The 55,768-nt window shown below is 65.8% G+C and carries 55 protein-coding genes (2 of these 55 running past the window's edge); 18 read left to right on the top strand and 37 right to left on the bottom strand.

The window, feature by feature from the left end:
• Both CXY77_RS10015 and hflX read right to left on the bottom strand, forming a co-directional pair.
• A protein-coding gene (locus tag CXY77_RS10015) for a methylenetetrahydrofolate reductase (protein ID WP_092341042.1) crosses the window boundary here: on the bottom strand, window positions 1-415 show its 5' portion. Its footprint begins 551 nt before the window's first position; 415 of the gene's 966 nt are visible here — the first part of the coding sequence; the start codon lies at window positions 413-415; its stop codon lies beyond the left edge, outside the window.
• A 221-nt stretch (window positions 416-636) separates the two neighbouring features.
• Window positions 637-2,229, bottom strand: a complete 1,593-nt coding sequence (gene hflX, locus CXY77_RS10010) for a GTPase HflX (RefSeq protein ID WP_092341041.1) — start codon at window positions 2,227-2,229, stop codon at window positions 637-639.
• Between the two features lie 40 nt (window positions 2,230-2,269).
• Between hflX and CXY77_RS10005 the strand changes: the two genes are divergently transcribed.
• Entirely contained in the window at window positions 2,270-2,878 is a 609-nt protein-coding gene (locus CXY77_RS10005) for a class I SAM-dependent methyltransferase (protein ID WP_104130016.1), read from the top strand.
• Here the strand turns inward: CXY77_RS10005 and dapF are convergent.
• The 15 genes from dapF to thyX all read right to left on the bottom strand — a co-directional run bounded on the left by dapF (window position 2,875) and on the right by thyX (window position 18,516).
• Window positions 2,875-3,756, bottom strand: a complete 882-nt coding sequence (dapF, locus tag CXY77_RS10000) for a diaminopimelate epimerase (protein WP_092341039.1) — start codon at window positions 3,754-3,756, stop codon at window positions 2,875-2,877. The two genes, CXY77_RS10005 and dapF, sit on opposite strands and share 4 nt — an antisense overlap.
• 44 nt (window positions 3,757-3,800) lie before the next feature.
• On the bottom strand, window positions 3,801-4,784 hold the full coding sequence (gene miaA, locus CXY77_RS09995; RefSeq protein WP_104130015.1) for a tRNA (adenosine(37)-N6)-dimethylallyltransferase MiaA: 984 nt from the start codon (window positions 4,782-4,784) through the stop codon (window positions 3,801-3,803).
• 5 nt (window positions 4,785-4,789) lie between these two features.
• Window positions 4,790-6,394 (bottom strand): tRNA (N6-isopentenyl adenosine(37)-C2)-methylthiotransferase MiaB, encoded by a 1,605-nt coding sequence (gene miaB, locus CXY77_RS09990; protein WP_104130014.1) that lies wholly within the window; start codon window positions 6,392-6,394, stop codon window positions 4,790-4,792.
• 74 nt (window positions 6,395-6,468) lie between these two features.
• The gene (locus CXY77_RS09985) at window positions 6,469-7,221 is read right to left on the bottom strand and encodes a regulatory protein RecX (protein ID WP_092341036.1); all 753 of its coding nucleotides are present in this window, start codon (window positions 7,219-7,221) and stop codon (window positions 6,469-6,471) included.
• Between the two features lie 58 nt (window positions 7,222-7,279).
• Window positions 7,280-8,425 (bottom strand): recombinase RecA, encoded by a 1,146-nt coding sequence (recA, locus tag CXY77_RS09980; RefSeq protein ID WP_104088843.1) that lies wholly within the window; start codon window positions 8,423-8,425, stop codon window positions 7,280-7,282.
• 321 nt (window positions 8,426-8,746) lie between these two features.
• Complete coding sequence (locus CXY77_RS09975) at window positions 8,747-8,971, bottom strand: DUF3046 domain-containing protein (protein WP_092341035.1); 225 nt, start codon at window positions 8,969-8,971, stop codon at window positions 8,747-8,749.
• 96 nt (window positions 8,972-9,067) lie between these two features.
• On the bottom strand, window positions 9,068-9,376 hold the full coding sequence (locus tag CXY77_RS09970) for a helix-turn-helix domain-containing protein (protein ID WP_092341034.1): 309 nt from the start codon (window positions 9,374-9,376) through the stop codon (window positions 9,068-9,070).
• A gap of 144 nt (window positions 9,377-9,520) precedes the next feature.
• The gene (locus CXY77_RS09965; RefSeq protein WP_369831300.1) at window positions 9,521-10,081 is read right to left on the bottom strand and encodes a CinA family protein; all 561 of its coding nucleotides are present in this window, start codon (window positions 10,079-10,081) and stop codon (window positions 9,521-9,523) included.
• Window positions 10,074-10,667: a CDP-diacylglycerol--glycerol-3-phosphate 3-phosphatidyltransferase gene (gene pgsA / locus CXY77_RS09960; protein WP_092341033.1), complete on the bottom strand. Its 594-nt coding sequence runs from the start codon at window positions 10,665-10,667 to the stop codon at window positions 10,074-10,076. Before pgsA ends, CXY77_RS09965 begins: the two co-directional genes overlap by 8 nt.
• A 3-nt stretch (window positions 10,668-10,670) precedes the next feature.
• The gene (locus CXY77_RS09955; protein WP_104088839.1) at window positions 10,671-13,586 is read right to left on the bottom strand and encodes a DNA translocase FtsK; all 2,916 of its coding nucleotides are present in this window, start codon (window positions 13,584-13,586) and stop codon (window positions 10,671-10,673) included.
• Between the two features lie 107 nt (window positions 13,587-13,693).
• Entirely contained in the window at window positions 13,694-14,920 is a 1,227-nt protein-coding gene (locus tag CXY77_RS09950; RefSeq protein ID WP_104088838.1) for an ABC transporter permease, read from the bottom strand.
• Window positions 14,917-15,627 carry an ABC transporter ATP-binding protein gene (locus CXY77_RS09945; RefSeq protein WP_104130013.1) on the bottom strand — a complete coding sequence of 237 codons (711 nt, stop codon included), beginning with the start codon at window positions 15,625-15,627 and terminating at the stop codon, window positions 14,917-14,919. The genes CXY77_RS09950 and CXY77_RS09945 overlap by 4 nt, the downstream gene beginning before the upstream one ends.
• Window positions 15,624-16,685 (bottom strand): efflux RND transporter periplasmic adaptor subunit, encoded by a 1,062-nt coding sequence (locus CXY77_RS09940; RefSeq protein WP_199181909.1) that lies wholly within the window; start codon window positions 16,683-16,685, stop codon window positions 15,624-15,626. Before CXY77_RS09940 ends, CXY77_RS09945 begins: the two co-directional genes overlap by 4 nt.
• A gap of 107 nt (window positions 16,686-16,792) precedes the next feature.
• A complete protein-coding gene (gene dapA / locus CXY77_RS09935; RefSeq protein ID WP_092341106.1) occupies window positions 16,793-17,770 on the bottom strand; it encodes a 4-hydroxy-tetrahydrodipicolinate synthase in 978 nt (325 codons plus the stop codon).
• Window positions 17,771-17,805: 35 nt separating this feature from the next.
• On the bottom strand, window positions 17,806-18,516 hold the full coding sequence (gene thyX / locus CXY77_RS09930; protein ID WP_104130012.1) for an FAD-dependent thymidylate synthase: 711 nt from the start codon (window positions 18,514-18,516) through the stop codon (window positions 17,806-17,808).
• 128 nt (window positions 18,517-18,644) lie between these two features.
• On the opposite strand from thyX, the gene CXY77_RS09925 reads away from it, so the two are divergent.
• From CXY77_RS09925 to CXY77_RS09910, 4 genes are all read left to right on the top strand, one after another.
• The gene (locus CXY77_RS09925) at window positions 18,645-19,100 is read left to right on the top strand and encodes a thioredoxin family protein (RefSeq protein WP_092341028.1); all 456 of its coding nucleotides are present in this window, start codon (window positions 18,645-18,647) and stop codon (window positions 19,098-19,100) included.
• 1 nt (window position 19,101) lies between these two features.
• Entirely contained in the window at window positions 19,102-19,581 is a 480-nt protein-coding gene (locus CXY77_RS09920) for a DUF4395 domain-containing protein (RefSeq protein WP_092341027.1), read from the top strand.
• A gap of 154 nt (window positions 19,582-19,735) precedes the next feature.
• Window positions 19,736-20,167 carry an OsmC family peroxiredoxin gene (locus CXY77_RS09915; RefSeq protein WP_092341026.1) on the top strand — a complete coding sequence of 144 codons (432 nt, stop codon included), beginning with the start codon at window positions 19,736-19,738 and terminating at the stop codon, window positions 20,165-20,167.
• Between the two features lie 8 nt (window positions 20,168-20,175).
• Window positions 20,176-21,066, top strand: coding sequence for a TIGR01777 family oxidoreductase (locus CXY77_RS09910; protein ID WP_104088835.1), 891 nt, complete (start codon window positions 20,176-20,178; stop codon window positions 21,064-21,066).
• Window positions 21,067-21,074: 8 nt separating this feature from the next.
• Here CXY77_RS09910 and CXY77_RS09905 read toward each other — a convergent pair whose 3' ends face one another.
• Both CXY77_RS09905 and dapB read right to left on the bottom strand, forming a co-directional pair.
• Window positions 21,075-21,491: a hypothetical protein gene (locus CXY77_RS09905; RefSeq protein ID WP_369827280.1), complete on the bottom strand. Its 417-nt coding sequence runs from the start codon at window positions 21,489-21,491 to the stop codon at window positions 21,075-21,077.
• Between the two features lie 23 nt (window positions 21,492-21,514).
• Window positions 21,515-22,282: a 4-hydroxy-tetrahydrodipicolinate reductase gene (dapB, locus tag CXY77_RS09900; RefSeq protein WP_104130010.1), complete on the bottom strand. Its 768-nt coding sequence runs from the start codon at window positions 22,280-22,282 to the stop codon at window positions 21,515-21,517.
• Between the two features lie 56 nt (window positions 22,283-22,338).
• On the opposite strand from dapB, the gene CXY77_RS09895 reads away from it, so the two are divergent.
• Window positions 22,339-22,854 carry a GNAT family N-acetyltransferase gene (locus CXY77_RS09895; RefSeq protein WP_092341020.1) on the top strand — a complete coding sequence of 172 codons (516 nt, stop codon included), beginning with the start codon at window positions 22,339-22,341 and terminating at the stop codon, window positions 22,852-22,854.
• Here the strand turns inward: CXY77_RS09895 and CXY77_RS09890 are convergent.
• Window positions 22,851-23,453, bottom strand: a complete 603-nt coding sequence (locus CXY77_RS09890) for a histidine phosphatase family protein (protein ID WP_092341105.1) — start codon at window positions 23,451-23,453, stop codon at window positions 22,851-22,853. The two genes, CXY77_RS09895 and CXY77_RS09890, sit on opposite strands and share 4 nt — an antisense overlap.
• Window positions 23,454-23,517: 64 nt before the next feature.
• A complete protein-coding gene (locus CXY77_RS09885) occupies window positions 23,518-24,861 on the bottom strand; it encodes a pitrilysin family protein (RefSeq protein WP_092341018.1) in 1,344 nt (447 codons plus the stop codon).
• A gap of 213 nt (window positions 24,862-25,074) precedes the next feature.
• On the opposite strand from CXY77_RS09885, the gene CXY77_RS09880 reads away from it, so the two are divergent.
• Window positions 25,075-25,665 (top strand): TetR/AcrR family transcriptional regulator, encoded by a 591-nt coding sequence (locus tag CXY77_RS09880; protein ID WP_092341016.1) that lies wholly within the window; start codon window positions 25,075-25,077, stop codon window positions 25,663-25,665.
• Between the two features lie 10 nt (window positions 25,666-25,675).
• Here the strand turns inward: CXY77_RS09880 and CXY77_RS09875 are convergent, their stop codons facing one another.
• A complete protein-coding gene (locus tag CXY77_RS09875; protein ID WP_092341014.1) occupies window positions 25,676-26,692 on the bottom strand; it encodes an aldo/keto reductase in 1,017 nt (338 codons plus the stop codon).
• Between the two features lie 328 nt (window positions 26,693-27,020).
• Between CXY77_RS09875 and CXY77_RS09870 the strand changes: the two genes are divergently transcribed.
• A complete protein-coding gene (locus CXY77_RS09870) occupies window positions 27,021-28,634 on the top strand; it encodes a peptide chain release factor 3 (protein WP_092341013.1) in 1,614 nt (537 codons plus the stop codon).
• A gap of 66 nt (window positions 28,635-28,700) precedes the next feature.
• On the opposite strand, the gene CXY77_RS09865 is transcribed toward CXY77_RS09870, so the two are convergent.
• Window positions 28,701-30,386, bottom strand: coding sequence for a ribonuclease J (locus CXY77_RS09865; protein WP_092341104.1), 1,686 nt, complete (start codon window positions 30,384-30,386; stop codon window positions 28,701-28,703).
• A 272-nt stretch (window positions 30,387-30,658) separates the two neighbouring features.
• Window positions 30,659-30,835 carry a hypothetical protein gene (locus CXY77_RS20140; protein ID WP_158252813.1) on the bottom strand — a complete coding sequence of 59 codons (177 nt, stop codon included), beginning with the start codon at window positions 30,833-30,835 and terminating at the stop codon, window positions 30,659-30,661.
• Between the two features lie 339 nt (window positions 30,836-31,174).
• Between CXY77_RS20140 and CXY77_RS09860 the strand changes: the two genes are divergently transcribed.
• Window positions 31,175-31,678, top strand: a complete 504-nt coding sequence (locus tag CXY77_RS09860) for a glutathione peroxidase (RefSeq protein ID WP_092341012.1) — start codon at window positions 31,175-31,177, stop codon at window positions 31,676-31,678.
• A gap of 104 nt (window positions 31,679-31,782) precedes the next feature.
• Here the strand turns inward: CXY77_RS09860 and CXY77_RS09855 are convergent, their stop codons facing one another.
• From CXY77_RS09855 to CXY77_RS09835, 5 genes are read right to left on the bottom strand one after another with little or no spacing between them, the layout of a single operon-like run.
• Complete coding sequence (locus CXY77_RS09855; protein WP_104130009.1) at window positions 31,783-32,706, bottom strand: CoA ester lyase; 924 nt, start codon at window positions 32,704-32,706, stop codon at window positions 31,783-31,785.
• Window positions 32,703-33,200 (bottom strand): MaoC family dehydratase, encoded by a 498-nt coding sequence (locus tag CXY77_RS09850; RefSeq protein ID WP_104088822.1) that lies wholly within the window; start codon window positions 33,198-33,200, stop codon window positions 32,703-32,705. The genes CXY77_RS09855 and CXY77_RS09850 overlap by 4 nt, the downstream gene beginning before the upstream one ends.
• A gap of 22 nt (window positions 33,201-33,222) precedes the next feature.
• A complete protein-coding gene (locus CXY77_RS09845; RefSeq protein ID WP_104088821.1) occupies window positions 33,223-34,389 on the bottom strand; it encodes an acyl-CoA dehydrogenase family protein in 1,167 nt (388 codons plus the stop codon).
• Window positions 34,386-36,431: a biotin carboxylase N-terminal domain-containing protein gene (locus tag CXY77_RS09840; RefSeq protein WP_104130008.1), complete on the bottom strand. Its 2,046-nt coding sequence runs from the start codon at window positions 36,429-36,431 to the stop codon at window positions 34,386-34,388. The genes CXY77_RS09845 and CXY77_RS09840 overlap by 4 nt, the downstream gene beginning before the upstream one ends.
• A 3-nt stretch (window positions 36,432-36,434) precedes the next feature.
• Window positions 36,435-38,042 (bottom strand): carboxyl transferase domain-containing protein, encoded by a 1,608-nt coding sequence (locus CXY77_RS09835; protein ID WP_104130007.1) that lies wholly within the window; start codon window positions 38,040-38,042, stop codon window positions 36,435-36,437.
• A 113-nt stretch (window positions 38,043-38,155) separates the two neighbouring features.
• Between CXY77_RS09835 and CXY77_RS09830 the strand changes: the two genes are divergently transcribed.
• Entirely contained in the window at window positions 38,156-38,752 is a 597-nt protein-coding gene (locus CXY77_RS09830) for a TetR/AcrR family transcriptional regulator (protein ID WP_092341005.1), read from the top strand.
• Here the strand turns inward: CXY77_RS09830 and CXY77_RS09825 are convergent.
• Window positions 38,749-39,372: a LysE/ArgO family amino acid transporter gene (locus CXY77_RS09825; RefSeq protein ID WP_104088816.1), complete on the bottom strand. Its 624-nt coding sequence runs from the start codon at window positions 39,370-39,372 to the stop codon at window positions 38,749-38,751. The genes CXY77_RS09830 and CXY77_RS09825 overlap by 4 nt on opposite strands.
• Before the next feature lie 69 nt (window positions 39,373-39,441).
• On the opposite strand from CXY77_RS09825, the gene CXY77_RS09820 reads away from it, so the two are divergent.
• Window positions 39,442-40,341 (top strand): LysR family transcriptional regulator ArgP, encoded by a 900-nt coding sequence (locus CXY77_RS09820; protein ID WP_104130006.1) that lies wholly within the window; start codon window positions 39,442-39,444, stop codon window positions 40,339-40,341.
• A gap of 3 nt (window positions 40,342-40,344) precedes the next feature.
• Here CXY77_RS09820 and CXY77_RS09815 read toward each other — a convergent pair whose 3' ends face one another.
• The 4 genes from CXY77_RS09815 to pdhA form a co-directional block, all read right to left on the bottom strand.
• Window positions 40,345-41,007, bottom strand: coding sequence for a 4a-hydroxytetrahydrobiopterin dehydratase (locus CXY77_RS09815; protein WP_104088813.1), 663 nt, complete (start codon window positions 41,005-41,007; stop codon window positions 40,345-40,347).
• Between the two features lie 194 nt (window positions 41,008-41,201).
• Window positions 41,202-42,608: a dihydrolipoamide acetyltransferase family protein gene (locus CXY77_RS09810; RefSeq protein WP_104130005.1), complete on the bottom strand. Its 1,407-nt coding sequence runs from the start codon at window positions 42,606-42,608 to the stop codon at window positions 41,202-41,204.
• The gene (locus CXY77_RS09805) at window positions 42,605-43,564 is read right to left on the bottom strand and encodes an alpha-ketoacid dehydrogenase subunit beta (protein ID WP_233197341.1); all 960 of its coding nucleotides are present in this window, start codon (window positions 43,562-43,564) and stop codon (window positions 42,605-42,607) included. Before CXY77_RS09805 ends, CXY77_RS09810 begins: the two co-directional genes overlap by 4 nt.
• Window positions 43,565-43,653: 89 nt before the next feature.
• Window positions 43,654-44,766, bottom strand: a complete 1,113-nt coding sequence (pdhA, locus tag CXY77_RS09800) for a pyruvate dehydrogenase (acetyl-transferring) E1 component subunit alpha (RefSeq protein ID WP_092340997.1) — start codon at window positions 44,764-44,766, stop codon at window positions 43,654-43,656.
• 131 nt (window positions 44,767-44,897) lie between these two features.
• Here pdhA and CXY77_RS09795 point away from each other — a divergent pair, with 131 nt between their 5' ends.
• The 7 genes from CXY77_RS09795 (at window position 44,898) to CXY77_RS09765 (ending at window position 52,606) form a co-directional block, all read left to right on the top strand.
• Window positions 44,898-45,359 carry an Lrp/AsnC family transcriptional regulator gene (locus CXY77_RS09795; protein WP_092340996.1) on the top strand — a complete coding sequence of 154 codons (462 nt, stop codon included), beginning with the start codon at window positions 44,898-44,900 and terminating at the stop codon, window positions 45,357-45,359.
• A 186-nt stretch (window positions 45,360-45,545) separates the two neighbouring features.
• Window positions 45,546-46,031: an NADH-quinone oxidoreductase subunit B family protein gene (locus CXY77_RS09790; RefSeq protein ID WP_092340995.1), complete on the top strand. Its 486-nt coding sequence runs from the start codon at window positions 45,546-45,548 to the stop codon at window positions 46,029-46,031.
• Window positions 46,028-48,046 (top strand): proton-conducting transporter membrane subunit, encoded by a 2,019-nt coding sequence (locus tag CXY77_RS09785; protein WP_104130003.1) that lies wholly within the window; start codon window positions 46,028-46,030, stop codon window positions 48,044-48,046. The genes CXY77_RS09790 and CXY77_RS09785 overlap by 4 nt, the downstream gene beginning before the upstream one ends.
• A complete protein-coding gene (locus CXY77_RS09780; RefSeq protein WP_104130002.1) occupies window positions 48,043-48,996 on the top strand; it encodes a respiratory chain complex I subunit 1 family protein in 954 nt (317 codons plus the stop codon). Before CXY77_RS09785 ends, CXY77_RS09780 begins: the two co-directional genes overlap by 4 nt.
• Before the next feature lie 12 nt (window positions 48,997-49,008).
• The gene (locus tag CXY77_RS09775; RefSeq protein ID WP_092340991.1) at window positions 49,009-49,668 is read left to right on the top strand and encodes a hypothetical protein; all 660 of its coding nucleotides are present in this window, start codon (window positions 49,009-49,011) and stop codon (window positions 49,666-49,668) included.
• Window positions 49,668-51,116, top strand: coding sequence for a proton-conducting transporter membrane subunit (locus CXY77_RS09770; RefSeq protein WP_092340990.1), 1,449 nt, complete (start codon window positions 49,668-49,670; stop codon window positions 51,114-51,116). Before CXY77_RS09775 ends, CXY77_RS09770 begins: the two co-directional genes overlap by 1 nt.
• Window positions 51,116-52,606, top strand: a complete 1,491-nt coding sequence (locus CXY77_RS09765; RefSeq protein WP_199181907.1) for an NADH-quinone oxidoreductase subunit C — start codon at window positions 51,116-51,118, stop codon at window positions 52,604-52,606. The genes CXY77_RS09770 and CXY77_RS09765 overlap by 1 nt, the downstream gene beginning before the upstream one ends.
• 34 nt (window positions 52,607-52,640) lie before the next feature.
• Here the strand turns inward: CXY77_RS09765 and CXY77_RS09760 are convergent, their stop codons facing one another.
• The 3 genes from CXY77_RS09760 to CXY77_RS09750 all read right to left on the bottom strand — a co-directional run.
• Window positions 52,641-52,976 (bottom strand): metalloregulator ArsR/SmtB family transcription factor, encoded by a 336-nt coding sequence (locus tag CXY77_RS09760; RefSeq protein ID WP_198412796.1) that lies wholly within the window; start codon window positions 52,974-52,976, stop codon window positions 52,641-52,643.
• Between the two features lie 51 nt (window positions 52,977-53,027).
• The gene (locus CXY77_RS09755; protein WP_092340989.1) at window positions 53,028-53,885 is read right to left on the bottom strand and encodes an SGNH/GDSL hydrolase family protein; all 858 of its coding nucleotides are present in this window, start codon (window positions 53,883-53,885) and stop codon (window positions 53,028-53,030) included.
• A 167-nt stretch (window positions 53,886-54,052) separates the two neighbouring features.
• Window positions 54,053-55,768 carry the 3' portion of a polyribonucleotide nucleotidyltransferase gene (locus CXY77_RS09750; RefSeq protein ID WP_092340988.1) on the bottom strand. It continues 573 nt past the right edge of the window, so only the last 1,716 of its 2,289 coding nucleotides appear in the window; its start codon lies beyond the right edge, outside the window — the gene reads right to left on this strand; it ends in the stop codon at window positions 54,053-54,055.

Raw genomic sequence — 55,768 nt, 5'->3', positions numbered from 1 at the left:
CTCGATGGATGAGCTGGACCAGCTCCCCCGCGCTGTGCAGGTCGCCGAGAAAGGTGGTGTCGCCCTCATCCGCGCCCTGCGGCGCGTCGCCGCGAATGGCCAGAAAGCTGCGGATGCCGGCGTCGAGAAACTCGCGAATGAGGCGGCTGGCTTCTGTGTGCGAGGAGCCGACGCAGGTGAGATGAGCCATGGCATCCACTGAGGTGTGGTCTTTGATGTAGCGCAGCACGTCGAGCGAGGAATTGCGCGACGAACCGTTGGCGCCGTAGGTGACCGAGATGAACTCGGGGCCGGCGGCGGCAAGGTGATCGATGGTGCGGGTGAGAGCGGATGCTGCGGCCACCGATTTCGGCGGGTACACCTCGAACGAGAACGCCGGGCGGGCGTCACACGCGTTGGGCGTTGGGGCGGTCATGGGTCCTCATTCGGCAGAAACGGTACAGCGGGTGATGGCCGGGCGGCCGCGGACACACCAGAACACTGGTGGGTTTTCGCGGGCGGGTGCCGGGCTCGGCTGTCGCTCCATGCCGGGGAATGGATTCCGTCGGCAACGATTGATTAGACACTAACAACACCAGCGCCGGGTCGCACCAATGTGACAGTTCGTGTCATTGGTGCGCCGACGGGCGGTGGGAATCAGGCGGAGAGCGTGGGCAGAATGACGAAGGGAGCGAACTGCGGCTCGATCTCGGGAGTGACGAACGCAGTGACGTGGGTGCCGGTCTCGATGTACTCGGTCGTCTCGATGCGGCCCACGTCGTGCAGAACGGCGATGAGGTCGCCGCGATCATAGGGAATGAGCAGGTCGAGTTCGATCTGCGGTGTCGGCAGCAGCAGCGCAACGGCAGCGAGCACAGTGTCGATGCCCTCACCGGTGCGGGCCGACACGAATGTTGCCTTCGGCTCCAGGCCGCGCAGTACCAGCCGGTCGTCGTCGCTGATCAGGTCGCTCTTGTTGAAGACGACCAGTTCGGGAATATCGCGGGCGCCGACCTCGGAGATGACGTCGCGCACGGTGGCGAGCTGGGCCACGGGGTCGGGGTGGGAGCCGTCGACGACGTGCACGATGACGTCGGCGTCGGCGACTTCTTCCAGGGTCGAGCGAAAGGCTTCGACCAGCTGGTGCGGCAGGTTGCGCACGAAACCGACCGTGTCGGTGAGGGTGTACAGACGCCCGTCGGCGGTCGTCGACTTGCGCACGGTGGCGTCGAGGGTCGCGAACAGGGAGTTCTCGACCAGCACTCCGGCCTTGGTGATGCGGTTGAGCAGGCTGGACTTGCCGGCGTTGGTGTAGCCGACGATGGCGACCGAGGGAACGGCATTGCGCTTGCGGTTGGCGCGTTTGGCCTCGCGGGCCGGCTTCATCTCGACCATCTGCTTACGCAGTTTGGACATCCGGGTGTGAATGCGGCGTCGGTCGAGTTCGATCTTGGTCTCACCGGGGCCACGGGAGCCCATGCCGGCACCGGTGCCACCGACCTGGCCACCGGCCTGGCGAGACATCGAGTCACCCCAGCCACGCAGGCGCGGGAGCATGTAGGCCATCTGGGCGAGTTCGACCTGCGCCTTGCCCTCTCGGCTCTTGGCGTGCTGGCTGAAAATGTCGAGGATGACGGCTGTACGGTCGATGACCTTCACTTTGACCACGTCTTCGAGGGCACGGCGCTGGCTGGGCGCGAGTTCGGTGTCGGCGATGACGGTGTCGGCGCCGAGCGCCTTCACGATGTCGGCGACTTCCTGGGCCTTGCCCTTGCCGAGGTAGGTGCTCGGGTCGGGGGTGGCCCGGCGCTGCAGCAGACCGTCGAGTACGGTTGCCCCGGCGGTTTCGGCGAGGGCGGCCAGTTCGCGCATGGAGTTCTCGGCGTCATCGACCGTGCCGTGCGTGTAAACACCCACGAGAACGACGTTTTCGAGCCGCAGTTGGCGGTACTCAACCTCGGTGACGTCTTCCAGCTCGGTCGATAGCCCGCCGACTCGCCGCAGGGCGTTGCGGTCAGCACGTTCGGACTGGTCGCCGTCGTGCTCGCTACCGTCGTACTCGCCGGATGCGTGAGTTTGCAGGGCCTGGGCTGCCCCGCTGCGGAACAGGGAGTAGCCGGCAGCCTTGCTGTCGGCGCTGGCCAACACGCGCGCGACGACATCGTCTGCGTCTGGGGCTTCTGCACCTGTGTTTACTACCGCGGTGTTTTCTACCGCGTCGTTGCCCGAGGGCGCCGTTGGATCATTCATCCCATTAACCTTAGTTCAACGAAGTTGAAAGGTTCCTCTTATGTCGTCCGACCACTATTTTTCTCCGGCGCCCGGCACCGTACTGAAAACCCGCCAGATCACGGTGCAGTTGCACGGCCAGGATCGGCTCCTGACGACCGCCAATTCGGTCTTCAGCCCCGCCCACATCGACGGTGGCACCGAGGTTCTACTCAAGTACGCCCCCGAGCCGCCGCTGACCGGTCACTTTCTCGACCTTGGCTGCGGCTGGGGCCCGATCGCCCTGCACCTCGCCATGGCCTCCCCCAACGCCACCATCTGGGCCGTCGACGTCAACGAGCGTGCCCTCGATCTCGTGCGCACGAACGCCGCCGCGCTCGGCCTGACCAACATCAACGCCGTGCTCGCCGCCGATGTGCCCACCGACATCAGCTTTCGCACCATCTGGTCGAACCCGCCCATTCGCGTCGGCAAGGACGAACTGCATGGGCTCATGACGACCTGGTTACCCCGCCTCGCATCAGAAGCGGATGCCTGGCTCGTCGTGCAACGCAACCTCGGTTCGGATTCGCTCCAGCGTTGGCTCGCCGCCGAACTCCCCGACAACTTCGAAACCACGCGTGAGGCCATCAGCAAGGGTTTCCGAGTGCTGGCAGTGCACCGCGACTAACCCAGGTTCAGAACCCCGTCGAAGACGAGCTCTGCCGGCCCGGACAGCGACACGTGCTCGCCGTCCTCGGCGGGGAACATGCGCACTCCGAGCACGCCACCGGGAACCTCGACCCGCCACTGGTGCGGCGCCGATTTGCCGGCCCAGTGCCGAGTGGCGAGGGCGGCCGCGACCGCTCCGGTGCCGCAGGACAGCGTCTCCCCGCTGCCGCGTTCGTGAACGCGCATGCGGAAGCGCCCGACGCCGTTGACGACCAGCGGTTCGTTGGGCACGACGAATTCAACGTTCACGCCGTCGGCCGGCTCGGGATCGAGTTGCGGAATGAACGTGAGGTCGGCCGCGTCAAGTTCATCGTCGTCGGCGAGGGCGACGACCGTGTGCGGGTTGCCAACATTGATGCCGAGTCCCGGCCGCGCCACGGGCAGGTTCTTGGTGCGCACGAGCGGCTCGGTGCCGTCGAGCTTCCATCGGCCGAGGTCCACCTGAAAGCCGGAGGCGTTGCGCTGTACGTCCCGCACGCCCCCGCGAGTGCCGATGGTCAGGGTGTCGCCGGGCAGCAGCTCGGCGAGGTCGTTCTCAATCAAGAATTTGGCATACACACGGATGCCATTGCCGCACATTTCCGAGACGGTCCCGTCGGCGTTCCAGTAGTCCATGAACCACTCGGCAGCGTCGTCTTCAGCGAGAGCGGCCGCGCCGTCAGGCAGGTTCTTGCTGCGAACCGCACGGATGATGCCGTCCGCACCGACGCCGAACTTGCGGTCGCACACAGCACGAATCTGCGCCGGCGTGAGCTCCGTTGTTCCGTCGGGATCAGCGAACAGCACGAAGTCGTTGCCCGTGCCGTGGCCCTTGGTGAAGTTCAGAGTGATGCCCATGCTGCCAGTTTACGGGGCGGCCGCTGCGAGACTTTCCGCGCAGCTCAGAGCGGTCGTGCCGGGAGGGCACTGGGCGCACTGCCCAGGTCGACGTGTGCGAGGGCGTCATCGACCCGGTCTGCCGCATCGGATTCGACCCAGTGGGCGTGCGCGTAGCGTTTAAACCAGCTCACCTGCCGGCGGGCATAACGCCGGGTCAGCTGCTGGGTCGCTTCGACGGCCTCCGCTTGGCTGCGCGTGCCGTGCACCTGGCCGAGTGCCTGCGCGTAGCCGATCGCGCGGCTCGCCGTCACTCCATTTTCGATGCCGGCCGCAAGCAGCCCTCGGGCTTCGTCGACGATGCCGGCCGCCCACATCCGCTCGACCCGGGCATCAAGCCGCGGGGTGAGCTGCTCGCGCGGCGTACGCAGGCCGAGCAGCACGGTGGGCTTCCAGTAGACCGGTTCCTCGGGCAAGGCCGCCAGATGCGGGGCGCCAGTGAGCTCGACGATCTCCAGGGCCCGCACCAGTCGGCGACCGTTGCTCGGCCCGATCCGCAGGGCGGCCTGCGGGTCGACGGCCTGCAGCCGGGTGTACATCAGGCCGGGTCCGCTCGTGCTGAGATCGGCTTCAAGCCGGGCGCGCAGTATCGGATCGGTGCCGGGAAACTGAAAGTCGAACACGACCGACGAGACATAGAGGCCCGAGCCGCCGACCAGGATGGGCACAGCCCCGCGCGCGCGGATCTCGGTGATGACGGCGCGGGCATCCGTTTGGTAATTGCTGACGGTGGCCTCGTCGGTCACGTCCAGCACGTCGAGCAGGTGGTGCGGAATGCCGCGGCGTTCGGGCACGGTGAGCTTCGCCGTGCCGATGTCCATGCCGCGGTAGAACTGCATGGCGTCGGCGTTGACGATTTCAACCGACTGTCCGCGCTGGATCAGCCTTTCGGCCAAGTCGAGGGACAGCTCCGACTTGCCGGTGCCGGTCGACCCGACGATCGCAATCAGAGCCGCTGGGTCGGCTGTGACAACTGGTACTGTCGACACGGCTCCTAGCGCTCGTCGTCGTTCACGTTATAGATGGGGATGGTGGTAGAGCCACCCTCGAGCCGCAGGCCGATCGTCGGCAGACCGAGCGAAATGGGGCCGGCGCCACCGGTTGCGCCGCCATGAGCGGGTACTCCGCAGGATTCGGCTTCCATGCGGTCCCACGCCTCGCCGGCCCGAGTCGTTCGGATGCGGAGCGGCGCACCGTCGGTGGAGTCTGCGATGAGGTGGAACGGTGCGGCCTGGGTGACGACGACAGTGACCATATCGCCGGGACGGGGACGGGGTGAACCGGCTGGCACGTCGAAGTGCACGAGGCGGCTGTCGGGCGCGCGGCCACTCAGCCGGTGGGTATCGCTGTCCTTGCGGCCCTCGTTGGCGACGAGCAGTTCAACCTCACGGCCGATCATCGCCTGGTTCTCTTCGAGGGAGATGCGCTCCTGTAGGGCCGCGAGTCGCTCGTAGCGGTCCTGCACGACGGCCTTTGGAACTTGGTCAGGCATTGTCGCGGCCGGAGTGCCAGGGCGAATGGAGTACTGAAAAGTGAACGCCGTCGCGAACCGGGCCTGTTCAACAACCCGCAGGGTTTCCTGAAAGTCCTCTTCGGTTTCGCCGGGGAAACCGACGATGATGTCGGTGCTGATGGCCGCGCTCGGCATCTGGGCACGCACCCGGTCGAGAATGCCGAGGAACTTCGCACCGCGGTAGGAGCGTCGCATCGACTTGAGGATACGGTCGGAGCCCGACTGCAGCGGCATGTGCAGCTGCGGCATGACGGCCGGCGTTTCCGCCATGGCGTCGATGACGTCGTCGGTGAACGCGGCGGGGTGCGGGCTGGTGAAGCGGATGCGCTCCAGCCCCTCGATCTTGCCGGCCGCGCGCAACAGCTTGCCGAAAGCGAGCTTGTCGCCGAATTCGACCCCGTAGGAGTTCACGTTCTGGCCGAGCAGGGTGACCTCGATGGCACCGTCATCGACAAGGGCCTGGATCTCGGCGAGAATCTCGCCCGGGCGGCGGTCTTTCTCCTTGCCGCGGAGGGCCGGCACGATGCAGAACGTGCAGGTGTTGTTGCAGCCGACCGAGATCGAGACCCAGCCGCTGTAGCTGGAGTCCCGTTTGGTGGGCAGGGTCGAGGGGAAGGTCTCGAGGGATTCGAGAATTTCGAGTTGAGCCTCACCGTTGTGCCGGGCCCGTTCAAGCAGGCTGGGCAGGGAGCCCATGTTGTGGGTGCCGAAGACGACGTCGACCCACGGTGCCTTTTCGAGGATGGTGGTCTTGTCTTTTTGAGCGAGGCAGCCGCCAACGGCGATCTGCATGCCCGCGTGCTTGCGCTTGACCGAGGCGAGGTAGCCGAGGTTGCCATAGAGCTTGTTGTCGGCGTTCTCACGCACGGCACAGGTGTTGATCACGACAATGTCGGCCTCGCCGCCATCGGCCGAGACGTAGCCGGCCGCCTCGAGCGAACCGCTGAGCCGTTCGGAGTCGTGCACGTTCATCTGGCAGCCGAAGGTGCGCACCTCGTAGGTGCGCGCGCGCCCCGACTCGTCGATCGCGGCTGCCGAGGGTGTGATCACGGTTCGGCGGGCTAGTTCGGGGGCGAAGATACTCATAGTAGGTATAGTTTACGCGAGCAATTCGGTGTGCGGGCCGTGAGCCAGGCCCGCGCCTGCATCAGCGGCCAGCATCAACGAAAACGCACCCGGGAGGCGCCGCCGCCGCCACGGCTGTCCATGGCTGCTTTGACGGCGAGTCGCACCGCTGCCGAGCTGTAACCCTTACGCATGAGAAAGCCGGTGAGGCGACGGTCGATGGTCTGGTCGTCGAAGCGTTCCATCTGCCCGATGCGCTTGGTGGCCAGGTCGATGGCGCGTTCGGCTTCGTCGTCGGGAAGTTCTTCGAGCTTGTCCATCATGACGCCCGGGTCGAGTTTGCGCCTGCGCATTTCGGCTTCAACGCCGGTGCGGCCGAGGCCCTTGCGTACGTTGTGGCTGTGGATGATCTGGTCGGCGAGCTTGGCTTCGTCGAGGTAGTTCAGCTCAATGAATTTCTCGATGATCTCGCTGGCTTCACCGGAGTCGACCCCGGTAGCGTTCAGTACCAGGAGGGCTTCGACCGTGGAGAGGGAGCGGCCGCGCAGCCGGTGCAACAGCACCTTTTCGGCCCGCTCCCGCTGATCGGCCGCATCAGCGGCAAAGTCTGCTGCGGTGGCTTCGTCGTCGACCTGGTCGCTGTCGATACTCTCGGCCTCGTTATCGGCGGCGGCCTCTGCCTCCCGAGCGGCAGCCGCCGCGGCGGCGAACCTGTCGGCCGCCGCCGGGCGGGGTTCGAGCGGCGAGCGGCGTTTCATGCCCGGTGCCGCACCGGGCAGGTAGGTCACGGGAGCCAAACCGGAGTCGGCGCGTTCTGCTGCATCGTCCGGGGGTTCGAAGTGCACCATTAGCGTGACCTACCTTTTGTTGTCGTTGCGGAACTGATGTTTGGTGTGGCGCGGCCGGTTAGGCGGTCTTGCGGGCGGGGGCCGCCTTGGTGACGACAGGGCCGCCGACCAGCACGGCTGCGGCATCCGCTTCGGCCTTAGCCTTGGTTTCGGCCTCCAGCGCGATTGCGGCAGCGGCCTTTTCGGCGGCTTTGGCCGCGATGCCCTCTGGACCGACACCGAGCTTGATCAGAATCTTGCGCTCGATCTCGTTGGCCATGTCAGGGTTCTTCATCAGGAAGTTGCGCGAGTTCTCTTTACCCTGGCCGAGCTGGTCGCCGTCGTAGGTGTACCATGCGCCGGACTTCTTGACGATGCCCTGGTCGACACCGAAGTCGATCAGGCTGCCCTCACGGGAGATACCGATGCCATACATGATGTCGAACTCGGCCTGCTTGAAGGGCGGCGCCATCTTGTTCTTGACGACCTTGACCCTAGTGCGGTTACCGATGGCATCCGTGCCGTCTTTGAGAGTTTCAATGCGGCGAATGTCGAGGCGCACCGAGGCGTAGAACTTGAGGGCTTTACCGCCCGAGGTGGTCTCGGGGCTACCGAAGAACACACCGATCTTCTCGCGCAACTGGTTGATGAAGATCATGGTGGTGTTGGTCTGACTGAGGCCACCGGTGAGCTTACGCAGGGCCTGGGACATGAGCCGGGCCTGCAGGCCGACGTGCGAGTCACCCATCTCGCCCTCGATCTCGGCGCGCGGAACCAAGGCGGCAACGGAGTCGACGACGATGAGGTCGATGGACCCGCTTCGCACGAGCATGTCGGCGATTTCGAGGGCCTGCTCACCGGTATCGGGCTGGGAGACGAGGAGGGCATCGATATCGACGCCGAGCTTCTTGGCGTACTCCGGGTCGAGGGCGTGCTCGGCGTCGATGAAGGCGGCGATGCCGCCGTTCTTCTGCGCGTTCGCGATGGCGTGCAGGGTGAGTGTGGTCTTACCCGAGGATTCCGGGCCGTAGATCTCCACGATGCGACCACGCGGTAACCCGCCTATGCCGAGTGCGACGTCGAGAGCAACCGACCCGGTAGAAATGGTCTCGACGGGGGCGCGCTCGTCGCTGCCGAGGCGCATGACCGATCCCTTGCCGAACTGACGATCGATTTGCGCGAGGGCGGTTTCGAGGGCTTTCTCGCGGTCCGCTTGTGATGCCATGGTGGTGATCTCCTTGGGTTCTGCACTGTCGCCGGTTGTGAACGGCGCTGCGGGTGTGCGTGGTGGCGCCTGTAGGCTGTCGGCCCGCGCAGGGTCGGACCCTGATGCACGTTTCGACAAGGCATTTGCCGACTTTCTCTGACAAATTCGACTGTACGCCGCACCTCCGACACTGGTCGGGAGCACGATCAAACGGTGCGCAATCTGTCAGATTGTCTGCTGTGGAGGAGCCTATCAAGCCCGAACAGGTATTCGACCATTGTCGGGAATATTTTTGCGGCGTGTCGAAATATCGGCCTAACCCGAGGAGGCTGAACGACGCTACTGGCGCGGAGCAGGAATGCCGGCACCGTGCCAGCGGCTGCGCGGCACATCGACTTCGGCGCAGAGCGCCAGCCAGACCTCGCGGGCGGGAACACCAGCAGCGAGGGCCTGATCAGCGGTACGCCCATCGAGCGGGGTGAGAACGAGGTCACGGGTGAGCACGCGCCCGTAGGCGTCGCCGAACTCTTCTTTCATCGCGGTGCGAAATTCACTGAGTCGCACGACACTCCTTCAACCTGAAATGACAACCACCGCCGACACTCTGTGTCGACGGTGGTTGATGATACTGAAAATCCTAGGAACGCTACCGGTTGATGACTAACGCACCATGAGATCGGCATCGAACGTGTTGACGAACTCGTCCGGTACCGTGTCGGGGAACTGATCGATTCCTTCGATGACGGCGAGACGGTCGCCAACTTCGCGCATGATGACCGAGATCGGGGTTTCCAGTGCATCGGCGACAGAAGCGAGAATCTCCGAAGAGGCCTCTTTCTGTCCTCGTTCTACCTCACTGAGGTAGCCGAGCGCGACGCTGGCTTTGCTTGCGACCTGACGCAGGGTACGCCCCTTTTGCAGGCGGAAGTCCCTGAGCACATCGCCGATTTCCTGACGAACAAGAATCATCGGAACCTCCTTCTTATGCCTAATAACTACCGGAATGCGATGCTGGATGCTTACAATACTGCATTCATCCGACACGTTGACACTACCGAGAATCACTGGGCTTTGCTTGTGAATGTCTTCGATGTAACCAGCCCGTAACAGGAACTATTCCGCGTCACCCTGCGCTATCAGCGCACGCACAGCATCGATCGCATGGCTCACGGTTTCGGCGCGAATCTCTCCCCGGTCACCATGGAGGTGCAGTGGAACAGCCCAGGATCCAGTGCCTTTGGAGAGACCGATGAACACCGTTCCAGTCGGGTGTCCCCCGTCGGGGCCGGGCCCGGCGACACCGGTCGTCGACACACCGATGTCGGCGCGTACGCCGTTCACCGCGAGCAGGGTGCGCACCCCGCCGGCCATCTGCTTGGCGACGTCGGCGTGGACGGGGCCGTGCACGTTCAGCACACTGCTGTCGACGTGCAGCAGGCTGCGCTTCAGGGCAGTGTCGTAGGCAACGACTCCCCCACGCACCACAACGGATGCCCCGGGAATGCGCACGAGCTCAGCCACGAGCAGTCCGCCGGTCAGCGACTCGGCCACGGCGATGGTGAGGTGATGGGTGGTGAGCTCGGCGATCAGCTCGGCCGTCGCATCCGCTGGCCCAGCCGACTGGGCCGGGTGAGTTACGGGGAGTGAACCCGTGACCGTGGCCGGGTCAGGCAACGTCGTGCTTTCGCAGGCGCCAGGCCGAGATCAGATAGTCGAGGCCGGAGACTACGGTGAGCACGAGCGCGATGGTCATGGTGGCCGTGTTGAGCCAGTCCACCCAGTCGCCGAACACCTGGTTGAACGGCAGCAAGGCGAGCGAGATCGACACGGACTGGGCAACGGTCTTGAGCTTGCCGCCGCGACTGGCCGGAATGACCCGGTCGCGCAGCATGACGAAGCGGAACACCGTGATGCCGATCTCTCGCACCAGGATGACGATGGTCACCCACCAGGGCAACTCCCCCAGAATAGACAGGCAGACCAGGGCGCCACCGGTGAGGATCTTGTCGGCGATCGGGTCGAGAATCTTGCCGAGGTCCGTGACGAGGTTGTGGCGGCGGGCGATCATGCCGTCGATGCCGTCGGTGGCGATGGCGATGATGAACAGCACGGCGGCGACCCAGCGCAGGGTGTCCTGAGGGCCGTCGGCGGCCAGCAGCATCCAGATAAAAACGGGGGCGAGCAGGATGCGCACGACCGTGATCAGGTTGGGAACGTTCCAGTTACTGGGCCGGGTGACGGATGCTTGTGGTGATGCCATGGTTCAGTCCCTGCCGGTCAGTTTCCAGGCATCCTCGTCGTCCAAGGCGCCGTCCACCTCAGGATACCCCTGTGACATTTTCTCGACCGGGTCATCGGCGTAGCGTGGGTCGGGCGCGGAGGCAGCACGCGAATCGTCGGACTGCGCCTTGAGGGCGTGCTGTTCGTCGTCGGAGCCGCGCAGGCGGGCGAGCACACTCGGCAGCTGTTCCGCGTTCACGAGCACGTCGCGCGCCTTGGAGCCTTCGGAGGGGCCGACGATCTCGCGGGATTCGAGCAGGTCCATCAGGCGGCCGGCCTTGGCGAAGCCGACACGCAGTTTGCGCTGAAGCATCGACGTGGACCCGAACTGGGTGGACACGACGAGTTCCGCCGCGGCAAGCAGCACCTCAAGGTCGTCGCCGATGTCGGAGTCGATTTCCTTGCGCGGGGCGACCATGGAAACGTCGGGCCGATAGTCGGGACGGGCCTGCATGGTGACATGCTTGACGACCTTCTCGATCTCGTCTTCAGTGACCCAGGCGCCCTGCACGCGCACGGCTTTGGAGGCACCCATCGGCAGGAACAGTGCGTCGCCCTGCCCGATGAGCTTGTCGGCGCCGGGCTGGTCGAGGATGACCCGGGAGTCGGTGACGCTCGTCACAGCAAAGGCGAGGCGTGAGGGCACGTTGGCCTTGATCAGACCGGTGACGACGTCGACGCTGGGTCGCTGGGTGGCGAGCACGAGGTGAATTCCCGAGGCGCGGGCCAGCTGGGTGATGCGCACGATGGAGTCCTCGACGTCGCGCGGGGCGACCATCATGAGGTCGGCCAGCTCGTCGACGACGACCAGCAGATAGGGGTAGGGCTTGAGTTTGCGTTCGCTGCCGGCCGGCAGCACGATCTCGCCATTGACGACGGCCTTGTTGAAGTCGTCGATGTGGCGAAAGCCGAAGCTCGCAAGGTCGTCGTAACGCATGTCCATCTCTTTCACGACCCACTGCAGCGCTTCGGCGGCTTTCTTCGGGTTCGTGATGATGGGCGTGATGAGGTGCGGCACGCCGGCGTAGGCGGCGAGTTCGACCCGCTTCGGGTCGATCAGCACCATGCGCACGTCGCTCGGCTTGGCGCGCATGAGCAGGCTGGTGATCATGGAGTTCACGAAGCTGGACTTGCCGGATCCGGTGGAGCCGGCGACGAGCAGGTGGGGCATTTTTGCGAGGTTGGCGATGACGAAACCGCCGCCGACGTCCTTGCCGACACCGATAGTCATCGGGTGGGTGGCATTAGTGGCGGTGCTCGACCGCAGCACGTCGCCGAGGGTGACGATTTCGCGATCGGTGTTGGGGATCTCGATGCCGATGGCACTCTTGCCGGGGATGGGCGAGAGGATGCGCACCTCATTCGAGGCGACCGCGTAGGAGAGGTTCTTGCTGAGCGCGGTAACCCGCTCCACCTTGACGCCCGGGCCGAGTTCGATCTCGTACTGGGTGACCGTTGGGCCACGGGAGAATCCGGTGACCTTCGCGTCGACCTGGAACTGGCGCAGCACCTCGGTGATCGACTTCACGACGTCGTCGTTGGCGGCCGAGCGCGCTTTGGCCGGCGGGCCGGCGGTGAGAGTGGATGCCGCGGGCACGAGATAAGGAATGGCCGGGTGGGGGTCAGTGGAGGCGAGAGGGGGAAGGGCCGCGCCAGAGGCATCCACTGCCTGGCTGAGTTCGGGGAAGACGTCGTCGAAGCCGGGTAGTACTTCGGTGTGCCCGGCCGGGTCGTCGGAGTGCAGGCCGGTGGACGGACCGGTGCCGAGGTCGACTTCACCGGTGAATCGTTTGACGGCGAGCTCCGCCTTGCGCAGGTCTTCGAGCACCTCGGTGCCGTAGTGGTCGCGTTCGGGCGGAGCTGTGTGGTCGGTGACCTCCGATTCGATGGCGCTGTCGAAGCCGCCGCGCGATTGATTGCCGCCAAGCAGCACGCTGAGCGGGTCAGGAGCCACCTCAGCCGGGCCGGCCTTCGACTCGGTCGACAGCGCGCTGCCGAAGTCGGGGTCTTCCTCGCGCTTGCTGTTGTTGCGCCGCCACCACGGCAGCGCGCCTTCAGAATCGACGTCATCGCCTGAATCAACATTGAGCCCGTCAAGCTCGACCTGCGCGGTCTTGCCCGGCTTGCCGTTCTTGGTCGCTTTCGCGGCCGCTTGCTCTTCGTCAGCCGTCAGCTGGGCGCCGAACAGCCAGTCGTAGAGCTCCCGGGAACGCTGACCGACCCGGTTCGGCGGGGTCTTGGTGATGATGAATAGGCTCAGCAGCAACAGCAGGATGACGACGATTGTGGCACCGATCGACGTGGTGAGCATGATCAGCGGGGCGGCGATCATCCACCCGATGACCCCACCGGCCAGCGCGAGGGCCGGCATGCCGTCTTGCGGCTGCGGCTGCACGCCGAAGATATGGCAGAGCCCGGAGATGGTCACCAGCAGAAGGCTGAGTCCGATGCCGATGCGGCCGTTATCGTGCACCGAACTGGGTTTGCGAAACAGCCAGACCGAGAACAGCAGCAGAATGACCGGCAGGGCGAAGGCAACCCGGCCGAACAGGCCACCGAAGGTGTAGGCGTCGAGCCGCTGGGCGACGAGGTTGTTAATGAGGAACCACTCAACGATGGCGCCGGAGATGGCGAGCAGCACGAGAAAGAACGGCAGACCGTCGCGGCGTTCGTCTTTGGAGAGTTTTTCAGGGCCAAGGGCACGGGCTGCTGCGCCCGCGAGGTGGGCCAGGCCCATCCAGGCGCGGGCACCCAGGCTCGGCTTCACGTCGACAGCGGTGAATTTGACGGTCTTCTGCGCGGTGGTACCGCCGGCGCTCGTCGCCCTCGGTTTGCGCGCCGGAGCGCCCTTCGCTGCCGGGGTGCGGGCACGCCCGGTCGACTTAGTGCTCGTAGCCATGAAATAACGCTACCAAGCACCACCGACATTCGGCCGACCCCACGCCCACGGCCCTCGCGACAGGCGGGTATTGCGCACGCGGCAGCATCCGTTTGTCGCGCGCTAGTTTAGTAGCGGATGGCGTCGATCACCTTCACCCGCACCGCGACAAGTGCGGGGATCAGCCCGGCGAGGGCGCCGACCACGGTGGCGCAGACCAGGCCGAGCACGGCGGCTTCGACCGGGAACGGTGGAAAGTCGGTGACCTGGCCCTGGCTGATGAAGTCCTCGACGAACGGACTCTTGACAATGAGAACGGCGGCGATGACGCCGACGATGCCGGCGACGACGGTGGCGACAACACTTTCCATCATCACGGCGAAGAACACCCGACCGGCGGTCGCCCCGAAGCTGCGGCGAATGCCGATCTCTCGGATGCGCTGTTTGAGGGTGACCAGGGCGATATTGACCAGTCCGAGCGCTCCGAGCAGCAGCACCAGACCGGCGATGGCGCCGACAGTGAGTTTGAGCGAGAGGTAGGGGTCGCCGTCCTGGTAAGCCGCGAAATCTTGCCGGTTCACCTGCACGAACGCGTCAGCACCCAGGGCGCCCTGCACGTCACGTTGCAGAGCGGTCACGAGCTGTTCTGAGATGTCAACGGGTACCCACAGCTCGTAGGACGGCGGCCCGAATTGAAAATTGGGGTCGGTGACGACCGGCGTGATGGCGGTGAGTGCGTCGGCGAGCATGTACATCGCCGGCTCGGTCTCGTAGGAGAGGGCCGGATAGACGCCGGTGACGACGGCCGTCGTAGAGCCTTCACCGAGCAGGGTGGTGGTCGGGTGAGTGGCGAGGTCGGGTCGGCCGAGGCGGTCCCAGAAAATGGAGTTGATGAGCACAGCCGGAGCGAGCCGGGTCTGGTCGTCATCGGTGAACCAGCTCCCCTCTTCGAGAGTAATGCGGTGCATGGTGCCGTAGGGCGGATCCACCCCGATCGTCTGCACCGGTACGGCGCCGTCGGTGAATTGCACCGTCTGCTGCGTATTGACGACACGGCTGGCGTAGTCGATTTTGTACCGTTCGAGCGCGGTGCGCCAGATTTCAGGCATCTCGGTGGGGGTGGAGCCATCGTTCATCGACGCAGACAGGTAAAGGCTGGCCGGGCGGCCGCCCGATCGTTCGTTGGATTCCACGGTGGCCTGCTGCGCGACCCCGCCGAGGCCGACTACGGTCGTGATGGCGCAGACGGCGACGGCCACCCCGATCAGGGACAGCATGACGCGGGTCTTGTGGATGCGTACTTCCTGCCAGGCCTCGATGATGGCGCCGACCACGTTGCTCGCGAGGCGCTTCATGCTGGCACGCTACTGGCGGGCACGGTGCTGGCGACCTGCAATACGCCGTGGTCGAGCCGCAGATGCCGGGTGGCCCGGGCAGCGATGGCCGGGTCATGGGTGATGGTGACCAGCGCCGCCCCGGATTCGGTGGCGACCTCGTCGATCAAGTCCATCACCGTCTCGCCGGTTTCCAGGTCGAGGGCGCCGGTAGGTTCGTCGGCGAGAATGAGCCGCGGGCCGCGCACGAGCGAGCGAGCGATGGCCACGCGCTGTTGCTCACCGCCGCTCAACTTGTCGGGCAGTGAAGCCAGCCGATCTCCGAGGCCAACCCGTTCGAGCATCTCGGTGGCGATGCGGGCGCGCTGCCAGAATTGGCGACCCTCGGCGTAGAGCAGCGGGGTCATCACGTTTTCCAGGGCGGTGCGGCCCTGGAGCAGGTTGAACTGTTGAAAGATGAAACCCACCTCACGGCCGCGGAGGCGGTCGCGGGCGCCGGAGGACAGCGACTGCACCGGGCGATCTTCAAACAGCATGGTGCCGCTGGTGGGGGCATCGAGCAGCCCGAGCAGGTTGAGCAGGGTGGTCTTGCCCGAACCGGAGCGGCCCACGATCGAGACACGGTCGCCCACGTCGACGTCGAGGTCGACACCGGAGAGAATCGTCAGCGGCGGCGCATCAATGAGCTGAACTGTGCGGGTCACGCCCTCCAGGTGCAGAAAAGTCAATGGGAGATCCCGCTGCTGGAGATGCTCGGCATGTAGCAGACTTGGCTACCATCAGGTTGTGTATCGCAGCCGTCGGCTCCCGGAGCCACGGGGGCGCCCGGCACGAATTGATTGATCAGGTCGCCCTCGACGAGGCCATCGATGACCTGCACGTTGGTGCCGTCGGTCATGCCGAGCGTGACCGGGCGTTCCTCGGTACCGCCGTCGGCCAACACGAACCAGACGACACCGGTCTCGGCCGACCCCTTGACCGCAGTTGTTGGCACGACAAGCACGTTTTCGGCGAGGCCGGCCGCGATCGTGATCTGCGCCGCGAGGCCAGAGAACACCGTCGCCTCGGCCGGAATCGCGCATGTCACGGTCGTGCCACTCGTGCCCGTCTGGCCGCCGGTCCCACTGTCACCGCCGGCCGCTTCCCCAGCCAGCGGGGTGGTGATGGTCAGGCCCGTGCAGGTGAACGGCGCCGGCCCATTGGTGATCGCGACGGATGCTTCGGTCGGCTTGGATAGCAGCCGATACTGCTGCTCGGGGCTGAGCGCTCCGCTCACCGAGAAGCTCGGTGGTGCCACCTGGCCGGTCGAATCCCCCACGGCCACGCTTTGGCCGTGGATCACCGTGAGCGAGCTCAGGATGCCGGTGATCGGGGCCAGTACCTTGGCGAAGGTGATCACCGGTTTGGGCTGGGTGATGGTGACGTTACCGTCGGCATCCGTTGTTTCGACCGGGTCTTTGATCGTCTCGACCCGAATGTCGTAGATCTTGTCGTCTTTGTTCACGGCCTGGCCGGCAGCCACGAAGATCTCGTCGACCGTTCCGATGGCGGTCGCTTTGACGGCGACGGCCGGGTCGGCGCTGACCGTGCCCGGCAGGGTGACGTCGTTGCTGATGGTGCCGAGGGCAACCGGAATCTGGGGTTCGACGATGACGCCGGTCGGTTCGGCGGGATTACTGTTTACCGCGTTGTCGGGGTAGAACGCCAGCTTGACCAGCGCCACCGCGATGGCCGCGATGACAATCAATCGAAGAATAGGAAAGACCCATTTGCGTGCAACGTTCACGACACTCCCCACACGGCCGACCCGACTTGGTCGCGCTCGATGGGCTGATCCTAGCGTTTTACGAGCGGAGACGCCTCAGCCGACTCCGGCGCCGACGGCGCAAGCGCTTAGCGGGTGGTGCCGGCGACCTTGGGCAGCGATCCGCCGGCGGCCGCGTTGCGGTCGGGGCGGAAGTTGGAGAAGTCCACGCCGGGAATGTTCTGCACCAGCGACAGCTCGTCCTCGATCTGAGCGGCTTCAGAGTCCTCCGGGCCGACCAGGGGCAGGCGAACGCGTGGGCTGCCGATGCGGCCGAGGCCGTGCAGGATGTACTTCACCGCGACGGTGCCGGGAACGTGGGTCATCACGGCGCGCACGAGCGGTTCTAGCTGCTGGTGGGCTTTGGTTGCGACCTTGAGGTCACCGCGGTTGACGGCGTCGACCATGTGCCGGTACGGGGTCGCCGTGATGTTGCCGGTGACTCCGATCAGGCCGGTCGCACCGATCGAGAGGTGTGCCAGAACGTTGGGGTCGTCGCCGGAGAAGTACAGGAGGTCGGTCTGGTTAAGTACCCGGCTGACCTGCGCGAAGTCGCCCTTGGCGTCTTTGATGGCCAGGATGTTGGGGTGCTTGGCCGCGCGCAGGATGGTCTCGTAAGCGATTGCAACACCGGTACGGCCGGGGATGTCGTAGAGGATGACGGGCAGATCGGTGGCATCCGCGATCATGCGGAAGTGGGTGAGGATTCCGGCCTGGGTCGGCTTGTTGTAGTACGGGGTAACGATCATGTTGCCGTCGGCGCCGGCCTTTTCGCTCTGCCGGGCGAGCTGCATGGCGTGTGCGGTCTCGTTCGAACCACCACCGGTGATGATCTTCGCGCGGCCGTTCGCGACTGACTTGCCGACCTCGACCAGGCGGATCTTCTCCGGGTCGGTCAGGGTGCTCGTCTCACCGGTCGTGCCCGTGACGACGATGCCGTCGGCACCGGCGTTGATGACGTCGTCGATGTGCTTCTCCACCCCTGCCCAGTCCACTTCGCCATCAAAGGTAAACGGGGTGACCAGTGCGACCAGCACCTGGCCAAAGGGATTCGTAGAGGTAGACACGAAGTACAGGCTATCGCTTCGCCGCATCCGCTCTGCTACGGGGAGACTCGGCCGTTCTTATTGAATGCGGAGTAGGTGAGGGGCATCAAGGCCTCGAAGTGGATTTCCATCTGCTCGGCGCACATTTCGATCTCGCGCTGCGGGAACGAGGGGAACGTCGTCCCCTCCCGTTTCGTGCGCAGGCTGAGAAAGTTCATCAGCGAGCGAGCGTTGAGCGTCACGTACATGGAGGAGTAGATGTTCAGCGGCAGCACGATGCGCGCGACTTCGCGTGCAACGCCAGCTTCGAGCATCCGCTGGTAGGCCTCGTAGGCGTGAATCGCGGCGGCGCGGGTCTGCTGCTGCACCAGCGCGGTCTGCTCGGCCGTGCCGGGCAGAAAGTCGTAGGCTCCCGGCTTGCCGACCTGCACGAGGTTGCGCTCTGCGGACGGCACGTAGAAAACGGGGTTCAGCTCCCGGTAGCGGCCCGATTCTTCGTTGTAGGAGGCAATGCGGTGTCGCATGAATTCGCGGAACACGAAAATGGGCGCGCGCACGTAGAACGTCATTGAGTTGTGTTCGAACGGCGAACCGTGCCGGTCGCGAATGAGGTAGTTGATCAGCCCGCGGTCACGCTTCTCATCGGCCTCACTCGCTGAGCCGTCGAGCTGGCTCTGCTCGAGCGTCTGCTCTCCCAGGGTCGACACCCGGGCGGCAAACAGTACGTCGGAATCGTGAGCGCTCGCACGCACCAGCTCCACGGTCATTTTAGATCGAAACTCAATTTCAGACACCGCCTTAGGCTAGCTGGTCTGCTCGCCGGCACGCCCGCGCGCAGCCGTAATCTCTTGTCACAGTCCCCCGAATAGGCCCGCGCCCACGTAACGTCGACAACATGAACCCACTCGAAGCGATCGGACTGTTACTGGCCCTGTTAGCGGCCACGACCGTTCTTGGACTCGTCTGGCGAGCCCGCCAAGGACGCGTGGCCCGCGTTGCCGGCGACGTCATCACGCCAGCGGATGTCGCGGCCACGGCCCCGTTCGGCCCCGCCGCTACCCTGCTGCAGTTTTCGACCGAGATGTGCGCCCGTTGCCCCGGAACCCGCCGGCTGCTGGGCGACGTGGCCGCTGAGCGCCCGGGAGTCGTGCACGTCGATGTCGATCTCACCCACCGCGCCGATCTCGCCAACCGCTATTCAATTCTTCAAACCCCGACGACCCTGATTTTGGACGCGACCGGGCGAGTGCGAGCTCGCGTGGGCGGCGCGCCGAACCGGGCCGCGATCAACTCGACCCTCGATGCGATCACGCAGCACTCCCACCCCTTCATTACCAGTCAACGGAGCTGACATGTCGACGTCGTCCCGCCCCCCGCTCGATCCGCGCGGCCCCCGCTTCGGCGCAGCCATCACGGCCCTGCTGTTACTCTCGGTCGTGTTTTTGTCGCTGACCGGGGCATCCGCTGCCGCACTGGCGCTGCTGGCTGTGATTACGGCCCTGTTCGCCTGGGGCGCGTTCGCCGGCGCCGGGCGGCACCCCTACGGCCTCGTGTTCAAGCGGTGGGTTCGACCGCACCTGGCGCCACCGACCGAGCTCGAGGACGCCGCGCCGCCCACTTTTGCCCAGGGCGTCGGCCTCGTGGTGACCCTGATTGGGCTGGCACTGGGCCTGGCCGGAGTTCCCGGCGCTATCCCCATCGCCGCGGCCGCAGCATTCGTCGCGGCCTTTCTCAACGCCGCCTTTGATTACTGCCTCGGCTGCCAGATCTACCTGCTGCTCGTGCGATTCGGTGTGCTCAACCGGGCCGGCCGAACCGTCGGGAACGCCTGAGCCACCCAGCCCAATGCTGCCGGAACACGCCCGGCAGGGTACCCTGCCTGCTCCCGTGGCGTGTCGGCTGGCTCTCAGGTAATTCCCAGACGGGACTCGTTCGCGGGGCAGGTGAGACGGTTAGGGTGGAATTCAATCACCTGGAGGTAACACCATGCCCACGACGCTCACCAGTGAAGCAACCACCGTCTGGACCGGCGATCTTCCGACCGGCTCCGGCACCGTCACCCTGGATTCCTCGCACGCCGCCGAATTCTCGGTGAACTGGAAAGCCCGCGCCGAGGGAGTGTCGAACACGACCAACCCGGAGGAACTGCTCGGTGCAGCCCACGCGGCCTGCTTCTCCATGGCCCTCGCCAACGCACTCGGTTCGGCCGGCCACACTCCGGAGAGCATCCAGACCACCGCGGCCGTCACCTTTGCGGCCGGCACCGGGGTCATTGGAAGCCACCTTCTGGTCAGCGCCAAGATTCCGGGCCTTACCGAGGCCGAGTTCGAGGTGTTCGCCCAGGATGCCAAGGACAACTGCCCGATCTCGAAGGCACTCGCGGGCATTCCCATCACCATTGAAGCCGAACTGGCCTAGGTCAGGGCGTGCGCGTTCTGATCGCCGGAGCCTCCGGCCTCATCGGTCGGGAGCTTAGTCGCCAGCTGGCCGCCGCCGGGCACACCCCGGTGCGGCTGGTGCGGCGGGAAGCCCTCGGCAAGAACGAGGTTCGGTGGGACCCCGCAGCCCATGCCCTCGACGTGAACGTGCTCGACACCATTGACGCGGTCGTCAACCTCTCGGGTGCATCACTGGCGCGGCTGCCGTGGACGGCGGGGTATCGCAAAGAGATCCTGAGTTCACGGCTGTCGGCCACCCGCACGATCACCGATGCTCTTGCCCAGGCCGCCACTCCCCCGACGGTTCTCCTGAACGGTTCTGCCGTTGGGGTCTACGGCGATCGGCCCGGGGAGATCCTGAGCGAAACATCCGCTGTGGGAACCGATTTTCTAGCCGACGTCGTTACTCAGTGGGAGGCTGCGGCCCAGCTGGCGCCGGAGCCGACCCGCGTTGTGACGCTGCGCACCGGCCTCGTTCTGGCCAAGGGCGGCGCGCTGAAACCGGTGCTTCCCCTGGCCAAGCTCGGCCTGGCCGGACCACTCGGTGGCGGACAGCAGCACTGGGCCTGGATCAGCCTGCACGACGAGGCCGCGGCCATCGTGCATCTGCTGACCTCGACGTTGTCCGGCCCGGTAAACCTGGTCGGGCCTACCCCGGCGACCTCGAACGACATCATCAAGGCGCTGGCCACGGCGCTGCATCGACCGTTCGTCGTGCCGGTGCCCAAGCAGATCCTGACGCTGCTGCTGCAGGATGCCGCCCGCCAGCTGCTGCTCGCCGACCAGCAGGTCAGCGCCCAGAAGCTCCTGGACGACGGGTTCGATTTCTTTCATCGCAATCCGGCGACCGCGATCGCCTGGATGCTGCGCCAGCCGTAGCCTACTCGTTACTTCGGCGTGCGCTCGAGTGCAATCGCGGTGCGGATCGCACCGCGAGCGCGCTTGCGGTCACCGGACGCGTCGTAGGCGAGGCCGAGGCGCAGCCAGGCGTGCCAGTTCTCCGGCTCAGCATCGACCGCAGCCTGTGCCGCCGGAAACTGCTCGTCGGCGGCATCCCGGTAGGGGCGACCACTCGGACGCATCGGCAGATCGGTGCCGGGAAGCTCCCCCAGGTCGTCGAGCTGACGCACCAGGCGTTCAGAGCGGATGCCGAACGCAACTTCACGCGCCAGCGCCCAGAAGCCGATCAGCGGCAAAATGAGCAGTGCGAGCCCGATGGCGATGCCGACCGGCTCGCCGCTCTGAATGAACGCGACGGCCCGCACTCCGGCCAGCACAAGGTAGAAAACCAGCAGCACCGCCATGACGACGACGGCGATCTTGCCCTTCACTGGAAAGCCTTTTCGGTGGTGCCGGCAATGCCAAATCCCAGATCGACCACCTGATCGAGGCCGACTGTCACCCCGGTAGCCGTTCGGGTCGCATTGAGGGCCAGCAGAATGCCGCTCTCGTAGGCGTTCGGCGAGAGTGTGTTGTGGCTGATCGTGAGGGTTTCGCCGGTACCGCCGAGAAACACGTCCTGACGGGCCAACAGTCCGGACAGGCGCAGGCTGTGTACGGGCACGCTCGACACCTGCTGCCCGCGGGCACGTTGGTCGGTGTGCGGCGCGGAGACCGGACCGAGTTCGGCGCGCGCCCGGCCGATCAGTTCGGCGGTGCGCACCGCGGTCCCAGACGGTGAATCGACCTTGGATGGCTGATGGGCTTCAACGATCTCGATGGAATCGTAAAACCGGGCGGCGAGGGCCGCGAACGCCGTGGCGAGCACCGAGCCGATCGAGAAGTTCGGAATGATGATGACACCGGTATCGTCACGACCGGCGAGGCGGCGGTCGAGCGAATCGATGCCGTCCTGGCTCCAGCCGGAGGTGCCGACGAGTACGCGCAAACCGTGCTCGGTCGCAAAGTCGACGACGCTCCGGCTCACGTCCGGTCGGGTGAGGTCGATGGCAATCTCTGCCCCGAGCATCTCACTGAGCTCGCTCTTCGAGTCCAGTCGGGCGACGACCTCAAAACCCTCTGTTCGGTCGATCAGGTCGGAGACCAGGCTGCCCATCTTGCCCGTTGCGCCAATGATGGCCACCGTCGTTGTCATGAGACCAATCTACCAATTGATCGCGCCCGCACTTGCCCGCGCAATAGCCTTGGCAGATGCCTCAGTTTCACGCCGTGTCCGTCGCGGATGCCGCGGCCCTCACCCTGCTCACAGAATATTTCAGCAGCCCCGAACTGTCGTTTCGGCAACCCCAGGGCACCTACCACCCGACCTATCCGCTCGCGGAGCAGTTCGTGCCGCCGCAGGGCATCTTTCTCGCGGTGCTCGACGAACCCACGAGCGATGGCCCGGCGGGCAACGACGCGAGCGGCGCGTATGTCGGGTGCGGGGGCATCCGTCGGTTGGGTAGCGCCGAAGGAGAGAACGAACCCGTTCGCTTCGAGGTCAAACATTTGTGGATTCAACCCACAACCCGCGGGCGCGGATGGGGGCGCCTGCTGCTGGCCGAGCTCGAGCGGCGGGCGGCAGAACTCGGAGGCGCCGAAGTGGTGCTCGACACCAACGTGAGTCTCGCCACCGCCGGGGCGCTGTATCAGAGCACGGGCTACGAAAGCATTCCGTCGTACAACGACAATCCCAATGCCACGCACTGGTATTGCAAGCGACTTTAGAACATCAGGGGTTCCGGCAGCCCGGTACGCAGCTCGACCGGCAGGTGGCCAAGGTCGTTGTGGGTGACCAGGGTCCAGGGACGGCCCGGCTTTTGCTGCAGCACGGTCAAGCCGCAATTGGCCTGATTGATGCCGACCCAGCGCCAATCGGGAGCGCCGAGAACCTCACGCACAAACCAGGCGATCACGAAATTGTGGGTGATCAGCAGGTCGTGCCGCTGGCTGCGGCGCGGTTGCAGAAATTCGGCGACGGCGTCTTCCATCTGCGCTCGTCCGGCGGCGATCTCATCGTCGGTGACGGAGCCGAAGAACGGGTCGTAGGCCGACGGCGTTTCGGCTGCCCGGCCAGAGGGGATGCAGTCGAACAGCAGCGCCGACGATTCGCTGTGCAGGGCGGGCAGTCGTTCCGCCATGATCTCGGCGGTCTCAGCAGCCCGCTGCAGCGGTGAGTGCCAGGCACCGGTGAACGGAACCCCGCTCAGGCGGTCGGCGATCAGCAGCGCCTGGCGTTTGCCGCGCGGTGACAGCGGACCGTCGTGCAGGCCGTGTTCGGCATCCTGCTGCTCGCCATGGCGTACCAGGTAGATGTACTGGGGCATCATCGTCCATTTCAAAGTTCAGAAGTCCGCCGGGGCGGATGGAGCACAAGCTGTGGGGTGAAGGTCAGCCTGGAAGGATCGCGGCGAAGGCATCATCCTCGAGGGCCCCGACCGCGGCGATCGAGACCGGACCGCTCGCGAGCTCGGCGGCGAGCTCCTGCACATCGGCCGCTGTGACGAGCGCAAGGCGGCGCAGTGCTTCGTCGAGATCGGCGAACTCGCCGAGGGTGATCTCGGACCGCCCCAGCCGAGACATGCGGGTGTCCGAGTCTTCCAGGGCCAAAGCGGATGCCCCGCTCAGCTGGCCGGACGCACGTTTCATCTCGTCAGCCGTGACACCGTCAGCGGCGAGGTGGTGCAGTTCACTCAGCATGAGCTCAGCGACCTGCCCGGCCTTGGCGGGCGTGCACCCGGCATACATGCCGAACAGGCCGGCGTCGGAGTAGCCGGGCGCGAAGGAATAGACCGAATAGGCCAGGCCGCGCTTCTCACGTACTTCTTGGAACAGTCGGCTCGACATTCCCCCACCGAAGATCGAGGTGAGCACGCTCATCGTGACGCGACGGTCGTCGGTTGCCAGCAGGCCGGGCATGCCGAGCAGCAGGTTGGCCTGCTCGAGCGGACGTTTGACGATCGTCAGGGCCTGTCCTTGGTGGATTTCGGCCGGCGCACCGCCACGGCGGCTCACCGGAGTTTGCGCGATGCTGAGGTCCCAGCCGGCCCGTTCGAGCGCGCGGGTGACGGCGTCGACCAGCTGGTCGTGGTCGACGGCACCGGCCACCGTCACGACGAGGTCCTGCGGGCGATAGTTGGCCTGGTAGTGCTCCCACACGGCCGTGCGGGAGGCCGCGCGAATATCGTCGGCGCTGCCGCCGATGGGGCGGCCCAGCGGATGTTTTCCCAGCACGGCTTCGAAAAATCTCTCGTTGGCGACATCGGCCGGATCATCGTCGGCCATGGCGAGTTCCTCGAGAATGACGCCACGCTCGGTTTCGAATTCACCTTCATCCAGTTTGGAGGACGTCAACATGTCGGTGAGTACATCGATGGCCATGCCGAGGTCCCGGTCCTGCACCTTGGCGTAGTAGCAGGTGTATTCCTTGGCGGTCATGGCGTTGTGTTCGCCGCCGACCGCGTCGAACGAGATGGCGATGTCCAGTGCTGACCGCGTCGGTGTGCCCTTGAACAGCAGGTGCTCAAGAAAGTGGGTGGAGCCGAAATGCCCCGGTTGTTCGTCGCGGGCACCGACGGCCACCCAGTAACCGATCGTGAGGCTGCGGGCGCCCGGCACTTGCTCGCTGAGAATGCGAACACCGCTCGGCAAAACGGTGCGCCGCACGAGGGCATCGCCGGCGGCCCGAAACGAGAGTTCGGCCTGGTCTAGGGGAAAGTCGACTGCACCGTTCATATCATCCACCACCTTACAAGACCCGATCGGGGCGGCCGCCTCTCCCGTGGGAACTCGCTGGCCTACCCCCAGTTTGGCCGGAATGCTCCGTTGGGTCGATTGCGACAGACTGGTCTGTCTAGGGTGTGTTACAGTCTGGGAGCCGACCGGGGAAAACTCCCGGATTTGCGCTCATCTGGGGCTGTTTTCTGCCCCCTCATAAAGGAGTGCCGCATGACCACGCTGACAGCTGAAGCCGTTCGGCCGGCGACGCACGCCAAGGTGCGCATCCTCGCCACCGCCGACCGACTCTTCTATACCGAGGGTGTTCACACCGTGGGTGTGGACCGCATCATCAGCGAGTCGAAGGTCACCAAAGCAACTTTCTACAAGTACTACCGCTCGAAGGATGCCCTCATTGTCGTGTACCTGCAGGGCCGCGACCGCCTGGCTCGCGATTTTCTCGCCAGCCTTGACACGCGATACGACACCCCGGAACAGCGATTGCGCGGAGTCGTCAACGAGATCTCGGCGCAGGTCATCCGCGAAGGCTTCCACGGCTGCCCGTTCATCAACGCGGCCGCCCAGTTCACCGACCCGGCCCACCCGGTGCGCCAGGCCGTGTCTGCACACCGGGACTGGTACGGCCGGTCGATCGAGGACATGTTCCGCGGCATGGGCCACGCCCGGCCCGGGGACGCCGCCGACGACTTCTTTCTCGCCCGCGACGGCGCCTTCGCCGGTGCCAACCTCGGCGACCCGATCGGTGCCCACACCGCCCTGCTGCGCGCCATCCAGCGAGTACTCGACGAGTCGGGCGCCTAACGCTGCGAGGTCAGTAGGCCGATACCCGGTCGAGGTCGAGCAGGTCGTTACGGCCGAGACGGATGCCCGCCGCCGCGACCAAAGACTGCACCTGGTCGGCCCGGCCCGCGCCGGCCACCGGCGCCACCACGTCGGGCCGGGCGAGCAGCCAGGCCAGGGCGATCGACGCCGGGGCCGTGCCCTGCGCTGCGGCGATGCGGTCGACCACGGCGAGAACGCGCAGCGATCGACGGTTGAGGTAGACCTTGGCGAGCTGACCGCGGGCGGTGTCGGCGGCATCCGCTTTGTTGCGGTACGCGCCGGCCAGAAAACCGTGGGCGAGGGCGAAGCCGGGCATCAGGGCCAGGTGCTGGGCGCGGGCGACGACCGCGACGTCTTTTTCGAGTTCGGCGCGATGTACGAGGTTGTACGGGGTTTCGGCGGCGACAAACTTGGGCAGGCCGAGGGCTGAGAGCACCCGGGCTTCCATGAGCCGTTCCGCCGAGAAGTTCGAGGCACCCAGGTAGCGCACCTTGCCGGCGCGCATCAGCGCGTCCACGGCAACCAGGCTCTCTTCGAGGGCGACGGTCTTGTCGTCGAAGTGAAAATAAAGCAGGTCGACGTAGTCGGTACCGAGCCGCACCAGGCTCGCCTCGACAGCGGCGACGATGCTGCGCTGGGTCAGTCCGGGGTTGTCGAGATTGCGGCCGATCTTCGTGGCCAGCACGGTTTCGGCCCGCGCGCCCCGAGAACGCAGCCAGGACCCAATGATCACTTCGCTGCGGCCGGCCGCGAAGCTGTCGGCTGTGTCCAGAAAATTGCCGCCGAGATCGCGGTGCGCGTCGAGAATGGCCAGGGAGGCATCATTTGTCGCGGTCCAGCCGAAGGCGTTGCAGCCCAGGGCGAGTGGATGCACGCACAGATCGGTTCCCACAATCTGCCGGCGAACCGGGCGCGAACCCACGGTCGTCTCGGACGGCCCCGTCTCGGCCTGTACGCGGTCGACCGACATCGCATCCAGAGATGATGAGACCACCTGTCGGGGCATTGCGTTCTCCTCCCGGGGTGTTCGCCCGACCTGTGCGTTCTGCCGGGTTTTCTCGTCGTAAAGTGCTCTTGGGCCGACTTTAGGCGAGGCCACCGACATTTCCCGGCGGCACGCTAAACCGTTACCAAAATGTACGTCGCGGGCGGCCGAACAGGGGGTGGTGGCTGCCGACCGCCAGTCGGTGCGCCCCCGATTTGTTAGACTGAAGATTGCGCAAAAATTGGGCTGCCTGTGCAGGTGCACATCCGCCCTGGGCCGCCGCCTGTCGAATCACGTGATCGATCGGCTGGCAAGGTATCCTGCCCGAATCAGCCGCAGGAAAGCAGCCATGACCACCGACGCCTCCGTGCCCAACCCCCAGGTTCCCCGCGAGGCCCTCCGTCGCCGCACCTTCGCGGTGATCAGCCACCCCGACGCGGGCAAGTCCACTCTGACCGAGGCCCTTCTGCTGCACGCCCGCGCCATCACCTCCGCCGGTGCCACCCACGGCAAGGCCGGCCGTAGCGGCACCGTCTCGGACTGGATGGAGATGGAAAAGGCCCGCGGCATCTCGGTCACCAGCGCCGCCATTCAGTTCGAATACCACGACGCCGTGATCAACCTCGTCGATACCCCCGGGCACGCCGACTTCTCGGAGGACACCTTTCGGGTGCTCTCCGCAGTGGATGCCGCGGTGATGCTCGTCGACGCGGCCAAGGGTCTCGAGCCGCAGACCATGAAGCTGTTCGCCGTATGCAAGCAGCGCGGCCTGCCGGTCATCACCGTCATTAACAAGTGGGACCGCCCCGGCGACACTCCCCTGGCCCTGATGGACGAGATCCAGACCCGCACCGGCCTGCTGCCGACCCCGCTGAACTGGCCGGTCGGCGAAGCCGGCGACCTGCGCGGCGTGCTCGATCGCCGCTCCGGCGACTTTCTGCGCTTCACCCGCACGGCGGGCGGAGCGACAGTGGCCGAATCGGTGCGGCTGGATGCCGCCGACGCGGCGATCGAGGAAGGCCCGGCCTGGGCATCCGCTGTCGAAGAATCCGAGCTGCTCGACGCTGAGTCGCAAAATCACGACTCCGAGCTGTTTCTCGACGGCCAGACCACCCCGGTGCTGTTCTGCGCGGCCGTGGCCAACTTTGGCGTACAGCAGCTGCTCGACACCCTGGTGGAGTTCGCGCCGCCGGCCGAAGCCCGCATCGACATCGACGGCAACCCGCGAAAGGTCACCTCACCGTTCTCCGGTTTCGTGTTCAAGGTACAGTCCGGCATGAACTCCGCGCACCGCGACCACGTGGCCTTCGTGCGCGTGTGCTCGGGCGAATTTCGCCGCGGCATGATCGTCACGCACGCGGCGACCGGGCGGCCCTTCGCCACCAAGTATGCCCAGCAGCTGTTTGGCAAGGAACGCACCGTCACCGACCAGGCCTGGCCCGGCGACATCGTGGGGCTCGTCAACGCGTCGGCGCTGCGGGTGGGCGATTCGATCTTTGAAGACGAGCGGGTGGAGTTTCCGCCGCTGCCGCTGTTCTCCCCCGAACATTTTCGGGCGATCCGCCCCGTGGACTCGAGCAAGCACAAGCAGTTTCGCCGCGGCATCGACCAGCTCGACCACGAGGGTGTCATCCAGGTGATGCGTTCCGAGGTGCGCGGCGAGCAGGCTCCCGTGCTCGGCGCCGTCGGACCGATGCAGTTCGAGGTGGTCGAAGACCGCATGGTGCACGACTTCCACGCGGACATCCGCATGGAAGCGCTGCCCTACCAGGTGGCCCGCAAGACCGACAAGGAGAGCGCGCTCGTGCTCGCCGGAACCCGCCAGGTGGAGGTATTCACCCGCTCCGACGGCACCCTGCTCGCCCTGTTCAGCACTCCGTGGCGCCTGCAGGCCATTGCCAAGGAGAACCCGAAGCTTGTGCTGATCGACATCGCGAACGCGACCGCCGAAGACTTCATGTAGCTGGTTCGTTCAACCAGAAAGGGCCGCATCCTCGTGGAGGATGCGGTCCTTTCTGTTCGGTGCTGCTTACGCGTCGACCACCACGGAGGTGATGACGGGGCTGCGACGGTACTTGCGGTTCATCCAGCGGCTCACGGACTGCGTGAACAGGTCTTCGAGCTCGGCGCCGTCGACGATCTTGATGCGGTTCGCGGCCTTCATGGCCTCGTCGATGACCTTGGTGGCTCCCTTGACCCACTCGTCGTCGTGCACGAATCCGCGCGCCAGGAACTCGACCGGCTCGGAGAGCGTGCCGGTCTTGGCGTTGAGAATTCCGAGGATGGTGATGGTGCCGTCCTCGGCGAGCTTACGGCGATCTTCCATCGCAGCGGATGCTGCCCCGCCTACGGTCATCCCGTCGACGAAGACGTAGTCGGCGACAACACGGCCGGTGACCTTGGCGTGACCGTCGATGAGGTCGACGACAACGCCGTCTTCGACGACGATGACGTTCTCTTCGGCAACACCGGTCGCGATGGCGAGGTCGGCGTTGGCCGTCAAGTGACGCCATTCGCCGTGGATCGGCATGACGTTGACCGGCTTGACGATGTTGTAGCAGTAGACAAGCTCGCCGGCACTGGCGTGACCGGAGACGTGCACCTTGGCGTTGCCCTTGTGCACGACGTTCGCGCCCCAACGAATCAGACCGTTGATGACGCGGTAGATGGAGTTTTCGTTTCCGGGGATCAGCGAGCTCGCGAGCAGCACGGTGTCGCCCTCGCCGATCTTGATGACGTGTTCGCGGTTGGCCATACGCGACAGCGCAGCCATCGGCTCACCCTGCGAACCGGTGCAGATGAGAACGACCTTGTCGTCCTTCATGCGCTCGAGCGCCTTCATATCAACGAGCAGGCCCTTGGGAATGTTGAGGTAGCCGAGCTCGCTCGCGATGCCCATGTTGCGCACCATGGAGCGGCCGACGAAGGCCACCTTGCGGTTGTGCTTGACGGCAGCATCGATGACCTGCTGGATGCGGTGCACGTGGCTGGCGAAGCTCGACACGATGATGCGGCGCGGGGAGGTGCGGAACACGGTGTCGATCGCCGGTCCGATGTCCTTCTCGGCGGTGGTGAAGCCGGGAACCTCGGCGTTGGTCGAGTCCGTCATGAACAGGTCGACGCCTTCTTCGGCCAGGCGTGCGAAGGCGCCGAGGTCGGTGAGGCGCTTGTCGAGCGGGAACTGGTCCATCTTGAAGTCACCGGTCGCCAGCACAAGGCCGGCTTCGGTACGAATGGCGATGGCCAGGCCGTCGGGGATGGAGTGGTTGACGGCGATGAACTCGAGGTCGAACTGGCCGATCGTGCGGCGCTCGCCTTCTTTCACCTCGATGAAGTTCTGGCTGAGGCGGTGCTCCTGCAGCTTTGCAGCGAGGAAGGCCAGGGTGAGCTTGGAACCGACGACGGGAATGTCGCCGCGTTCCTTGAGCAGGTACGGCACTGCGCCGATGTGGTCTTCGTGGCCGTGGGTGAGCACGATGGCCTCGATGTCCTGCAGACGGTCACGGATGGCGGTGAAGTCGGGCAGGATCACGTTGATGCCGGGCTGGTTGTCTTCGGGGAAGAGAACGCCGCAGTCGATGATGAGCAGCTTGCCCTTGTGCTCGAAGACGGTCATGTTGCGGCCGATCTCGCCGAGGCCTCCGAGCGGGATGATGCGCATGCCGCGAGCCGGCAGTGCCGGCGGAGTGCTCAGGTCGAGGTAGTGGTTATTCATGAATCTCATTTCGTTGTCTGCGGTACTGCATGTCCAGGTGTGTGGGGACCGAGATCGGGCATACCGAAAGCCAGCGAGCAATACTCAGGGGGCTTCAGCGCGCATACGCGTACCTCGTGTCGTGCCTGGCGGGCAAGAAAAATACCGGCCAGGTACCTCACTAGTCTACCGATGCATCAACACGCAGCGTTTTCGGTCACAAAAAAGGGACCCCGCACGTGGCGGAATCCCTCTTTTGGTGTTGCTCACCGCTCAAGCGGCCTGGCCGGTGGCTACGCGGCGCGGCGCCCGGCAGCGCTCGGCTGCGGCGAAACGTAGTCGCCGGCTTCGAGGTGCTGCGCGGTGCCGCTGACGTAACCGGTGGCAGTGATCGCGCGACGAACGTCGTGCGTGACGTACTCGTTGGCGGTGGTGGCGCGCTTGGTGGACTGCGATACGTAGGAATTCATGGTGCTCCTGGTGCGATTAGTACTAGCGGATGCCGACGGCTAGTCAGAGCACACAGTTTCATTCGAGAGTGACAGCGGCACACATTGGCGGAGCTGATTCGACTGAAACTGGGGTGTTGGCCCGGTCGGCGGAAGAATGCGCTGCGCCGCGCGGGCTGCAGAAACCCGGATCCTCTAGTGGACCGCCATGATTTCTGAGCTGATATCAGAATACCTGAGCCTGCCACCCATTTGGGGCAAATACACAATCTACACAGGCGCCGTGCAGGTACAGGATGGCCTGCAGCTACACAGGTGCCGTGCAGCCAGCATGGAGGCTTTCGTCGATAACATCTTTCAATGACTTCTTCTGCGCTGTACGACATCCCCCTCACCCTCATCGACGGAACAGAAACAACCTTCGGCGCCTACCAGGGCAAGACCGTTCTCGTGGTCAATGTGGCCTCGAAGTGCGGCTTCACGCCGCAGTACGCCGGGCTGGAGGCGCTGTACCAGCGCTTCGCCGACGCGGGACTCGTCGTGCTCGGGCTGCCGAGCAACCAGTTCATGGGCCAGGAACCGGGCACCGAAGCGGACATCGTGGAATTCTGCGGCATGACCTACGGGGTGACCTTTCCCATGACGGCCAAGGTCGATGTGCGGGGCAAGCACCAGCATCCGCTCTATGCGGAGCTCACCAAGTTCAAGCGGGGACTGCTGCCCGGCCTGATCAAGTGGAACTTCGAGAAGTTCCTAGTGACCCCGACCGGTGAGATCGTCGACCGTTTCGCCTCCTCGGTCGAGCCGGAGTCGACCGAGATCGTCGAAGCCATCGAGAAGGTTCTGGCCGCCAAGGCCGCCTGACCCGCCCTTCTCTTGCGGACGGGGCCCAGGCCCCGTCCACGGGCCCAGTTTATAAACTGGGCCCCGGGCTACAAGGCGGGCCCGGTGAATTTAGCGCGCGGCCGTCAGCGGGCGGCGCGGCGCAACACGGCCTCGGCGTGACGCAAGACCGGGCCGTCGATCATGCGGCCCTCGTGCTGGAAGACGCCGCGCGCGCTTGCGGCGGCCTCGAGCAGCCCGAGGGCATAGTCAACCTCGGCTGCCGTCGGCTGGTAGGCGGCGCGAATGACGGCGACCTGGCTCGGGTGGATGCACGCGGTGGCGGTGAAACCGCTGGCGACGGCATCCGCTGCCTCAAGCTCGAGCCCTGCCGTGTCGATGATGTCAAGGTGCACCGTGTCGATCGCCGCCTTGTCGTGCGCACGGGCGGCCAGCAACACCTGGGAGCGGGCCTGGCGAGCGACGTCGCGGTAGCGACCGTCCTCGAAACGGCTCGACGTGCCTCCAAGCGAGGCGACGAGGTCTTCGGCGCCCCACATGAGCCCGACAACGTTGCGCTCGGCGGCGATCTCGGTCGCCGAGATCACACCGGCGGCGGTTTCACACAGGGCAATCACCCGAAATGCTTCGAGCCGCTCGACCTGGCCGGCGCTGACCGTCTTAGCGAGCATCACGTCGCGATACTCCGTGCGGGCCAACGCGGCCAGATCGAGTGCGAAATCGTCGGTGTCGGCCGGATTGATGCGCACGATTGTCGTGGCCGGGTCAAGCGGATGCTCGATCAGCGCGCGCCGCGCCGCCGCCCGGTCAGCGGGCGTGACGGCGTCTTCCAGGTCGAGGATGACGGCGTCGGCGCGCTCGGCGGCCTTCTCGTAACGCTCCGGCCGGTCGGCGGGGCAGAACAGCAGGGCTGGACCGAGGGTGAACGGGGCCGGCGTGAACGGGCTGAGACCGGCGGGGCTGTCGTCGAAGGGGTCGAGGCCGGCCGGGTCGCTGTAGTCGTCGAAGGAGCTCGCATCGAACGGGTCGCCATCGAACGGGCCGCTCATGCTGCTCCCTCGCGGCACCAGACCAGCACGGTGCGCACGGCCGAGCCGACGACCACTCCGTGCTGGTTGCGTCCGGTGTGTTCGAGCGTAATGATTCCCTGACCGGGGCGACTCTTCGACAACCGTTTGTCGGTGACGATGGTCTCCGAATAGAGGGTGTCGCCGTGGTGCAGCGGATGCGGAAACGTCACGGCCGAAAATCCCAGGTTCGCCACGATCGTGCCCTGGGTCAGCTGGGCGACCGAACTGCCGACCATGGTCGACAGGGTGAACATGGAATTCACCAAGCGTTCGCCGAACGGCTGGGTGGCCGACCACGCCGCATCGAGGTGCAGCGCCTGCGTGTTCATGGTCATCGTCGTGAACAGCACGTTGTCGGCCTCGGTCACGGTGCGACCCGGACGGTGCTGGTACAGAGCATCGAGGTCAAACTCCTCGAAGTAGAGGCCGCGCTGCTGAACCAGGTGGCGTTCTGGGGTACCGGGGTCGGTCATCCGCTTCTCCAATTCAGTCAGGTCAGGCCGCGAAGCCCAGCGCCCGCGAGATGACCATGAGCTGCACCTCGGTGGTGCCCTCGCCGAGTTCGAGCACCTTCGAATCACGATAGTGCCGCGCGACCGGATTCTCATTCATGAAGCCGTATCCGCCGAAGATCTGCGTGGCGTCGCGGGCATTGTCCATGGCCGCTTCGCTGCCTACCATCTTGGCGATCGATGCCTCCATCTTGAACGGCTTGCCGTTGATCATCTTCAGCGCTGCGTCATAGTAGGCGAGGCGTGCAGTGTGCACGCGCGCCTGCATCCGGGCGATTTTGAAGGCAATGTGCTGGTTGGAACCGATTGAACGGCCGAAGACGTTGCGGCTGTTCGCGTAGCGAATCGATTCCTCCAGGCAACCCTGCGCTGCGCCCGTGCAGAGCGCGGCGAAGGCGACGCGGCCCTCGTCGAGGGTCTGCACGAAGTTGGCGAACCCGCGGCCGCGTTCGCCGAGCAGGTTGGCCTCCGGTACGCGCACGTTGTCGAACACGAGCGGATGCGTGTCGGAAGTGTGCCAGCCGACCTTGTCATAGGGTGGCAGCGCCGTGAAACCGGGGGTCGGTGTCGGCACCAGAATCGCGGTGAGTTCCTTCTTGATCGAACCGTCGGCTCGAGTGGACTCCCCCGTGACGGCGGTCACCGTGACGAGGCGGGTGATCTCCGACCCGGAGTTGGTGATGAACTGCTTGGTGCCGTTGATCACCCATTCGCCGGCCTCCAATAAAGCAGTGGTCTTGGTGCCTGCGGCGTCTGAGCCGGCATCCGCTTCGGTGAGGCCAAACGCGGCGAGCGCCGAGCCACTCGCGAGGCGGGGAACCCATTCCTGCTTCTGCGCCTCGGTGCCGCTGCGGTAGACCGGCATGATGCCGAGGCCCACCCCGGCCTCGAGGGTGACGGCGATGCTCTGGTCGGCACGGGCTAATTGTTCAACCGCGAGGCAGAGCGAGAAATAGTCGCTGCCCTGACCGCCATATTCCTTTGGGAACGGCAAACCGAACAATCCCATCTCCCCCATCTGGGCGATGATGCCGTAGGGCAGGCGGCGCTTGGTGTCGTACTCGTAGGCGGCCGGGGCGACGACGGTGTCGGCGAAGTCGCGCACCATGTCGCTGAGGGTCTGCTGGGTAGGGGTGAGTTCGTAGCTCATTCTGTGTCTTCCTTGTCTGAAGAGGTTTCGGGGGTCGTGATCGTTTCTGGAATAACGGTGGCGACGATCTGGTCGAGTGCCACGAGATCACCGGTCTTGAGGTTCACGGTGACGCGGCCGGCCGTGGCGGCCACGAGTTTGTGTTCCATCTTCATGGCCTCGACCACAAGGAGGGTTTGGCCCGCGCTGACCACGTCGCCGGTGGCGGCGTGCACCGCGATGACGGTGCCGGGCATCGGCGAGCGTACGTCGGGGCTGAGCGCCCCTGGTACCCGGCCGCGGCTGGCGAGGTGTTCCGCGAGCTGCTCGGCCCGGGATCGGTGCCGCAGTTCGAGCGAGAAGCCGTCAGCGCCGATATACACGCGCGTTCCGAACTTCTCGATCGCGAACACCCGGGTCTGGCCGTCGTAGTCGACGCTGAACGTGCCATCTCCGACGCGAACGAGTCCGGCCGGCACGGCCGTGCCATCACCGACCGAAACGGATGCCGCCCCCGGCTCCCCCACAACCTGCACCTCCACGACGTCGGTCGCGCCCACCCCCAGCGCGTACTTCACGGGACGCGGCGAACCGGCCCGCCATCCGCTCGGCCGCGTCCAGGCCACGTTCGTGCCGGCGGCGGACACCGCGAGCCCGTGCAAAAACAGCGCCCCGGCGGCAAGCAGGTGCTCCTCGGCGCCGCGAAACTGGAGGTCGGGAAGTTTGCGTTCGATCAAGCCGGTGTCGAGGCGGCCGGCGCGCACGTCGGCATCCGCTAACAGCAGCCGCAGGTATTCGGTGTTGGTCTGCACGCCGAGCACGACGGTGTCGGCGAGCGCCCGGTCGAGCCGGTTCAGCGCTTCCAGCCGGGTGGGAGCCCAGGCGATCACCTTGGCGAGCATCGGGTCGTAGTGCGAGGCGATCGTCAGCCCCAGACTCAGCGAGCTGTCCACCCGCACGCCCTCACCAATGGCCTCGTGCAGCTGCAACACCCTGCCCGTGGTCGGCAGAAAACCGCGCTCGGGATTCTCGGAGTAAACCCGGGCCTCGATCGCATGCCCCCTGAGGCATATATCGGACTGCGTTACCGTGAGCGGCTCCCCCGCTGCGATGCGCAGCTGCCAATCCACGAGGTCGAGGCCGGTGACCAGCTCGGTGACCGGGTGCTCTACCTGCAGTCGGGTGTTCATCTCCATGAAGAAGAACTCGTCGGGCGCGGCAGCGGAGACCAGGAATTCTACGGTGCCGGCGCCGCTGTAGCCCACGCTGCGGGCGGCAGCGCAGGCCGCCTCCCCGATGCGCGCCCGGGTCGCCTCGTCGAGCAGCGGCGAGGGCGCCTCCTCGATGACCTTCTGGTGCCGGCGTTGCAGCGAGCACTCGCGCTCACCGAGGTGAATCACGGCGCCGTGGTTGTCGGCGAGCACCTGCACCTCGATGTGCCGCGGGGTCGCCACGAGGCGTTCGAGCAGCAGGGTATCGTCGCCGAAGGCACTCAGCGCCACGCGCCGGGCGGTCTCGAGGGTGGCGGGCAGGTCTTCAACGCGTTCCACCACGTGCATGCCCTTGCCGCCACCGCCGGCGGACGGCTTGATCAGCATCGGGTAGCCAACGTCGACGGCGGCCACGATCAGCTGCTCATTGCTGAGGCCCGGCTCTGCCACCCCGGAAATGACCGGCACCCCGTAACCGGCCACATGGTTCTTCGAGCGGATCTTGTCGCCCATCACGTTCAGCGCGTGCACGCTCGGCCCGATGAAGACGATCCCGGTGTCGGCACAGGCCTGCGCGAAAGCCTGGTTCTCGCTCAGAAATCCGTAGCCGGGGTGAATCGCCTGGGCTCCGGTTCGCGCCGCAGCAGCCAGCACGGCCTCGACATTGAGATAGCTGTCGGCCGGGGCGGCGGCGCCGAGGCGCACCGCGGCATCCGCTAGCGACACATGTAGGGCGTCACGGTCGGCGTCACTGTAGACGGCGATAGAGCGGATGCCGCGTTCCCGCAGGGTGCGGATGATGCGGCAGGCGATTTCGCCGCGGTTGGCGACCAGAACGATGTCAAATGTCATGGCTCACATCCGGAACAGGCCGAAGGCGGACTCGCCGAGCGGCGCGGTGGCGCAGACGGACAGGGCGAGGCCCAGTACCGTGCGAGTGTCAGCTGGGTCGATGACGCCGTCGTCCCAGAGCCGGGCGGTGGAATAGTACGGGCTGCCCTGAGTCTCGTATTTCGTCAGGATCGGATCCTTGAACGCGGCTTCCGCCTCGGCCGACCAGCTGTCGCCGACGCCCTCGATCTGCTCACGCTTGACGGTTGCGAGCACGGACGAGGCCTGCGGGCCGCCCATCACGGAGATGCGGCTGCCCGGCCACATCCAGAGAAAGCGCGGGGAGTAGGCGCGGCCGCACATGGAGTAGTTGCCGGCGCCGAAGGAGCCGCCGATCACGACGGTGAGCTTGGGCACCCGGGCGGTGGCGACGGCGGTGACCATCTTGGCGCCGTGCTTGGCGATGCCGCCGGCCTCGACCTCTCGGCCCACCATGAAACCGGAGATGTTCTGCAGGAAAACGAGCGGAATTCCCCGCTGGTCGCAGAGTTCGATGAAGTGCGCGCCCTTCTGCGCGGACTCGGCGAACAGGATGCCGTTGTTGGCAACGATGCCCACCGGGTGGCCGTGGATGTGCGCGAACCCGGTCACGAGGGTGATGGCGTATTCGCGCTTGAATTCGTGGAATTCGCTGCCGTCGACGAGGCGCGCAATGACCTCGCGCACGTCGTACTGGCCCTGCACGTCGACCGGGACGGCTCCGTAGAGTTCGCCCTCATCGGCGACCGGGTCGACGGTGGCGATCACTTCCCAGGCGGGGGCCTGGGAACGCGGCAGGGTCGAGACGATGTCACGCACGATCTGCAGGGCGTGCTCGTCGTTCTCGGCGAGGTGGTCGGTGACGCCGGAGACGCGGGCGTGCAACTCGCCGCCGCCGAGCTCCTCGGCGGTGACGATCTCGCCGATCGCGGCCTTCACCAGGGGCGGTCCGCCGAGAAAGATGGTGCCCTGGCCCCGCACGATCACGGTCTCGTCGCTCATCGCCGGAACGTAGGCGCCGCCGGCGGTGCAGGATCCCATGACCGAGGCGATCTGCGGAATCTTGGCCGCGGACATCCGTGCCTGGTTGTAGAAGATGCGGCCGAAGTGGTCGCGGTCGGGGAAAACCTCGTCTTGCAGGGGCAGGAAGGCTCCGCCGGAGTCGACGAGATAGATGCAGGGCAGTCGGTTTTCGAGGGCGATCTCCTGGGCGCGCAGGTGCTTTTTCACCGTCATCGGGTAGTAGGTTCCGCCCTTGACCGTGGCGTCGTTGGAGATCACGAGTACGTAGCGGCCGTGCACGAGGCCGATGCCGGCGATGACGCCCGCGCCGGGACTGTCGTCGTTGTAGAGGCCGGTCGCGGCGAGGGGCGCGATCTCGAGGAAGGGGCTGCCGTCGTCGAGCAGCTGGTCGATGCGCTCGCGGGGCAATAACTTGCCGCGGTCGAGGTGCCGCTGCCGGGACTTCTCCGGACCGCCAAGGGCCGCCGTGGCGAGGCGCTGTTTCAGGTCGGCCACTAGCTGCCGCTGGGCGGCGTCATTGGTCGCAAAGGCCTGAGCGGAGGAGTCGAGCTGGCTCGCGAGTGTCTCCATCGACATCTTTCCGTTTGTGGGGCCGGAGCGCCCGGCATCAACTACAGTTAGTGTTTACTAACTGAAATTCAGGTTAGTCATGATTAACTGAAATGTCTAGTTGAAAGGCTCGCATGAGCACACCGACCGAAACGACGCCGCGCAGCCAGGCCAAGGCCGACCGCAGGGACGCCCTGCTCGGCGCTGCGGCAACCCTGTTCGCCCGCTCGGGCTTCAACGGCGTCTCGATCGAGGACCTCGGTGCGGCCGTCGGGGTGAGCGGACCGGCGGTCTACCGTCATTTCAGCGGCAAGCAGGCCGTTCTCGCCGCCCTCCTCATCGATGTAAGTGAGGATCTCGTGGCCGGCGGCCACACTGTCGTGACCGAAACAACGAATGCCGCGGCCGCCCTGCCCGAACTGGTGCGCTTTCACGTGCGCTTCGCCCTCTCCAACCCCGATGTGATCCGGGTGCAGGATCGCGACCTCGACAGCCTCGCCGAGGCGGACCGGCACCGGGTGCGCCTGCTGCAGCGCGAGTACGTGGAACTGTGGGTGGAGGTGCTGGGGCGCGTGCACCCGTCGAACGACGAAGCCCTGCTCCGAATTCGAGCCCACGCAACCTTCGGACTGCTGAACTCAACACCACACAGCGCCCGCGCCTCCTCGAAGGCGGCCGTACGCGCCCTGCTCGAGGAAATGGCGCTGGCGGCTCTGGGCCTGCGGAGCTAGTGCCCGAGCGCGAGGCGCACACCGAGGGCGATCATCACCACGGCAATGACCGCATCAAGCACTCGCCAGGACGCCGGCTTGGCGAACATCGGCCGCAGCAGGCGCGCCCCGAAGCCAAGCGCGGAGAACCAGACGAAGCTGGCCGCAATGGCGCCTCCCGCCCACCACCAGCGTTCCGTTGCGCCCTGCTGGTTGGCGACAGCGCCGAGGAACAATACGGTGTCGAGGTAGACGTGCGGATTCAGCCAGGTGAGGGCCAGCACGCTCACGACCGCGACCCGCATGCCGGTCGTGGCCACGACCCCCGAGACGACGAGTGCACCAGGGCGAATTGCCCGACGAGCCGCGACGAGCCCGTAGATTATGAGGAAGGCAGAGCCGAGCACGCGGATCACGATGATCGCCACCGGCGCTGCGGCGACGACTACCCCGAGCCCGAGCACGCCGGCCAGGATGAGCACGGCGTCCGACACCGCGCAGATCGCGACGACGGGAACGATGACCCGGTTGTGCCCCTCGATGCCGAGTCGCAACACGAATGCATTCTGCGATCCGATCGCGATGATGAGGGAGAGCCCGGTGGCGAGGCCGAGCAGGACTGGCAGAAAAGTTGAGGTCACTGGTGTAACGCTAGGCGCTCGCGATAATTCAGTACAGCTATTGTTTCTTAGGCTGGATAAGCTGGTCTAATGCAACGATTTACGCTCGAACAGCTTGCGACTCTGCTCGCGCTCGTGAGCGAGGGGTCGTTTGAGGCGGCCGCTGCCCGGCTGCACGTGACCCCCTCCGCGGTGTCGCAGCGCGTCAAGGCGATGGAGCAGACGAGCGGGCGGGTGCTCGTGCAGCGCACGACCCCGGTCCGGCTCACCGACGCCGGCGACGTGCTGCTGCGCTACGCGCGCCAGGTGGAACTGCTCGAGGCCGACACCGTGCGCCAGCTGCACGAGGGCAGGTCCGACGGTCGGGCGTTTCCTGTGTCGCTCGCGGTGAATGCGGACAGCCTCGCCACCTGGTTTCTCGATGCCCTCGCCGGACTCGGAGAGACCCTCGGTGTGGCCTTCGACCTGCACCGGGAAGACCAGGAACACACGACGAGACTACTGCGCGCCGGGACGGTCATGGCAGCAGTGACCTCCACGCGGGAGGCCGTGCAGGGGTGCATCACCGAGCCGCTCGGTCAGATGCGCTATCACGCCGTCGCGACGCCCATGTTCATCGAGCGCTGGCTGCCGACACATGGCGGCCTGATCGCCCTTCCCCGCGCACCCGTCGTCGCCTTCGAGCGCAACGATGACCTGCAGGAATCGTTTCTGCGCGACCATGCCGACAGTGGCAGCAGCGGGCCGATCCACTACATTCCGACGTCGAACGACTTCGTGCGGGCTATTCTGCTGGGCTTCGGCTGGGGCATGCTGCCCGAACAGCAGTGCGCTGTCGAGATCGCCGATGGTCGTCTGGTCGATCTGGCCCCCAAGTCGGCGGTCGATGTTCCCCTGTTCTGGCAGCGGTGGAACCTCTCTTCGCCCCTGCTGGATGCCGTCTCGACGGCCGTGCGAGCCGAAGCCCGGACGACCCTTCGGCCGTTCTAAGCGTCAGAAGGCGGCGGTGCAGACGCAGAGCTCGTTGCCCTCGACGTCGACGAGCACCCACCAGTCGGGTGCGTGCTCGTCGGTGAGCAGCACGCCGCCGACTTCAAGCACGGCCGCGACCCGTTCCTCGGCGTCGTTACTTGGCACGTAGACGTCGAGATGGATGCGGTTGCGGTCGGTGCGGGCGATCTCCATGTGCTGAAACCAGACCTTGGGGGCGAGGCCGCGCGGGTCCACGAGTTCGATGCCGTCGTCGCCGGCCACCTCGGTGTAGCCGAGGCCAGCGCGCCAGAATGGGCGCACGGCATCCGCGTCGGTGCAGTCGATCGCGATGTCATAGCGCGTCGGCTGCGCGGGACGCGAGGTGGCACCGAGGGTGTCGGCGATCTGCTGCACGCGGGCGGCGAGCTCGAGGTCACGCGCGGTGACTCCCCCGGCGTCGTGCGAGGTGAGGGTGAGTGAGACGGTGCCGTAACCCAGGCGTACGTCGGGGTGGTGGTTCATCTGCTCGGCCACGTCGCCGACCCGGTTGACCAGTTCCAGGGCAGAGACGAAGTCCTTGGTGCGGAAAACGGCGTGCAGGCATCCGTCGAGGTGCACGAAAGCTGTGCCCGTCAGCTGCTTCTTCGTCGTGAAGGGGGCTAGGAGTGCACGTTGAGCGTTCATGCCTCCACTCTGCTCCGCCGCCGCACCCCGGTCAACTGCCCGTCTGGTGCATAACTCCTGCAATTTGCAGAGCCAAAACTCGGATGCCCCGGAATTCCGCGGAACTCTTTGGGCGGGCTAACAAATTGCAGGAGTTATGCGCACCAGAGTGGGTAAAGGCGACTAGTGCAGGGGAGGGAGCGGATCGGCCAGGGTTAGACCATGGTCAGCACGCGGGCCGGGTCGGCCAGGATCGTACCGATGTCGGCGAGAAAGCGGGAACCCTGCTCGCCGTCGACCAGTCGGTGGTCGAACGACAGGCTGAGCGTGAGCACCTTGCGCAGTGCGACCTCGCCGCGATACTCCCACGGCCGAGAACGGATGGCGCCCATCGCCAGAATCGCCGCCTCGCCAGGGTTCAGGATGGGCGTGCCGGCATCGATGCCGAACACTCCGATATTGGTGATGGTGATCGTGCCGCCGGACAGCGCCGCCGGGGTGGTGGTGCCGGACCTGGCCGCCGTGGTGAGTTCGGCGAGCGCGGCAGCCAGGCCACGCAGGTCGAGCCGGTCAGCATCGACGATGTTCGGCACGAGCAGCCCACGCGGGGTTGCGGCAGCGATGCCGAGGTTCACGTGGTGGAACTGCACGATCTCACCGGCCGGCTCGTCCCAGCGGGTGTTCACCGAGGGGGTGCGCCCGACGGCGAGGCAGAGCGCTTTGGCCACCACGGTGAGGATCCCGATGCCGGCGCCTTCGAACTGCCGGTCGGTGCGCAGGGAATCGAGCAGTTCGACGGTCGGTGTGACGTCGATGGTGAGGAACTCGGTCACGTGCGGCGCGGTGAACGCGCTCTGCACCATCGCTGCCGCGGTGAGCTTGCGCAGGCTCTTGATCGGCGAGCGGGTCTCGCGCACGTCGTCGCCGCGGCTCGTGGCCGGTGCCGCTGTGGGCGATACAGGCTCCCCGTGCACGGCGGGAGTCGGCACGGATTCGGTGATGTGGGCGCGAACGTCGTCCCGAGTGATCAGACCGTCTTTTCCGGTTCCGGTCACCGTAGTGAGGTCGATACCGAGGTCGCGGGCCAGGGCCCGCACCGGCGGCGTCGAGCGCGGGCGTTCGGCAAGTGGTACCGGGACGGGTGCCTCGGCGGGCTGGTCGGTGGATACTGCGGCCGGCGTCACCGCGGGCACCGGCGCGGCGGTCGTCGAAGTTGCGGGAGCGGGCACCGATTCCGCGCCACCCGCGCGGGCCCGACGCTGGGGGTGGCCGCCGCGCTCGACGGCGGGGCCATAGCCGACCAGGTTGGCCTCGCGCTGCTCAGCCGGAGCGGCGGCGCCAGCCGTGGTATCCGTTGGTGCCGTAGAAGTCGGTTCGGCCCCGCCGCCGATGTCGAAGCTGACAATGGGTTCGCCGACGTGCACGACCACACCGGCCGGCTGGTGCAGCACGCTGACCACTCCAGCGAACGGGCTCGGCAGTTCGACCACGGCCTTGGCGGTTTCCACGTCAGCGATGTGCTGGTTGAGCGTGACCTCGTCGCCCGGAGCTACGAGCCAGGCCACAATCTCACTCTCGGTGAGACCCTCACCGAGGTCGGGCAGTTTGAATACCTTGATCATCGACGCCCCATGACCCGGTCGACACCGTCGAGAATGCGGTCGAGGTCGGGCAGATAGTGGCTCTCCAGCTTGGCTGGCGGGTAGGGCACGTCGAAGCCGGTCACCCGCACCGGGGCGGCCTCCAGGTAGCTGAAGCAGCGTTCGGTGATGGTCGCGATGATCTCCCCGCCGAGTCCACCCGACTGGGCTGCCTCATGGGTCACCACCACACGCCCGGTCTTTCGAACGGATGCCTCCACCACCGCATAGTCCACCGGTGACAGCGACCGCAGGTCGATGACCTCGATCGAGATTCCCTCGTCGCCCGCGGCCAGCGCCGCGTCCTTCGCGGTGGACACGAGCGCGCCGTAGGTGAGGAGCGTGACATCCGTTCCCGGAGTCACGATGACGGCTTGCTCCATCGGGGCGCCGAGCTCCGGCACGACCTCACCCTTCACGTGGTAGCGACGCTTGGGTTCGAAGTAGAGCACCGGGTCGTCGCTGGCGATGGCCTGGCGAATGAGGCTGTAGGCGTCTTGGGCATTGGAGACGGCGATCACGCGCAGTCCGGAGGTGTGGGTGAAGTAGGCCTCGGGTGATTCGGAGTGGTGTTCGGCCGCTCCGATTCCGCCGCCGAATGGCACCCGGATGGTGATCGGCATGCGCACGGCTCCCTGGGTGCGGTAGTGGAACTTCGCGACCTGGCTGACGATCTGGTCGAAGCCGGGAAAGATGAAGCCGTCGAACTGAATCTCGCAGACCGGGCGGTAGCCACGGTAGGCCAGGCCGACTGCGGTGCCGATGATTGCCGATTCGGCGAGCGGTGTGTCAATGACCCGGCGAGCGCCGAACTGGGCGAGCAGGTCGCTCGTGACCCGGAAGACACCGCCGAGGGCGCCGATGTCCTCGCCGAGGAGCACCACCTTGGGGTCGTCGAGCATGGCCTGGCGCAGGCCCTCGTTGATGGCCTTGCCCATGGTGAGGGTCTTGGTCTCGGTCAACGGGACTGGCTTCGGGGCATCAAGGCCGGGCAAGGTGGTGGGGGTCGTCAGGGTGGTCATGGTCATCACACCGTTCCATTTTGTTCAGCAATATCGAATTGTGTTCCAAAGCTCGTGAGATACCCGGCATACTCGGCGCGCTGGCGCTCCAGGGTGGCGTTGGGAGTGGAGTAGACATGGTCGAATACGCTGAGCGGCTCGGGGTCCGGCATGCCGATGCAGCCGGCGCGCAACTCGGCGGCCGCGGCATCGGCGATCGCCTGGGTGGCCGCTTCAACCTCGGGGGTGATTTCACCGAGCTTCGTCAGCAACCGGTGCAGGCGCAGCAACGGGTCGCGGGTCTTCCACTCGGCCAGTTCGGCCGGGTCTCGGTAGCGGGTGGGGTCATCCGCTGTGGTGTGCGGTCCCATGCGGTAGGTGACCGCTTCGATGAAGGTGGGGCCGCCGCCGGTGCGGGCCCGGTCGAGTGCGATTCGGGTCGCGGCCATGACCGCGATCACGTCGTTGCCGTCGATGCGCAGGCTCGGGATGCCGAAACCCGGCGCGCGATCGGCGATGTTGCGGTGAGCCTGTACCCCGACCGGTTCGGAGATGGCCCACTGGTTGTTCTGGCAGAAGAAGACGACCGGGGCCTGGAAACTCGCCGCGAAGACCATGGCCTCGTTAACGTCCCCCTGGCTCGTGGCGCCGTCACCGAAGTAGGTGATGGCCACGGCATCTGTTTCGTCGCGCTGGGCGCCGAGGGCCCAGCCGGTGGCGTGCAGGGTCTGCGCGCCGATGATGATGTTCGGGGTGGCCATCTGGACGGTGTACGGGTCCCAGCCGGACTGGGCGTTGCCGCGCCAGACCTTGACGATGTCGGTGAGGTTCACGCCGCGACAGTAGGCGACCGCGTTCTCGCGGTAGCTCGGAAAGATGAAGTCGTCGCTGCGCAGGGCGCGAGCGGAGCCGACCTGCGCGGCTTCCTGGCCGAGCAGCGGCGGCCACAGGCCGAGCTCGCCCTGGCGTTGCAGGGCGGTCGCCTCGGTGTCGATGCGGCGCACCACGACCATGTCGCGGTAGAGCGCCAGAAGGGCCAACCCGTCGAGATCGTCGACCCACGGGTCGAAGTCGGGCCGGGGCATCCGCTCGCCGTCAATCGAGAGAAGCTGCACCAGCTGGGGGGAGAAATCAATCATGGGTCGCTCCGAGCGTCATTGCTAAAGTTGACGTGAGCCTATGTCGACCCGACAGGGAGCACAACCACTGTGAAAAATAGTGAGCAGAGTGCCCTATTCAGGCTCGCCAGACCGTGTTAATGTTTTGCACTATGTACAGCCTTGACAAGACCGACACGAAGCTACTCCAAGCGCTCTCCGCCGACCCGCGCAGCACCTTCGTCGCGCTCGCCGACACCCTGGGCCTCTCCCGCAACACCGTGCAGGCGCGCATGAAGCGATTGGAAGACTCTGGCGCCTTTCTCGGCTTCGATCGCCGGATCAATCCGGCCGCCCTCGGCTACCCGCTGACCGCATTCATCGAGGTGCACGTGCAGCAGAAAAGGCTCGCGCAGATCGTGATCGACCTCGCGCTGATCCCCGAAATCGTGCAGGCGCACGGCATGAGCGGGCAGACCGACCTGCTGGTACGGGTCGTCTGCACGGATGCCGCCGACCTGTTTCGCATCGACGGCACGATCCTCGCCTGCGAGGGTGTCGAACGCACGGAGACCTCGCTGGCCATGGGCGAGGTCATCCCGTATCGCCTCACCCCGCTGCTCGACCGTGGCTAGTCGTCGGGATCTATTTGCTAATTTCTTCATATAGTTATATAAAGAAGTAATGAAGTTATTCGCGCTGGTAGTCTTTCACTCAACCAGACGCACCGCAGAATCCGTCGCCTGCCCAACACCTTCGACTTTCGCGCTCCCCACAGAAGGCACCAGCTTCGTGAACATGCATGCACACCGGGGACTCGTATGAGCTTCCTGCGATTGGCCACCCTTATTCGTAACGGCTCACGCATCGCCGAACCGGCCCCGCCCGCCCCGCCACTGTTGGCGGGAGCTGAAGTGTTCGGTGGCAGCGTGCAGGTGCGGTTCATCAACGCCGGCGGCTGCAACGACTGTGCGCTCGAAGTGTCCGCAGCCTTCGGCCCGGTCTACGACGTGGAACGCTACGGCGTGCGCCTCGTGCCCTCACCGCGGCACGCCGACGTCCTACTCATCGTCGGCAGTGTCACCCGCAATATGGCGGAGCCGCTACGTCGGACGATTGAGGCCACCCCGACCCCCCGGTTTGTGATCGCGGTCGGCGACTGTGCCCTGCACGGCGGTGCCTTCCGCGACGGCTACGGCATCATGGGTCCGGTGTCCGACTTCGTGCACGTCGATATCGAGGTACCAGGCAGTCCGCCGGAACCGACCGAAATCGTGCAGGCCCTCCGCCGGATGACCGGCCGATGACCGGCATCGGAGCTGGGCTCCTCCTGCAACTGGGCCTCGGCGCGCTGGCCGTCACGAGCGCCCTTCTGGCGGCACCGTCCCTGCGGTCACGGGCGGGCGGCATCCTCTGTACCCTCATCGCCGTCACCGGCTTTGTGACCGGCCTCGGCGCCCTGCTCGGCGCCACCGGCGGCCTGCTCATTCCGATCGCCCTGCCAATGGACCCGCTACTGCTGGCTCCCGACCGCCTCGGCGGCCTGTTCATGCTCGTGGTTTCCGGCGTCGGCATTCTCGTGTCGCTCTACTCGATGAGTTCCACCCGCGGCCCCGACGCCAGCCGCACCGCCTGGGTGGCGATGCCGGTATTCCTCGTGGGAATGCAGCTGGTACCGGCCGCGACCGACTCGGTGTCGTTCCTGCTGGCCTGGGAGATCATGACCCTCGGCTCCACCGTGCTGCTGCTCGCCGACCATGCCAGCCGCGCCACCGTCGCCTCGGCCGGCATCTGGTACTCGGCCATGTCCCAGTTGAGCTTCTTCTTCATTCTGGCCGGATTCGCCGTGCTCGCTGCCGCGTCGGGCGGAACCAGCTTCACCAACCTGCAGGCGATCGAACCCGGCTCGTGGGCGGCGAACGTGGCCTTCGTGCTGTTCCTACTCGGTTTCGGCGGCAAGGCCGAACTGGTGCCGCTGCACGTCTGGGTCCCCCGGGTGCTGCCCGAAGCTCCCAGCCACGTCTCGGCCGCGATGAGCGGGGCCATGGTCAAGATCGGCGTGTACGGCGGCCTGCTGGTCTGCGTACGGCTACTCCCCGACGGTCCGGCCTGGTGGGGAATCGCGATCATGCTGGTCGGAGGCGCATCCGCTCTTTACGGCATTCTGCAGGCGTCCGTGTCGAGTGACCTCAAGGTGTTGCTCGCCTACTCGACCACTGAGAACATGGGCCTGGTCTTTCTCGGCCTCGGGGCGAGTATGCTGCTGCGCGGCTACGACGCCACCGCAGCAGCAGATGCCGCGCTCGTCGCCGCCCTGCTCCTCGCCGTCAGCCACGCCGCGTTCAAATCCACGCTGTTCCTCGGCGCCGGCGCCATCATCCACGCCACCGGCGAGCGCAACCTGGACCGCCTCGGCGGACTCGGCGCCCGCATGCCGGTCACCGCCGCCGCGTTCGGCATCGCGAGCCTCGGCGCCGCCGCCATTCCGATCACCAGCGGCTTCGTCGCCGAGTGGATGCTGCTGCAGTCACTCATCCACGGTGGTCGTCAGGGCGGGGCGGTCGTCTCGGTCGCGGCATCCGTCGCCATGCCCCTGGCCGTCGCCGTGATCGCCCTCACCGCGGGCCTGGCCCTGCTCACCTTCGTCAAGGCCTACGGCATTGCCTTCCTGGCCCGCCCCCGCAGCGCCCCAGCAGCAAATGCCCGCGAGGTGCCGCCGCTCATGCAGCTCTCCCTCGCGCTCGGCGCCCTCTCCGTGCTCGCTCTCGGGCTGCTCCCCGGGCCGATCGCCGCGCTCGTGGCGAACACGGTCAGCTCGAACCCCACCGCCGCAGTGCAGTCGGTCGGTCTGGGCGGGGTGTCGCTACCCGGTATCGGGGCGGTACTGGACCCGATCATGCTCGTCGTGCTCTCCGCCATCGTCGCCATCCCGGTGGTCGTGTCGATCGTCGTGTCGGCCCGGCGGCATCCGCATCGCACCGTCGACCTGCCCTGGGGTGGCGGCGGTTCCCGGGCGCGGCCGCGCATGCAGTACACGGCGACGTCCTACGCCGAACCACTGGTGCGGGTCTTCGACGACGTGCTCAAGCCGTCCCGTGATGTGCAGGTCACCCACGTGGCTGAGTCGCGCTATCTGGTGGAAAAAGTACGGGTCGAACAACACGTCTCCGACGTGATTGAAACCCGGCTGTATCGGCCGGTACTCAACCTGTTCCAGCGTTACGGCATCGTCGTACGGCATGTGGCCAACGGCAGCATCCACCGCTATCTGTCCTATTCTTTCGTTGCTCTGCTGATCGTGCTGATTGTGGTCTCGCTATGAACGCCGTCGTCAGCGCCATCATCATCGCTTTCGTGCAGGTCCTGCTGTTCGTCTTCCTCGCCCCGCTCCTCATGGGCGTGATCCGCCAGGTGCGGGCCACCATCGAAGGTCGAGCCGGTGCCGGAATCTGGCAGCCCTGGCGCGACGTGCGCAAACTGCTCGCGAAGAATCCGGTGCGTGCCGAAGGCAGCAGCTGGATGCTCCAGGCAGGCCCGGTCGCTCTGATGGTCTCCAGCCTGCTGCTCTGCGTGCTGCTGCCGCTCGTGGGGACCATACCGTTCCCGTCCATTCCGAGCGACCTGTTCGTGATCGTCTCGGTCATGCTCATCGGCGTGGTCGCGCTCGCTCTCGTCGGACTCGACGGTGGTACGGCCTTCGGCGGCATGGGATCCAGCCGACATATGACCGTCGCGGCCCTGGTCGAACCCACCCTGTTGCTCTCGGTCTACGCTCTGTCGATTCCGGCCGGAACCAGCACAATCTCGGCGATCGTCGAGACCCGGCTGTTCTCCCCCGAGGTGATCATCTCGCCCGTCAGTGTGTTGGCGCTCGTGGCATTGTCGATTGCGATTATGGCTGAAACAGCTCGGCTGCCCGTCGATAATCCGGGCACCCACCTCGAACTGACTATGCTGCACGAGGCAATGACCCTCGAAGCGAGCGGCCGCGACCTGGCCTGGCTCGAGGTCGGTTCCTGGCTGAAACTGGCCGCCCTGCTCGGCTTGGTCAGCAACCTGGTCGTGCCGTGGGGTGTCGTCACCGATTTCAGCGCTCTGGGCCTCGCGATCGGCGTGGTCAGCATCGCCGTGAAAGTGCTCGTGCTCGGTGTTCTGCTCAGTGTCGGCGAGATCTTTTTGGCCAAGGTGCGCCTGTTCCAGGTCCCCGAGCTTCTCGCGGGTTCCTTTGCCCTCGCCTTCCTGGCCGTCACCGCCTCCTACCTGGTCGCCTGAGGAGCATCCGTCGTGTTTGAAACTTTCTATCCCCAACTGATCGGCTTCTGCACCGGCGCCCTGCTGCTCACGAGCGCGCTGATGGTCTGGCGTCATTCCCTGCTCGCCTCGATTCGCCTGCTCGCCCTGCAGGGGGTAGCCCTCGCCGCGCTCGTGGCGGTGATCGGCATCGCCGAGGGCGAGTCCGAACTGGTGCTGGTGTCGCTGCTGATCCTGTCGGTGAAGGGCGTCGGCCTGCCCTGGGTGCTCGCTCACCAGTCCAAGGCGTCGATCAAGCAGATTCAGGAATCGCCCCGACTCAACCCGACCGCCGCGCTGCTCGCCGTCACCCTGCTGACGATTCTCAGCTACGTCGTGGTCAGCCGCGTCTTCGGCCTCGGCGACAGTGAGACCGGCCACGCCGCACCGATCGGCCTGGCCATGGTGCTCATCGGCTTTCTGCTGCTGATCAGCAGGCGCCGTGCGCGCTCCCAGCTCATCGGCTTTCTGCTGCTCGACAACGGCATCGCCACCATCGCCTTTTTGACCAGCGGCGGCGTGCCTATTCTGCTCGAGTTCGCAGTCTCCCTCGACGTTCTGCTGGTCGTGCTCATTTTGCACGTGTTCGCCGGCCGCATGCGCACCAAGTTCGGCGGCACTGCCGTTGATCAGCTCAGAGAGTTGCACGACTGATGTCATTTGTTCTGTGGATTCCCCTGGTCGGCCCACTGGCCTTCGCCGGCCTCAGCCTGCTGCTGCGCGGATCGGCACTGCGCCGTTTCGTCGGAGTCGCCGCGTCGAGCGCGGTGCTCGTCTCCGGCCTGCTGCTGGTCAGCGCGGTGCTCGACGGTGCCGTGTTCGAAAGCGGCGGCGGCATGCTGCGTGCCGACGCCCTCTCGGCCTACATGCTCAGCGTCGTCGGAGCGGTCGGACTCATCTCCACCTGGGGTGGCCTCAGCAGCGCGGCGTCGAGCCGCACCAGGGATGCCGCCGGCTACGAGGCGCTCATCGCCTTGTTCCTGGCCGCGATGTCACTCGCCGTGCTGGCCGACAGCATCGGCCTGATGTGGGCCGCCGTTGAGGCAACGACCATCGCCACCGCATTCCTGGTCGGCCACCACCGCACCCGCCGGTCCCTCGAAGCAGCCTGGAAATACGTCATCCTCGGCTCGGTCGGTGTGGCCATCGCGCTGCTGGGTATCGTGCTGATCTACGCTGCCTCGGTCGGTACCGACACCCCGACCCTGTCTTGGGTGCTCCTGAGCCAGGCCGACCGCGGCCTCGACCCGGCGCTGATCACCGCCGGCGGCGCCCTGGCCGTGCTCGGTTTCGCCACCAAGTCGGGTCTCGCCCCGATGCACAGCTGGCTGCCGGATGCCCACAGCCAGGCCCCAGCTCCGGTCTCCGGCCTCATGTCGGGCGTGCTGCTCTCGGTCGCGCTCTACGCCATCCTGCGCATCCAGTCGATCACCAACCTCGTGATCGGCCCGGAGTTTCTGCGCACCATGCTCAGCATCGGCGGCCTGCTCTCCCTGCTCGTGGCCGCGTCACTGCTCATTCGCCAACGCGACTACAAGCGGATGCTCGCCTACTCCAGCATCGAACACATGGGCCTGATGGCGATCGGTGTGGCGATCGGCCCGGCCGCGCTCCCCTCGGTGCTGCTGTACATTCTCGGCCACGGCCTGATCAAGGCAACCCTGTTCGTGATCTCCGGTCGTATCCTCAAGGTCGAGGGCACCCCTGTGATCTCGGACGTGCGCGCATTGTTGGTGCGACGGCCTGGCCTCGCCGTACCCTGGCTCATCGCCATGGCCGCCATCGTCGGCTTTCCCCCGTTCAGCATCTTCTTCTCCGAGGTCGGCATCATCATGGCTGGCTGGTCGGTGGGCCTGGGCGGCGTCGTCGGAGCGGCCCTCGTGCTGCTTCTGGTGATCTTCGCCGCGTTCACCCGCCTCACCGTGCAGATGACCATCGGCGCTCCCCCGGACGGCGCCGCGTTCACACCCGACTATTCGACCCACGGCCCGCGCCTGCCGATCATCCTGGCCCTGGTCACGACAGCCACGATCGCTTTCGTGGCCGAACCGGTCGGCACTCTACTGTTGCAGGCCACAGCCGTTCTCGGAGGTACCAACTAATGGCTGACGAACTAATGCCGGGCGAACTCCGCCACCTCGACCGTGCGGAATTGCCGGCCGCCGCCGGGGCGCTGCTCGATGCCGGCAGCAGGCTGGCCCTGGTCGCCTGCCACGAAGACGACGACCACTTTCGCATCGTCTATTCCTTCGTCGGGGCCGCATCGTTGCGGGCCGACCTGGTGGTCACTGTGCCGCGGGACGATGCCTGGATTCCCAGCCTCGCCGAGATCTCCCTGCCGGCCGGCAACTTCGAGCGAGGCATCCGCGACCTGTACGGCGTCGTTCCCCGCAACCACCCGCAACCGCACCGCCTGGTTCGCCACGGCCACTGGCCGCGCGGCTGGTACCCGATGCTGCGCGCCAACGCCATCGTGCCCGAGTTCGAGCCCGACGTCGAGTCATTCCCCTTCGTGCCGGTTGAGGGCCCCGGCGTCTATGAGATCGCCGTCGGTCCGATTCACGCCGGCATCATCGAGCCCGGCCACTTTCGCTTCTCGGTCGTCGGCGAGACCATCGTGCACATGGAAGCCCGCCAGTGGTACCTACACCGTGGTGTCGAGAAGGTGTTCGAGGGCAAGACTGCGGGCGAAGGCGTGCTTCTGGCCGAGCAGATCAGCGGCGACACCGCCGTCGGTCACTCCCTCGCCTTCGTCATGGCTGTCGAGCAGGCCGCCGGTATCGAGGTGTCGGAGCCCGACCGGCTGCTGCGTGCTCTGCTTCTGGAACTCGAGCGTCTCTACAACCACGTGACCGATCTTGGTTCCCTGGCCAACGACGTGGGGTTCAGCATCATTGACGCGCACGCCCAGGGGCTCCGTGAGCAGCTGCTGCGCATCAATAAGTCGGTCACCGGACACCGACTCCTGCGCGGTGCGCTGAGCGTCGGCGGCACCCGTGTGAACGCGCTCCCCGAAGCCGCCGATCTGGTGCGCATTGCCGCAGCCATGGCCGAACTGGCCGGCATCACGCTCGGCCATGCCATCGTGCGCGGCCGTTTCACCGGCACGGCCCGGCTCTCCAACGCGCACGCGACCCAGATCGGAACGCTCGGCTACGTCGCGCGCGCGTCGGGTATCGACACGGATGCCCGCAACGAGCATCCGTTCGTCAATCTCGGCGAAGTCTTTCACGTCGTGACCGAAGACAGCGGCGACGTGCTCGCCCGGTACACCGTGCGCGCCCGCGAGGTCGAGGTGTCGACCGCGGTCGCCGTCGACCTGCTCCGACGCCTGCAGGGCCACACCGGAACCGCGTTCAGCGTGAACCCGACGAGCGCTGGCACCGGGCTCGCCCTGGTCGAAGCGTGGCGCGGAACGGCAACCCACCGAGTTGAACTCGCCGCCAACGGCACGCTCGCCCGCGTCAAGGTCGTCGACCCGTCGTTCCTGAACTGGCCGGCCGTACCGGATGCCCTGTCGGAAACCATTGTTCCCGACTTTCCGCTGGCCAATAAGAGCTTCAACCTCTCCTACGCCGGCAACGACCTGTAGGCCGGCTCAGGCCCGTTCGGGCCCAAAGCAGCAACTACTCTTGCTCGAGGTGGCGGAGCAGGGCGTGCGAGTCGGTGAGGTTGGCCAGCACCATACGCTTGGCCGCGGCCAGCAGCTCAACCGCGCTCGGGTCGCGCAGGGCATAGAAAATGGAGTTACCTTCCCGGCGGGTGACGACGACGCCGGCACGGCGCAGTACGCCCAGCTGCTGGGACAGGTTGGACAGCTCGCAGCCGAGTGCTTCGGCGAGTGACCCCACCGAGCGTTCGCCGGCGACGAGCTGTTCCAAAACCTGCACGCGCAACGGATGCCCGAGCGACTTGAACAAGTCGGACTTCAATTGGGCAGCGGGCAAACCTGAAGACAACACAAGTTTAGTATATCGTTACCTTATAATTCTTTCAACTAGATAGGGCCGCTCTCACCTGCGGCGCAGCAGCCCGTCATTCACGAGGGCACGCGCGTAGCCGAGGCTGTTGCCGAGGGCGTTCGGGTGAAAGTTGGCCGACGCGAATGGGTTCAGCGGATCAAACGCGAAGTATGGTACTCGCGAACCTACACCGTGCGCGGCGAATTCCTGCGAGGCATCAACGAAGCGGATGCGCGGGATCGCCATCGCAGCGACGGATCCGGCAATCACCGTGTTCAGCGCGTCTGTGGCCCCATTGAGTACATCGCCCAGCTGGGAGAATCCGGGCTTGAACTGGCGCGGGTAGCTCAAGACCGCGATCTTCGCCTGCGGCAGCGTTGCCGCTACCAGGCCATACGTGCCCACGAGCTTGGGAGCGAGAACGCTCAGCTGAGCCACGCTGTTGTTGATTGCACCGAGGCAAACCGGACTGGCCGGGTCGGGCGCACAGGCCGCCAACACGACGTTGGAGCCGGCATCGATGCCGCCAACGGTGAGGGTGACGAGGGCGGTACTGGGGCTCACTCCGAGAAGTTGAGCCGGGATATCCGCTGTGCTGGCCCCGGAACAGGCATTATTCGACACAAGTCGATAGGGGCTGATTACGGCCGAGAAGATCGGGTAGCTCGCCCGCTTGGAACGCAGGCAAGCGGTGCCGTCGAACATGTACGGCGGCGCGCCCTGACCAGAGGTGAATGAGTCGCCCAGGGCGACATAGCCGGGAGCGGATGCGCCAACCGAGGCTGCGGGACCGGAATTGGTCTCAGCCAGTGCCGGGGCGCTCACCGCGCCAGCGAGCAGGGCGCCCGTGAGTACAGCGACGGCACCGAGGCGTTGCAGGAATCGTAAAACTAATCGTTGATTTGTCATGCCGCGAAAGTAGACCCGGTCATCAGACCCCGCAAGGCGTTGTCAACGACTCAGATTCGGGCCGCGCGCGAAAAGGCCCGCACTGCAAGCAGTGCGGGCCTTCCGTCTACCCGACCGACCTGGCGAGAGGTGATCGGGAGATCTATTGGGACCGGTCTTCGTAAGTACTAGACCTCGGTCGAAGCGTCTGTGCTGTCGGAGGCCGCAGCGCGACCCTCGGTGTCAGCAGCCTCTTCGAGTACCGGGGCGAGCGAGAGCTTTCCACGGTCATCAATCTTCGTGATTTCCACGAGAACCTTCTGGCCGACGCCGAGCACGTCTTCGACGTTCTCCACGCGCTTGCCACCAGCAAGTTTACGCACCTCAGAGATGTGCAGCAGACCGTCCTTGCCCGGGAGCAGAGAAACGAAGGCACCGAACGCGGCGATCTTGACGACGGTTCCGAGGAACTGCTCGCCAACCTCGGGGTTGGTCGGGTTCGCGATGGCGTTGACCTGGGCGCGTGCGGCCTCAGCCGACGGTCCATCAACGGCACCGATGTACACGGTGCCGTCTTCCTCGATCGAGATGTCGGCACCGGTGGTGTCCTGGATCGAGTTGATCGTCTTGCCCTTCGGGCCGATCAGCTCGCCGATCTTGTCAACGGGGATCTGCACGCTGATGACGCGCGGCGCGGTGGGCGCCATCTCGTCGGGAGCGTCGATCGCCGCGTTCAGCACGGAGAGGATCGTGGTGCGGGCATCCTTCGCCTGCGTCAGCGCGCCGGCCAAAACCGAGGCGGGGATGCCGTCGAGCTTGGTGTCGAGCTGGATCGCGGTAATGAATTCGCTCGTGCCGGCGACCTTGAAGTCCATGTCGCCGAGGGCGTCTTCGGCGCCGAGGATGTCGGTTAGTGCCGCATAACGGGTCTGACCGTCGACGGTGTCGCTGATCAGGCCCATGGCGATACCGGCGACCGGGGCGCGCAGCGGCACTCCGGCGTTCAGCAGGGACAGGGTGGAGGCGCAGACGGAACCCATCGAGGTGGATCCGTTGGAGCTGAGCGCCTCGGAAACCTGACGGATGGCGTAGGGGAATTCCTCACGCGTCGGCAGCACGGGAACCAGGGCACGCTCAGCGAGCGCTCCGTGGCCGATCTCGCGACGCTTCGGCGTTCCGACGCGACCGGTTTCACCGGTCGAGTAGGGCGGGAAGTTGTAGTTGTGCATGTAGCGCTTCTTGGTGACCGGGCTCAGCGAGTCGATCGACTGCTCGAGCTTGAGCATGTTCAAGGTGGTGACGCCCAGGATCTGGGTTTCGCCGCGCTGGAAGATGGCCGAGCCGTGTACGCGTGGGATGACCGCAACCTCGGCGTCGAGCGGACGGATGTCTGCCAGCCCACGACCGTCGATGCGGATGCCCTCGTTGAGCACGCGTGAGCGCACAACGAGCTTGGTGACCGACTTGTAGGCCGCGTTGACCTGGTTGTTGGCGCTCGCGTCGAGCTCGCCGGCGTCGACCTTGGCCGCGATGGCGGTCTTGACGGATGCCTTGAGCGCGTCGTCGGCGTTCTGACGTTCGACCTTGTCGGCGATCGTGTAGACCGTCCCCAGCTGGTCGTATGACAGCGCCGCGACGGCGTCGTAGGTGGCCGGCTGGTAGGGCGGGAACAGGGCGAAGTCCGCGGTGGGCTTGGCGGCGGCATCCGCTACCTGCTGCTGCGCGAAGACTAGCTGCTTGATGAAGGGCTTGGAAGCCTCGATGCCCTGGGCAACGACGGCTTCGTTCGGCGCGATGGCGCCACCCTTGATCAGGTTCCAGGCGGCGTCGGTGGCTTCGGCCTCGATCATCATGATCGCGACGTCCTGCACTCCGGCGGCGTCCGTTACAACGCGGCCGGCGAC

This window comes from Cryobacterium sp. N21, assembly GCF_002929575.1.
Taxonomy (GTDB): Bacteria; Actinomycetota; Actinomycetes; order Actinomycetales; family Microbacteriaceae; genus Cryobacterium; species Cryobacterium flavum.
This window is presented reverse-complemented; position numbering and strand designations above follow the sequence as displayed.

Coding starts and splice junctions, on each gene's coding strand:
- CXY77_RS09875 (WP_092341014.1), bottom strand. CDS start 26,692: ATGCCCCGACAGGTGGTCTCATCATCTCTGGATGCGATGTCGGTCGAC.
- CXY77_RS09790 (WP_092340995.1), top strand. CDS start 45,546: ATGAGCTTCCTGCGATTGGCCACCCTTATTCGTAACGGCTCACGCATC.
- CXY77_RS10005 (WP_104130016.1), top strand. CDS start 2,270: ATGTCGTCCGACCACTATTTTTCTCCGGCGCCCGGCACCGTACTGAAA.
- thyX (WP_104130012.1), bottom strand. CDS start 18,516: ATGACCGTGGAGCTGGTGCGTGCGAGCGCTCACGATTCCGACGTACTG.
- CXY77_RS09820 (WP_104130006.1), top strand. CDS start 39,442: ATGCAACGATTTACGCTCGAACAGCTTGCGACTCTGCTCGCGCTCGTG.
- CXY77_RS09905 (WP_369827280.1), bottom strand. CDS start 21,491: ATGGCGGTGCTGCTGGTTTTCTACCTTGTGCTGGCCGGAGTGCGGGCC.
- CXY77_RS09970 (WP_092341034.1), bottom strand. CDS start 9,376: ATGATTCTTGTTCGTCAGGAAATCGGCGATGTGCTCAGGGACTTCCGC.
- CXY77_RS09815 (WP_104088813.1), bottom strand. CDS start 41,007: ATGAACGCTCAACGTGCACTCCTAGCCCCCTTCACGACGAAGAAGCAG.
- miaB (WP_104130014.1), bottom strand. CDS start 6,394: ATGAGTATCTTCGCCCCCGAACTAGCCCGCCGAACCGTGATCACACCC.
- CXY77_RS09855 (WP_104130009.1), bottom strand. CDS start 32,706: ATGAGCGGCCCGTTCGATGGCGACCCGTTCGATGCGAGCTCCTTCGAC.
- CXY77_RS09835 (WP_104130007.1), bottom strand. CDS start 38,042: ATGGAGACACTCGCGAGCCAGCTCGACTCCTCCGCTCAGGCCTTTGCG.
- CXY77_RS09780 (WP_104130002.1), top strand. CDS start 48,043: ATGAACGCCGTCGTCAGCGCCATCATCATCGCTTTCGTGCAGGTCCTG.
- CXY77_RS09985 (WP_092341036.1), bottom strand. CDS start 7,221: ATGGTGCACTTCGAACCCCCGGACGATGCAGCAGAACGCGCCGACTCC.
- CXY77_RS09755 (WP_092340989.1), bottom strand. CDS start 53,885: ATGACAAATCAACGATTAGTTTTACGATTCCTGCAACGCCTCGGTGCC.
- CXY77_RS09810 (WP_104130005.1), bottom strand. CDS start 42,608: ATGATCAAGGTATTCAAACTGCCCGACCTCGGTGAGGGTCTCACCGAG.
- CXY77_RS09870 (WP_092341013.1), top strand. CDS start 27,021: ATGACCACCGACGCCTCCGTGCCCAACCCCCAGGTTCCCCGCGAGGCC.
- CXY77_RS09950 (WP_104088838.1), bottom strand. CDS start 14,920: ATGAAGCGCCTCGCGAGCAACGTGGTCGGCGCCATCATCGAGGCCTGG.
- CXY77_RS09920 (WP_092341027.1), top strand. CDS start 19,102: ATGTCGACGTCGTCCCGCCCCCCGCTCGATCCGCGCGGCCCCCGCTTC.
- pgsA (WP_092341033.1), bottom strand. CDS start 10,667: ATGGCATCACCACAAGCATCCGTCACCCGGCCCAGTAACTGGAACGTT.
- CXY77_RS09860 (WP_092341012.1), top strand. CDS start 31,175: ATGACTTCTTCTGCGCTGTACGACATCCCCCTCACCCTCATCGACGGA.
- CXY77_RS09880 (WP_092341016.1), top strand. CDS start 25,075: ATGACCACGCTGACAGCTGAAGCCGTTCGGCCGGCGACGCACGCCAAG.
- CXY77_RS09925 (WP_092341028.1), top strand. CDS start 18,645: ATGAACCCACTCGAAGCGATCGGACTGTTACTGGCCCTGTTAGCGGCC.
- CXY77_RS09845 (WP_104088821.1), bottom strand. CDS start 34,389: ATGAGCTACGAACTCACCCCTACCCAGCAGACCCTCAGCGACATGGTG.
- CXY77_RS09955 (WP_104088839.1), bottom strand. CDS start 13,586: ATGGCTACGAGCACTAAGTCGACCGGGCGTGCCCGCACCCCGGCAGCG.
- CXY77_RS09915 (WP_092341026.1), top strand. CDS start 19,736: ATGCCCACGACGCTCACCAGTGAAGCAACCACCGTCTGGACCGGCGAT.
- CXY77_RS09795 (WP_092340996.1), top strand. CDS start 44,898: ATGTACAGCCTTGACAAGACCGACACGAAGCTACTCCAAGCGCTCTCC.
- hflX (WP_092341041.1), bottom strand. CDS start 2,229: ATGAATGATCCAACGGCGCCCTCGGGCAACGACGCGGTAGAAAACACC.
- CXY77_RS20140 (WP_158252813.1), bottom strand. CDS start 30,835: ATGAATTCCTACGTATCGCAGTCCACCAAGCGCGCCACCACCGCCAAC.
- CXY77_RS09765 (WP_199181907.1), top strand. CDS start 51,116: ATGGCTGACGAACTAATGCCGGGCGAACTCCGCCACCTCGACCGTGCG.
- CXY77_RS09850 (WP_104088822.1), bottom strand. CDS start 33,200: ATGACCGACCCCGGTACCCCAGAACGCCACCTGGTTCAGCAGCGCGGC.
- CXY77_RS09830 (WP_092341005.1), top strand. CDS start 38,156: ATGAGCACACCGACCGAAACGACGCCGCGCAGCCAGGCCAAGGCCGAC.
- CXY77_RS09770 (WP_092340990.1), top strand. CDS start 49,668: ATGTCATTTGTTCTGTGGATTCCCCTGGTCGGCCCACTGGCCTTCGCC.
- dapF (WP_092341039.1), bottom strand. CDS start 3,756: ATGGGCATCACTCTGAACTTCACCAAGGGCCACGGCACGGGCAACGAC.
- recA (WP_104088843.1), bottom strand. CDS start 8,425: ATGGCATCACAAGCGGACCGCGAGAAAGCCCTCGAAACCGCCCTCGCG.
- CXY77_RS09895 (WP_092341020.1), top strand. CDS start 22,339: ATGCCTCAGTTTCACGCCGTGTCCGTCGCGGATGCCGCGGCCCTCACC.
- CXY77_RS09840 (WP_104130008.1), bottom strand. CDS start 36,431: ATGACATTTGACATCGTTCTGGTCGCCAACCGCGGCGAAATCGCCTGC.
- CXY77_RS09785 (WP_104130003.1), top strand. CDS start 46,028: ATGACCGGCATCGGAGCTGGGCTCCTCCTGCAACTGGGCCTCGGCGCG.
- CXY77_RS09890 (WP_092341105.1), bottom strand. CDS start 23,453: ATGCCCCAGTACATCTACCTGGTACGCCATGGCGAGCAGCAGGATGCC.
- pdhA (WP_092340997.1), bottom strand. CDS start 44,766: ATGATTGATTTCTCCCCCCAGCTGGTGCAGCTTCTCTCGATTGACGGC.
- dapB (WP_104130010.1), bottom strand. CDS start 22,282: ATGACAACGACGGTGGCCATCATTGGCGCAACGGGCAAGATGGGCAGC.
- CXY77_RS09805 (WP_233197341.1), bottom strand. CDS start 43,564: ATGGGCAAGGCCATCAACGAGGGCCTGCGCCAGGCCATGCTCGACGAC.
- CXY77_RS09885 (WP_092341018.1), bottom strand. CDS start 24,861: ATGAACGGTGCAGTCGACTTTCCCCTAGACCAGGCCGAACTCTCGTTT.
- CXY77_RS09865 (WP_092341104.1), bottom strand. CDS start 30,386: ATGAATAACCACTACCTCGACCTGAGCACTCCGCCGGCACTGCCGGCT.